Origin of the sequence: Maritalea sp., assembly GCF_047634455.1 — a bacterium.
Lineage (GTDB): Bacteria > Pseudomonadota > Alphaproteobacteria > Rhizobiales > Devosiaceae > Maritalea.
Map to the genome: position 1 here is coordinate 1 of NZ_JBLIAI010000007.1, position 57,671 is coordinate 57,671.

The 57,671-nt window shown below is 50.5% G+C and carries 52 protein-coding genes (1 of these 52 running past the window's edge); 32 read left to right on the forward strand and 20 right to left on the reverse strand.

The features are described 5' to 3' along the window. The 9 genes from ACJAZW_RS03760 to ACJAZW_RS03800 form a co-directional block, all read left to right on the forward strand. Positions 1-921 (forward strand): DUF2163 domain-containing protein (locus ACJAZW_RS03760; RefSeq protein ID WP_415155536.1); only part of this gene is annotated, 921 nt, incomplete at its 5' end. Then, positions 918-1,352, forward strand: a complete 435-nt coding sequence (locus tag ACJAZW_RS03765) for an NlpC/P60 family protein (protein WP_415155537.1) — start codon at positions 918-920, stop codon at positions 1,350-1,352. The genes ACJAZW_RS03760 and ACJAZW_RS03765, both read left to right, overlap by 4 nt. 5 nt (positions 1,353-1,357) lie before the next feature. Next, complete coding sequence (locus ACJAZW_RS03770) at positions 1,358-5,197, forward strand: baseplate multidomain protein megatron (RefSeq protein ID WP_415155538.1); 3,840 nt, start codon at positions 1,358-1,360, stop codon at positions 5,195-5,197. Next, positions 5,194-6,531, forward strand: a complete 1,338-nt coding sequence (locus ACJAZW_RS03775; protein WP_415155539.1) for a DUF2793 domain-containing protein — start codon at positions 5,194-5,196, stop codon at positions 6,529-6,531. The genes ACJAZW_RS03770 and ACJAZW_RS03775 overlap by 4 nt, the downstream gene beginning before the upstream one ends. 5 nt (positions 6,532-6,536) lie before the next feature. Continuing rightward, positions 6,537-7,301 carry a glycoside hydrolase family 108 protein gene (locus ACJAZW_RS03780; protein ID WP_415155540.1) on the forward strand — a complete coding sequence of 255 codons (765 nt, stop codon included), beginning with the start codon at positions 6,537-6,539 and terminating at the stop codon, positions 7,299-7,301. Positions 7,302-7,700: 399 nt separating this feature from the next. Beyond that, positions 7,701-8,357 (forward strand): response regulator transcription factor, encoded by a 657-nt coding sequence (locus ACJAZW_RS03785; RefSeq protein ID WP_415155541.1) that lies wholly within the window; start codon positions 7,701-7,703, stop codon positions 8,355-8,357. A 38-nt stretch (positions 8,358-8,395) separates the two neighbouring features. Next, a complete protein-coding gene (locus ACJAZW_RS03790; RefSeq protein ID WP_415155542.1) occupies positions 8,396-9,700 on the forward strand; it encodes an ATP-binding protein in 1,305 nt (434 codons plus the stop codon). A 51-nt stretch (positions 9,701-9,751) separates the two neighbouring features. Continuing rightward, positions 9,752-10,210, forward strand: coding sequence for a hypothetical protein (locus tag ACJAZW_RS03795; RefSeq protein ID WP_415155543.1), 459 nt, complete (start codon positions 9,752-9,754; stop codon positions 10,208-10,210). A gap of 77 nt (positions 10,211-10,287) precedes the next feature. Then, positions 10,288-11,586, forward strand: a complete 1,299-nt coding sequence (locus tag ACJAZW_RS03800) for a hypothetical protein (RefSeq protein WP_415155544.1) — start codon at positions 10,288-10,290, stop codon at positions 11,584-11,586. 89 nt (positions 11,587-11,675) lie between these two features. Here the strand turns inward: ACJAZW_RS03800 and ACJAZW_RS03805 are convergent, their stop codons facing one another. Further along, the gene (locus ACJAZW_RS03805; protein WP_415155545.1) at positions 11,676-13,532 is read right to left on the reverse strand and encodes an FAD-dependent oxidoreductase; all 1,857 of its coding nucleotides are present in this window, start codon (positions 13,530-13,532) and stop codon (positions 11,676-11,678) included. Continuing rightward, positions 13,519-14,595, reverse strand: a complete 1,077-nt coding sequence (locus ACJAZW_RS03810) for a hypothetical protein (protein WP_415155546.1) — start codon at positions 14,593-14,595, stop codon at positions 13,519-13,521. The genes ACJAZW_RS03805 and ACJAZW_RS03810 overlap by 14 nt, the downstream gene beginning before the upstream one ends. 164 nt (positions 14,596-14,759) lie before the next feature. On the opposite strand from ACJAZW_RS03810, the gene ccmI reads away from it, so the two are divergent. The 10 genes from ccmI to ACJAZW_RS03860 all read left to right on the forward strand — a co-directional run bounded on the left by ccmI (position 14,760) and on the right by ACJAZW_RS03860 (position 27,503). After that, the gene (gene ccmI, locus ACJAZW_RS03815; RefSeq protein ID WP_415155547.1) at positions 14,760-15,914 is read left to right on the forward strand and encodes a c-type cytochrome biogenesis protein CcmI; all 1,155 of its coding nucleotides are present in this window, start codon (positions 14,760-14,762) and stop codon (positions 15,912-15,914) included. Then, the gene (gene ccmE, locus ACJAZW_RS03820; protein WP_415155548.1) at positions 15,915-16,358 is read left to right on the forward strand and encodes a cytochrome c maturation protein CcmE; all 444 of its coding nucleotides are present in this window, start codon (positions 15,915-15,917) and stop codon (positions 16,356-16,358) included. It abuts the gene before it with no gap. A gap of 14 nt (positions 16,359-16,372) precedes the next feature. After that, positions 16,373-18,358, forward strand: a complete 1,986-nt coding sequence (locus ACJAZW_RS03825) for a heme lyase CcmF/NrfE family subunit (protein WP_415155549.1) — start codon at positions 16,373-16,375, stop codon at positions 18,356-18,358. Further along, entirely contained in the window at positions 18,355-18,843 is a 489-nt protein-coding gene (locus ACJAZW_RS03830) for a cytochrome c-type biogenesis protein CcmH (protein ID WP_415155550.1), read from the forward strand. Before ACJAZW_RS03825 ends, ACJAZW_RS03830 begins: the two co-directional genes overlap by 4 nt. Continuing rightward, on the forward strand, positions 18,812-20,035 hold the full coding sequence (locus ACJAZW_RS03835) for an alpha/beta fold hydrolase (protein WP_415155551.1): 1,224 nt from the start codon (positions 18,812-18,814) through the stop codon (positions 20,033-20,035). The genes ACJAZW_RS03830 and ACJAZW_RS03835 overlap by 32 nt, the downstream gene beginning before the upstream one ends. Before the next feature lie 56 nt (positions 20,036-20,091). Further along, entirely contained in the window at positions 20,092-20,844 is a 753-nt protein-coding gene (locus ACJAZW_RS03840) for a sulfite exporter TauE/SafE family protein (RefSeq protein WP_415155552.1), read from the forward strand. Positions 20,845-20,976: 132 nt separating this feature from the next. Next, positions 20,977-22,476 carry a Do family serine endopeptidase gene (locus ACJAZW_RS03845; RefSeq protein ID WP_415155553.1) on the forward strand — a complete coding sequence of 500 codons (1,500 nt, stop codon included), beginning with the start codon at positions 20,977-20,979 and terminating at the stop codon, positions 22,474-22,476. Between the two features lie 74 nt (positions 22,477-22,550). Beyond that, positions 22,551-23,222 carry a winged helix-turn-helix domain-containing protein gene (locus ACJAZW_RS03850; protein WP_415155554.1) on the forward strand — a complete coding sequence of 224 codons (672 nt, stop codon included), beginning with the start codon at positions 22,551-22,553 and terminating at the stop codon, positions 23,220-23,222. Then, the gene (locus tag ACJAZW_RS03855) at positions 23,215-24,609 is read left to right on the forward strand and encodes an ATP-binding protein (protein WP_415155555.1); all 1,395 of its coding nucleotides are present in this window, start codon (positions 23,215-23,217) and stop codon (positions 24,607-24,609) included. Before ACJAZW_RS03850 ends, ACJAZW_RS03855 begins: the two co-directional genes overlap by 8 nt. 11 nt (positions 24,610-24,620) lie before the next feature. Continuing rightward, entirely contained in the window at positions 24,621-27,503 is a 2,883-nt protein-coding gene (locus tag ACJAZW_RS03860) for a bifunctional [glutamine synthetase] adenylyltransferase/[glutamine synthetase]-adenylyl-L-tyrosine phosphorylase (protein WP_415155556.1), read from the forward strand. Between the two features lie 8 nt (positions 27,504-27,511). Here the strand turns inward: ACJAZW_RS03860 and ACJAZW_RS03865 are convergent, their stop codons facing one another. Then, positions 27,512-28,954, reverse strand: a complete 1,443-nt coding sequence (locus tag ACJAZW_RS03865) for an ATP-binding protein (RefSeq protein ID WP_415155557.1) — start codon at positions 28,952-28,954, stop codon at positions 27,512-27,514. 161 nt (positions 28,955-29,115) lie between these two features. Then, on the reverse strand, positions 29,116-31,755 hold the full coding sequence (gene pepN, locus ACJAZW_RS03870) for an aminopeptidase N (RefSeq protein ID WP_415155595.1): 2,640 nt from the start codon (positions 31,753-31,755) through the stop codon (positions 29,116-29,118). Between the two features lie 157 nt (positions 31,756-31,912). On the opposite strand from pepN, the gene ACJAZW_RS03875 reads away from it, so the two are divergent. Further along, entirely contained in the window at positions 31,913-33,757 is a 1,845-nt protein-coding gene (locus ACJAZW_RS03875) for an ABC transporter ATP-binding protein (protein ID WP_415155558.1), read from the forward strand. Positions 33,758-33,835: 78 nt separating this feature from the next. Then, entirely contained in the window at positions 33,836-35,695 is a 1,860-nt protein-coding gene (locus ACJAZW_RS03880) for an ABC transporter ATP-binding protein (RefSeq protein WP_415155559.1), read from the forward strand. Positions 35,696-35,740: 45 nt separating this feature from the next. Here the strand turns inward: ACJAZW_RS03880 and ACJAZW_RS03885 are convergent, their stop codons facing one another. The 4 genes from ACJAZW_RS03885 to ACJAZW_RS03900 all read right to left on the reverse strand — a co-directional run bounded on the left by ACJAZW_RS03885 (position 35,741) and on the right by ACJAZW_RS03900 (position 38,332). Then, positions 35,741-36,223, reverse strand: coding sequence for a methyltransferase (locus ACJAZW_RS03885; protein WP_415155560.1), 483 nt, complete (start codon positions 36,221-36,223; stop codon positions 35,741-35,743). 40 nt (positions 36,224-36,263) lie between these two features. Next, a complete protein-coding gene (gene panC, locus ACJAZW_RS03890; RefSeq protein WP_415155561.1) occupies positions 36,264-37,115 on the reverse strand; it encodes a pantoate--beta-alanine ligase in 852 nt (283 codons plus the stop codon). Then, positions 37,112-37,930 (reverse strand): 3-methyl-2-oxobutanoate hydroxymethyltransferase, encoded by an 819-nt coding sequence (gene panB, locus ACJAZW_RS03895; RefSeq protein ID WP_415155562.1) that lies wholly within the window; start codon positions 37,928-37,930, stop codon positions 37,112-37,114. Before panB ends, panC begins: the two co-directional genes overlap by 4 nt. A 99-nt stretch (positions 37,931-38,029) precedes the next feature. After that, a complete protein-coding gene (locus ACJAZW_RS03900; RefSeq protein WP_415155563.1) occupies positions 38,030-38,332 on the reverse strand; it encodes an ArsR/SmtB family transcription factor in 303 nt (100 codons plus the stop codon). 89 nt (positions 38,333-38,421) lie between these two features. On the opposite strand from ACJAZW_RS03900, the gene ACJAZW_RS03905 reads away from it, so the two are divergent. The 9 genes from ACJAZW_RS03905 (at position 38,422) to ACJAZW_RS03945 (ending at position 46,019) form a co-directional block, all read left to right on the forward strand. Next, on the forward strand, positions 38,422-38,850 hold the full coding sequence (locus tag ACJAZW_RS03905; protein ID WP_415155564.1) for a YeeE/YedE family protein: 429 nt from the start codon (positions 38,422-38,424) through the stop codon (positions 38,848-38,850). 2 nt (positions 38,851-38,852) lie between these two features. Further along, positions 38,853-39,293, forward strand: coding sequence for a DUF6691 family protein (locus ACJAZW_RS03910; RefSeq protein WP_415155565.1), 441 nt, complete (start codon positions 38,853-38,855; stop codon positions 39,291-39,293). A 15-nt stretch (positions 39,294-39,308) separates the two neighbouring features. Further along, positions 39,309-40,205 (forward strand): MBL fold metallo-hydrolase, encoded by an 897-nt coding sequence (locus ACJAZW_RS03915; RefSeq protein ID WP_415155566.1) that lies wholly within the window; start codon positions 39,309-39,311, stop codon positions 40,203-40,205. Positions 40,206-40,288: 83 nt separating this feature from the next. Continuing rightward, positions 40,289-40,648, forward strand: a complete 360-nt coding sequence (locus ACJAZW_RS03920) for a TIGR01244 family sulfur transferase (RefSeq protein WP_415155567.1) — start codon at positions 40,289-40,291, stop codon at positions 40,646-40,648. After that, positions 40,649-42,430, forward strand: coding sequence for a SulP family inorganic anion transporter (locus ACJAZW_RS03925; RefSeq protein ID WP_415155568.1), 1,782 nt, complete (start codon positions 40,649-40,651; stop codon positions 42,428-42,430). 108 nt (positions 42,431-42,538) lie between these two features. Then, on the forward strand, positions 42,539-43,504 hold the full coding sequence (locus tag ACJAZW_RS03930) for a carbon-nitrogen hydrolase family protein (RefSeq protein ID WP_415155569.1): 966 nt from the start codon (positions 42,539-42,541) through the stop codon (positions 43,502-43,504). 9 nt (positions 43,505-43,513) lie between these two features. Further along, the gene (locus ACJAZW_RS03935; RefSeq protein ID WP_415155570.1) at positions 43,514-44,206 is read left to right on the forward strand and encodes a D-lyxose/D-mannose family sugar isomerase; all 693 of its coding nucleotides are present in this window, start codon (positions 43,514-43,516) and stop codon (positions 44,204-44,206) included. A 139-nt stretch (positions 44,207-44,345) separates the two neighbouring features. Then, the gene (locus tag ACJAZW_RS03940) at positions 44,346-45,380 is read left to right on the forward strand and encodes a TRAP transporter substrate-binding protein (protein ID WP_415155571.1); all 1,035 of its coding nucleotides are present in this window, start codon (positions 44,346-44,348) and stop codon (positions 45,378-45,380) included. 69 nt (positions 45,381-45,449) lie between these two features. Next, positions 45,450-46,019, forward strand: a complete 570-nt coding sequence (locus tag ACJAZW_RS03945) for a hypothetical protein (protein ID WP_415155572.1) — start codon at positions 45,450-45,452, stop codon at positions 46,017-46,019. 260 nt (positions 46,020-46,279) lie between these two features. Here the strand turns inward: ACJAZW_RS03945 and ACJAZW_RS03950 are convergent, their stop codons facing one another. After that, entirely contained in the window at positions 46,280-46,879 is a 600-nt protein-coding gene (locus ACJAZW_RS03950; RefSeq protein ID WP_415155573.1) for a hypothetical protein, read from the reverse strand. A gap of 408 nt (positions 46,880-47,287) precedes the next feature. Between ACJAZW_RS03950 and ACJAZW_RS03955 the strand changes: the two genes are divergently transcribed. Together ACJAZW_RS03955 and ACJAZW_RS03960 are read left to right on the forward strand one after the other, a co-directional pair. Continuing rightward, positions 47,288-47,680, forward strand: coding sequence for a GntR family transcriptional regulator (locus ACJAZW_RS03955; RefSeq protein ID WP_415155574.1), 393 nt, complete (start codon positions 47,288-47,290; stop codon positions 47,678-47,680). Beyond that, the gene (locus ACJAZW_RS03960) at positions 47,677-48,579 is read left to right on the forward strand and encodes a hypothetical protein (protein ID WP_415155575.1); all 903 of its coding nucleotides are present in this window, start codon (positions 47,677-47,679) and stop codon (positions 48,577-48,579) included. Before ACJAZW_RS03955 ends, ACJAZW_RS03960 begins: the two co-directional genes overlap by 4 nt. Positions 48,580-48,652: 73 nt before the next feature. Here ACJAZW_RS03960 and ACJAZW_RS03965 read toward each other — a convergent pair whose 3' ends face one another. The 11 genes from ACJAZW_RS03965 to ACJAZW_RS04015 form a co-directional block, all read right to left on the reverse strand. Continuing rightward, positions 48,653-49,642 (reverse strand): ABC transporter substrate-binding protein, encoded by a 990-nt coding sequence (locus ACJAZW_RS03965; protein ID WP_415155576.1) that lies wholly within the window; start codon positions 49,640-49,642, stop codon positions 48,653-48,655. Positions 49,643-49,694: 52 nt separating this feature from the next. After that, the gene (locus tag ACJAZW_RS03970; RefSeq protein ID WP_415155577.1) at positions 49,695-50,552 is read right to left on the reverse strand and encodes an ABC transporter permease; all 858 of its coding nucleotides are present in this window, start codon (positions 50,550-50,552) and stop codon (positions 49,695-49,697) included. Next, complete coding sequence (locus tag ACJAZW_RS03975; RefSeq protein WP_415155578.1) at positions 50,549-51,448, reverse strand: ABC transporter permease; 900 nt, start codon at positions 51,446-51,448, stop codon at positions 50,549-50,551. Before ACJAZW_RS03975 ends, ACJAZW_RS03970 begins: the two co-directional genes overlap by 4 nt. Then, entirely contained in the window at positions 51,438-52,226 is a 789-nt protein-coding gene (locus tag ACJAZW_RS03980; protein ID WP_415155579.1) for an ABC transporter ATP-binding protein, read from the reverse strand. The genes ACJAZW_RS03975 and ACJAZW_RS03980 overlap by 11 nt, the downstream gene beginning before the upstream one ends. Next, entirely contained in the window at positions 52,223-52,681 is a 459-nt protein-coding gene (locus tag ACJAZW_RS03985) for an NUDIX hydrolase (RefSeq protein ID WP_415155580.1), read from the reverse strand. The genes ACJAZW_RS03980 and ACJAZW_RS03985 overlap by 4 nt, the downstream gene beginning before the upstream one ends. Continuing rightward, positions 52,681-54,135: a dihydropyrimidinase gene (gene hydA, locus ACJAZW_RS03990; protein WP_415155581.1), complete on the reverse strand. Its 1,455-nt coding sequence runs from the start codon at positions 54,133-54,135 to the stop codon at positions 52,681-52,683. Before hydA ends, ACJAZW_RS03985 begins: the two co-directional genes overlap by 1 nt. A 111-nt stretch (positions 54,136-54,246) precedes the next feature. Continuing rightward, positions 54,247-54,879: a LysE family translocator gene (locus ACJAZW_RS03995; RefSeq protein WP_415155582.1), complete on the reverse strand. Its 633-nt coding sequence runs from the start codon at positions 54,877-54,879 to the stop codon at positions 54,247-54,249. Positions 54,880-54,993: 114 nt separating this feature from the next. Further along, a complete protein-coding gene (locus ACJAZW_RS04000) occupies positions 54,994-55,281 on the reverse strand; it encodes a GIY-YIG nuclease family protein (protein WP_415155583.1) in 288 nt (95 codons plus the stop codon). 178 nt (positions 55,282-55,459) lie between these two features. Then, entirely contained in the window at positions 55,460-56,710 is a 1,251-nt protein-coding gene (locus tag ACJAZW_RS04005) for a Zn-dependent hydrolase (RefSeq protein WP_415155584.1), read from the reverse strand. Between the two features lies 1 nt (position 56,711). Beyond that, positions 56,712-57,209: a hypothetical protein gene (locus tag ACJAZW_RS04010; RefSeq protein ID WP_415155585.1), complete on the reverse strand. Its 498-nt coding sequence runs from the start codon at positions 57,207-57,209 to the stop codon at positions 56,712-56,714. Between the two features lie 21 nt (positions 57,210-57,230). Next, positions 57,231-57,671, reverse strand: the 3' end of a protein-coding gene (locus ACJAZW_RS04015) for a CoA-acylating methylmalonate-semialdehyde dehydrogenase (RefSeq protein ID WP_415155586.1). It continues 1,050 nt past the right edge of the window; 441 of the gene's 1,491 nt are visible here — the last part of the coding sequence; its start codon lies off the right edge, out of view — the gene reads right to left on this strand; it ends in the stop codon at positions 57,231-57,233.

Genomic DNA, 57,671 nt, shown 5'->3' on the forward strand with positions numbered 1-57,671 from the left:
ACCATCGATCAAACTGATCGAGATCCGCTTATGAGAGAGTTAAGCGCCGAGTTTGAAGCGCATATCAAGTCTGGCGCAACAACGCTTTGCAACTGCTGGCTGATCACCAAAAGAAACGACATTGAACTTGGCTTCACCGATCACGACCAAGAATTGACATTTGATGGCCATCTGTTTTTGCCAACAGCAGGTTTTACGCCCTCAGCAATTGTGCAAAAAAGTGAAAGCGCGGTGGATACATCAGACATTATGGGCTGGCTCGATGATGATCGAATTCTGCCAGCGCACATTCGTGATGGCCAATTTGCGGGCGCAAAAGTCGACACATTCAAAGTGAACTGGCGCGATCCGTCTGTCCGGCATCATTTTCGGCGCGATTTTATCGGTGAAATCTCTGAAAAGGATGGTGTGTTCAGGGCGGAACTACGCTCCCAACATGTTTTGCTCAATCAAGTGCGCGGCAAACTCTACCAGCGGACCTGTAACGCCGATTTTGGCGATGCGCAGTGCGGCATTGATGCAGGTGCCGCAACATTTTCTTCTGATTGCAGCATTGTGACAGTTTCCGATCAAAATGAATTGATCGTTTCGGGTCTCGCCGGTCGCCCAGAAGGTTGGGCAAATGGTGGTCAAGTCAAATGGCTGTCTGGTGAGCGAAAGAACAGTGCCGTTCGTGTCTTAAAGCACACCAAAAGTGCGCCAAATGATCGTCTGTTTATTGATCAATTTGACAATCAATTGGTTCTGCCCGGTGATCTGGTTCGACTAACTGTGGGTTGCGATAAGCGGTTTTCATCCTGCAAGGCAAAGTTCGGCAATCAGCTAAATTTCCAAGGTTTTCCACATATCCCCGGCGAGGCGTTTATGTTGAAATATCCAACGCCGGATAATCCACTTGACGGTCGTGTGTTGGTCGAATGACCATCGGAGACGAATTGGTAGTGGAAGCTGCCCGAGGGTGGAAAGGAACACCCTATCGTCATCAAGCTGCTCAAAAGCTGGTGGGTTGCGATTGTCTTGGCCTCATTGTCGGGATATGGCACGAATTGTTTGGCGCAAGTTCGTTCGAAATTCCACCCTATTCAAGCAACTGGCGGGATGGAATGCACGCTGAAGCGCTAAGCGCGCTTGCCAATAAACATCTTGTTAAATTGGAAGCAACTCCCTTGCGCAAGGGCCAGATTGTTTTGCTGCATCTGCGCGCGGGACTTCCTGCCAAACACTGCGCGATTATTAGTAGCCAAACCCACTTTATCCACGCTCAAGAACGCATTGGCGTTGTCGAAGTGCCGCTGAGCAATTGGTGGCGTCGTCGGATTGTCGCCCAATTTAGCTTTCCAGAAAGACCCTAAATTCTATGGCAACATTACTCCTTGCAGCTGGCGGCCAGTTTATCGGTGGCGCGCTTGGCGGACCGATAGGCGCAACAATTGGACGCGCGCTCGGCGCTCTTGCCGGGAATGCGCTCGACAATCAGCTTTTTGGTCAACAGGCAGCGCCGACCCAAGGCGAGACATACATTCTCAACTCCAAGGAAGGGCAGCCGGTGCCCCGCCTTTATGGCTGGTCACGTATCTCGGGCAACGTCATTTGGGCGACGGAATTGGAACGGTTGACCAAAGCGGGCGGTGGCCTAAAATCTGTCGGCGGCAATGAAGATGACGTGTTTGGTGCCAACTTTGCGATTGGGCTATGTGAGGGAACCGTGCCGCACATCGGACGAATTTGGGCAGATGGCAAATTGATGGATTTGCGCGCCGTTAACTACCGTTTTTATACTGGTTCTGCGGAACAATTGCCCGACAGTCTAATTGAGGCGAAGCAGGGAACAGGCAACGCGCCCGCCTATCGCGGGCACGCATATATAGTTTTTGAGCAATTGGATTTGACGCCGTTCGGCAATCGCATTCCCCAAATCTCTGTTGAACTGTGCCGGCCGGTTGGTGATGTCGAAAACAGAACAAAAGCTGTGTGCTTGATACCGGGCGCGACTGAATTTGGTTACGATCCCATTGCCCGCGTTCGCTTGCTCGGCAATGGCGAGGTGATATCTGAAAACAGCCACCAAACATTGGGAAAATCAGATTGGGAAGTGTCGGTGGATGAACTGACTGCGCTGTGTCCAAATTTGGAGCATGTTGCACTGGTGGTCAGTTGGTTCGGGGATGACCTGCGTTGCGGCCAATGCACTGTCACCCCGCGCGTAATGGAGCATGACCGAAAAATAAAAGATACCGAGTGGAGCGTAGCAGGCCTAAGCCGCCAACAGGCGCTGATCTGCAGTCAAGTAGACGGTGGCCCAGCATATGGCGGAACACCGAGTGACAACAGCGTCATTGCCGCCATCACCGACCTGAAGGCGCGTGGGATCAAAGTCACAATTTATCCGCTGATGATGATGGACATCCCAGCCGGAAATGTTCTGCCCGATCCTTACAGTGATGCGTCCACACAAGCTAACTACCCTTGGCGCGGCAGGATAACCTGCAACCCAGCAATTGGACGAGCAGGAACCGTTGACCAAACTGTAACGGCCAATGGGCAAGTGCAGAACTTTGTTGGCACAGCAGTTGCTGGCGATTTTTCCGTTGATGGATCACAAGCAAACTATTCTGGACCCGACGAATGGAGCTACCGCCGCTTCATCTTGCATTGTGCGAACATCGCAAAAACTGCAGGCGGTGTTGACGCCTTTATTGTTGGTTCTGAAATGGTGGCGCTAAGTACGGTACGTGACAGCCAGACAAGTTTTCCATTTGTAACAGCGTTGAAAAGTATCACCCAGGATGTGCGCACAATTTTGGGTTCCAGCTGCAAACTAACCTATGCGGCAGATTGGACCGAATATCACGGCTATCAGCCAGCCGATGCGTCAGGCGATAAACATTTTCACCTCGATCCACTTTGGGCAGATTCAAATATCGACGCTGTTGGCATCGACAATTACATGCCTTTGGCTGATTGGCGCAATTATGGGCAGAATGATGACTTCAATCAGCACAATATCACACATGATTTAGGCTATCTGAAAGCAAATATTGCCGGTGGGGAGGGGTTTGATTGGTATTATGCAAATGATCAAGATCGAGCGGCGCAAGTGCGCGCGCCCATCACTGATGGCATCTACGCAGAGCCTTGGATTTGGCGGTACAAAGACCTTGAAGGTTGGTGGCTCAATCCCCACCACAATCGGGTAGACGGTATCAGATCCGCAACGCCAACGTCCTGGGTGCCGCAATCAAAGCCATTTTGGCTCACCGAAATCGGTTGTGGTGCAGTCGGCAATGGCGCTAATCAGCCCAACGCATTTACTGACCCAAAGAGCGCAGAAAACAAGTCACCCTATCATTCCGATGGGCTTTCCGAGCCTTCGATCCAACGACAGTTTTTGCGCGCACATTACGACCATTGGCAAAATGACCAGCCAGCATTCCAAATCGAGAATAATCCGCTATCCACTTTATATGACGGCCACATGCTCGATGCACAACGTATCTATTTGTGGGCGTGGGATGCGCGACCGTTCCCGGCTTTTCCATTGCGCACGGATGTTTGGTCAGATGGCCCGTCCTATTACACAGGTCATTGGACAACAGGCCGATTTGGCTGTGCCACGATCAGCGAGATTGCGGTATCGGTTGCCAAAGACATTGGCGTTTACTTCAAAAACCAAGACAGTGCGCCCAGTTTTGTTGAAGGCTTCATTGTCGGGTCACCAAGTGCTGTTCGCAATGACATCGAATTATTGCTGAAAACAGATGATCTGCTGCTTAAAGATGGTCCGGATGGGCTTTCGCTGCACCGCATACGCGACAATGTGGTGCATAATCTTCTCGCTGAGGACTGCGTTGCGACGAAACAAGGCATCTTTGAAAGATCGCACCTGGATCGAAGTGAACGGATCAAACGGCTCAATGTCGGCTACGTTGATCGACTTGCCGACTATGACACTGTGTCCACGTTTCAAAACACGGTTGACCAAGATGGCGTGGTGGCAAGTCTAAACCCGCCAATGACGTTGGACACGCGCACAGCAAACAGAATTGCCACCTCGCAATTGCAACTCTCCCAACAATCCAAAAAGATGGTGCAATTTTCGCTACCGCTTTCCCAGTTGTCTTTGGAAATTGGTGATGTGATTTCGTTGCCAGACGATCCCAACAAATATGCAATCGCAAAAACCGTCGACGGCACTTCGCGCGAAATAACCGCGACCAGTATGGTTTCAACCAACGGTCCCATCGGTACGCTAACGAAAGAGCGACCCAGTGTTAATGTTGTGTCGCCCGCGACATCTGTACCCATTACATTTGTCGCGCAGGTGCCGCCAATAAACGATAGCGAAACATCTGCAAGCCTGGTTATCGGTGCCTATGCCAAACCATGGCCCGGCACAATTTCCGTGATCGACGACGCCCAAAACGTACTTGCGCATCTGACCAAGCCTGCAAGCCTTGGGACATTGCAATCAGATTTGCCACCAACCGATGCGTTTGCGACGTGGGACACCAAGACTAACCTGCAAGTGCATCTGTTTGCTGGACATGTAAGCGCTTTGGAAAAAAGGCGCGTCCTAAGCGGTGAGAACCGTTTGCTGGTCCAAAACTCGCTGGGGTTCTGGGAAGAAATTGGTTTTGCCGATGCTGAACTCATTGCGCCAAAGACCTATTTGCTGCGTACCCTTTTGCGAGGGCTAAACAAAACCGAATTTGCAGCCGGGGATGCTTCTCGTTCGGGAGCGCAAGTTATGTTGCTCGACGATGTAACGAGAATACAAACAGGTCTTGAACTTGGCACGCTATCGATAGTGGCAGGGGCCACCAGTCCTGCAATCGAATTACTCGGTGTCGACATTGTGGATGGTCCCAACTTACCGCTTGCGCCCGTTCATTTTTCAGCAAGGAAAACCACAATTGGCGACATCAATGTGACATGGACGAGGCGCGGCCGATTGAGCGGCAACCTTTGGCCTACCGGCGATATTCCCCACGAGACCAACGCCGAAAGTTTTGCCGTAGAAGTTTTGAACGCTGGCGCTTTGGTGCGCACGGTTGAGGTTGATGTTGAAGAATTCAACTATTCCCTTGCAGAGCAACTCAGTGATTTTGGCGTTGAACCCACTCAGGTTCAACTCAAGATTTCTCAATTAAGTCAAACGCTTGGCAAAGGTTACAGCGTAATAGGAGTGTACAATTGACCAATTCTGACCGCTTACAATTGCCGCTGATTGAATCCAATCAGGCGCAAAAACACATCACCCACAATGAAGCGCTTCGAATGCTGGATGCGTTCTTGCATCTGACGTTGGAAGCGCTGGACATCAATGATCCGCCCGCAGCACCCAGTGTTGGAAGCAGTTGGCAAGTTGGCCAAAGCCCAACTGGCGATTGGTCAATGAAGGCTGGTCTCATAGCAAGTTTTGACGCCAACGGTTGGCAATTTCTCAGCCCGCCTGAGGGGGCCTTTGCGTGGGTAAAATCTACCCAAGAGCTATTTGTTTGCACGAGTGCAGGGTGGGTGAAGTTTGATCAAGCACCTTCTTCTGTCCAGAATGCGGAATTTATAGGCATCGGCACATCCGCAGATGCTTACAACAAATTGGCGGTAAAATCGGACGGCGCATATATGACTGCGGCCGATGGCGGGTCCGGCGACGCACGGCTCACCGTCAACAAAAATTCGACCGGCAACACAGCGAGTGTGACGTTCAAAAATGCTTGGTCAGGTCGCGCCGAAATGGGCCTTGCGGGTGACGACGCATTTTCTATTAAAGTCAGCGATGATGGCTCCCTTTGGAGGACTGCCGCAACCTTTGATCCACTGAGCGGCCGTATGGCAGTTCCCAGCGGCGTTTCGCATGAGAGCAAAGGGATGACCCAAAAAATCAACATCATTCCTGATTGTGGCCGGTTTGCGAGTGATAAAACCCGAACGATTTCGAGTTTTGTATCGCCAAGTTACCTGGTGCCGGAAAACGCGGCTTCGATAAGTGAATACTCAAAGTTCAATTTTGATAGCGCCGATTATGGCGGGGCAGGTGCTGCCAACAATGCAACTGTTAAGTTGTTGGTTGATCAGATTCGCGAGCCTTCGTCTGCGCGTTATATGGCTGAGTTTTATGTCGCAAAACTAACGGCGGGGGCAGGGACAGCTTACGAAAACACCCAATCGGGCAGTTCAAAATACCGTGTCTGCTCCTATGATCGCATTGGCGGAAACCGACAGTCTTTGAGCGCGTATTTCTACGTTATGTCGGGCGCTGCTGTGATATCTGCGTCCAACCATGAAATCTGGTTGAACGGGGCCAAAACGGATGGTTTTGCACAGGTACAAAGCACGGACGGTTGGCAGCACATAAATGCAATCGCGGACATTTCGCCGCGCTATGCATCCCATCAAGAAGCTGAACTGTTGCCACTATTTGCAACAAGCGGCGTACAAATTCTCCTCGCACTACCAGCAATCATACCGGACGCGGTGCGGGTTGGACCGGACGACGGTATGATCCCATCACTGAGCGTCACGGATTAGGCATCATGACAACATCTTATAAGGACCCGCGCTTTCAGCGGGCGTTGAATCACGTCTTAAAGTTCGAAGGCGGGTATGTTGATCACCCCAAAGATCCAGGTGGCGCAACCAAATTCGGCATAACACTAAAAACCTTGGCCAATTGGCGCAAAGTCAGTCCTTGGTGGCAGCTTCCAAAACAGGCCGTAAAACAAATGGGGCGTATAGAGGCGTCGAAGATATTTTTCGAACTCTATTGGCGACGATCTGGTGCAGACCGCATGCCTGAAGCTTTGGGGTTTGCTGTGTTTGACTACGCAGTAAATAGCGGACCGCAAACAGCGATAAAGCAACTGCAAAAGCTGTTAAAAATTAAGGCCGACGGCATTGTTGGTCCTGTGACCGAGGCAGCGGTTAGGCAATATTGTCGACAATTCTCACAAGACAGGCTTTTGGAAAACTATCTCAGCCAACGCCTCGGGTTTTTGAAATCTCTGCGCACCTTTGCGGTATTTGGCCGAGGTTGGAGCAACCGGATTGCCAAAGTATTGGCCATATCAAAAAAAATCATCAGCGAAACAAACCAGAAAAAAGGACCAACAACTATGAACATCTTAACCGGATACAAAACCTACCTTGTTGCATTGTTTATGCTCTTGTCAGGTGTTCTCGAACTTCTTGGCGTCAACATTCCAGCAATTGACGCAAGCAATGCAATGCAGTTGGTCATGGAATCGCTTGCCATAATTTTCTTGCGCAAGGGGCTGAAAACAGAGATCGCTAACGCATAACTATGTTCATTTTTCATTCATGTTGCATTTGGTAAAACGGCTCCATGAAAACAAAAATTATCTTCACATGGATATCGGCATTGGTTCTGGTATTTGGCATGAACATATTCTTGCCAAATACTTCCTATGCGCAAACGCAGCGAAAGTGCATTTCCAACGAAATCATAATTCCGTTGGTAAAAGCAAAGACGATCACTTCTTTCGCGAAAATTGAACGTATGCTGAATTTAAAGAAGGGCACAAAGATTTTTGGGCAACAGCTTTGCCAAGTGAACGGTCAGTATGTATATTTCTTCAAAGTCGTTGACACTTACGGCAGAACGAAAAAGTTTGCTCGGCGTGCCGAAGACGGGGCCCCCTATGAGGGCAATTTGCAAAACTGATTGCTCGGGGGAAAATATGCGAATATTGGTCGTGGAAGATGACTTGGATCTCAACCGCCAAATCTCTAACGCCCTTGAAGATTGCGGCTATGTGGTCGACAAGGCCTATGATGGCGAGGAAGGTCATTTTCTGGGCGATACAGAGCCCTATGACGCAGTTGTCCTTGATATCGGATTGCCTCAAAAAGATGGTATTTCGGTAATTGAAGAGTGGCGGCGAAGCGGTCGCACCATGCCTGTATTAATGCTTACGGCTCGCGATCGTTGGAGCGACAAGGTGCAGGGTATCGACGCGGGCGCAGACGATTACGTCGCAAAGCCGTTCCATATGGAGGAGGTGCTGGCGCGAATCCGTGCTCTTGTGCGCCGATCCGTAGGCATTGCTTCAAATGAGATTGAGATCGGGCCAGTCCGCCTTGACACCGGCGGAAGCAAAGTGACCGTAGACGGCATGGCGCTTAAGCTGACCTCGCACGAGTTTCGTCTTCTTTCCTATCTAATGCATCATCAAGATAAAGTTATTTCACGCACGGAACTAACAGAACACCTTTATGATCAAGACTTTGATCGAGATTCAAATACGATAGAAGTATTTGTCGGGCGACTTCGCAAGAAACTGCCCAAAGACATGATTCAAACGGTTCGTGGTCTTGGCTACAAAGTATCGCGCTAGTGATTTCTAAGAACCTTTCGATTGCATGGCGTGTTTTCTTGTTCACGGCACTAGGTTTGAGCATTGGCCTTGTGTTGATGGGCGTCCTGCTGTCAAACCTTTATTCGCAATCTCTTACCCGAAATATTGATGAAATTGCCATTCGCCAGTCAGATGCGCTTATCGCGCGTATTTTGGTTGAAGATGAAGATGGCCTTTCGAACCTCCCCTCCATTGATCCTCGATACACACAACCAAATTCTGGGTGGTATTGGCAGATTGTCGACGCCAGCGGCAGCATCTCAAGCGTGTCATCTTCAGCTTTTGGTGTTGTCCTGCCAATATTGGAAGAACAATTTGACCCCGAGAATAAGCGGCGCGGCAATCAAATTGACGATGACGGAAACCGGTTGCGGATATTTGAACGCAAATTATTCATAAATGAAACTGATCAGATCATCATTACCGTCACCGCAGACTGGGATGCTGTTGGAAGCGAAGTGTCCAAATTTCAAGGTCAGGCGTTTACGGTTTTGCTTGTCATTGGGTTCTTTTTGGCTGTGCTATGCGCGCTTGTAGCGCGCCTTAGTCTTGGGCCACTATTGCGTCTGTCGGCGGAGGTGGAAGCTGTCCGCACAGGTGAACACGCAAAGATTAATGGTGATTTTCCAAAGGAAATTTCGCCAGTAAAGCTGGAAATCAACGCCCTATTGGATGTGAACGATAAAATCCTAGAGCGGGCGAAGAACCAGGTTGGAGATTTGGCTCACGGCCTAAAGACGCCGATTGCGGTCATGCGCAATGAGTTATCGGACCATGGCCTGCACATCGCCGATCAACAGCTCGACAAAATGCAAAATATCGTTTCCAGATACCTTGATCGGGCGCAACTTGCCGCGCGCACGGCGGCCCGAGGTAAAAAAACCGATGTTCGTAGCGCCACAAGCCGAATTGTGTCCGTCATGAATAAACTCTATCCAGACAAAACGGCCAGTTTGGTTCTTGTCGGAAATTCCGATTTCACCTTCCGTGGTGACGCCGAGGACTTTGACGAGCTTGTTGGCAACATTGTTGACAACGCGATGAAGTGGGCGAAAACACGAGTTGAAATTTCGCTTCAAAACAAAAGTCGATCGCGTTTGGCAGTCATCGTGGAAGACGATGGTGCCGGCCTTTCGCTCAAAGAGCAACGGTCTGTGTTTGAACGCGGCAAACGACTTGACGAACAGGTTCAAGGGAGCGGATTGGGGCTTGGTATTGTAAGCGAGTTGATCTCAGTGTATGGAGGCGAAATTGAACTCGGAACTGCCAAAATCGGAGGTTTGCGCGTATGTATGACTTTGCCTGCAATAACCAAGGCTTGAGTACCACAATTCTGCCGCAAACTACGGCATTGTGTCTGATGGGAGAATACCATGGTTAACTATTTCAAGACGGCAACTTTTTTAGTGCTGATATTCGCGTTGGGCGCATGTGCGCGTTTTGAAACGCCGCTGGGCGCGAATAAAGCCGCTTCGTCACAGAGCTTGGGTGCGGCCCAAGACACGAATGCGATCGCACCAAGCACAGAGTTTGCTGACAATGGAATTCTGTCATTTCTGCCGAACGAGGTTCTGACAAAGTTAAGCTCACGTGAAAAAAATGAAGCTGCAAGCGCCCAGTTCTTTGCCCTTCAATATGGGCGCGTGGGTGCGACACGAGAGTGGACCGCAGATAGCGCAACGCGTGGCGAAATTAGCGTTGGACCGTACATCAAAGTCAATAAGCTCGATTGTCGTGAATTCAGTCACATCGTAATTGTTGGTGATGATCGCTACACCAAGTCCGGCACCTCATGCAGAGAGCAGGATGGCCAGTGGACGGTCGTTAGTTAAGCAGTCAACTAAAAGTGTTTGTTTACTTATACTTGATAGTGTCTCACTTGTGAGTTTTTAATCGTTTTGGTTTAGTGATGCGCCGTTCCCCATTAGAGCAACTAAGTGAATTGAGCAATATGCGCTCAACAGCCAAAGTGTCGGCAAAAACCGATACGGTAAGCTATGCTGATGATGACGCGATTGCAGCTGTCCAAAATGATATGGCAATTGAGCGTATCTCGGCTGAATTGGCACCTGTCCTTTTAGACGGCCAGCCAGAAGTGTTTGGCGCAGGAATTTGTCGTGTGTCGCTGAATAGGTTTTGGCATTGGGCGCAGAGAGATATAAATCCTTCAGAATTTGCGGAAATTAACAACTCCCTCGGGGGGCATAGACAGCCTAGCGAGCGCGATATTGAAATTTCGCTCAATAGAATTGTTGAGATCGTGACGCCACTTCTTGGTGAATGTGCCGCCGATGCTGAGCTGAAACGACGATTGTCCATACAAATGGGCGGCGACGATGTATTTGATGTGGTTCCCATTATCTTGATTGCCTTTAGCTATATTGGCTACATCAAGAGTGGTGTCAATCTTGGGCGTGAGCTTAGCGCACATGAGGAACCCGAAGCTTTAAGTTACGCACTCGAGCAGATGCAGTTTCCCTCAATAGAGACCAAAAAGCTGTGGTGCCAATCATTTACCTCAGGTATTGCACGTCCAGATTTTTTGGCCGCTGCAATTGCCAAATTGAGCTATGCGACAACAGAAGATGCGATAAAAAAGACCGGATTTGGTGAATTTGTTGATGCGCTTCTGGTCAATGCACAGCAGCAGACCGAGATTATTGAAAACCAATCGGGCCTATTTCGCGATATTGATCTTACGTGTCGGGCAATCGATAGATTTCATCATATTGCCCGGGGACTTCAATTCCATCTCGATTTGTCGAAATCTTCAGCGTGGAATGCTTCTTTAGAGCGACTGGTCAAACGTGGTGCAAGTTCACTGAGCAAAAAATTCTCTGACATTTTACACGATGTGAGCAAAGTTTTGCGACCAGCCCCAAAAGGGGTAGCTTCAGTTCGGTTGGACCCAGCGGACGTCCTGCAGGCGTATAACGGCCTATACATTATGGCGGCAACTAGACCCGCCCGAGAATCCCTTGCTGTTAACGCTGTGGTTGATCGCGTGTGGAAAGATGTCGGCACTTCGTTGGAAGCAATGGTGGATCGAATATTTGAACATTTCAAACATACAACAGGCAGCGATGCTTTCGATGTGGCACAAGTTGATATTGTAATCAAATTTTGTTCAATTCGGTTTGGTGCCGAATATGCTTCGATCCTTCGAAGGAACAAAGACAATATCGTTCGTAGGGCAGGCGGTAGCTAATCCAAGTCTAAGCCAAGTCCAAGTCCAAGTCCAAGTCCAAGTCCAAGTCCAAGTCCAAGTCCAAGTCCAAGTCTAATCCAAGTCCAAGTCTAAGCCACCAGATTGTTACCCAAGGTCGCCTTAAACAGTCCGCTTCTTGTTTGTACGAACACGCTTGCGTCTTGCCCAAGTCGCTCACAATCTATTAAAGCTGCAATTTTCTCGTTCTTCACAACCACCACGCCGCACAGGTTGGGCTGTTCGTTGACGCCATCACCATCATAAATAAACTGCCCAGCGTTCAATGTTAAGTAACCTTCGGCGTAAATCGAAACGAAAGAGGGTGTCTTAAACCTTGATTTTAGCAATTCGCTCATCGCAAGTTTTGTTTGTGCCGATATAGAGTTCGCTGAACCTAAAATTGTGTTTGTCGCTCTCATTTGTTCGATCGACATATTCACTTCAGAACGTTCGAACAAATACTCGCTGATCGCATTCTGTTCGGGTTGAGGAGAAAAGCTAGGCACGTCTACATCTTCGCGAATGCGCGCAATTGAGTGGTGTTTTTCGATTATTGCCAGCGGTTTCGGCGAGCTTTCATATTTGTACATGCCAATATATGTTGGTGGTTCTTCCGATTGCTGATTCAGCTGTTGGCTGACGACGTGCCGCGCCTGCGCCAGACAGGCTTGCTGAGTGACAGTGCCATGTGCGGAACCTAATATGGAAACGTTTGAGGTCTGGGTGGTTGTTGGGCTTATTGTGCCATCAACATTCAACTTGCACTTGCCTCCGGATCGAATCCATAGTTTCAAATTCGGTTTGGGTGCATTTGAGATGATTAGATTTGCAAACCGGCGATTTGCTTTCTGTTCACCTGACAATTGCGAATTGCCGAATTGAACTTCAACATATCCCCTCGCAATTGTAAGGTTTTCGGCTTTCTGGCCAAAATGCATGTGAATGCCAACGGCTTTCGCAAAATCAATATGGCGGGAAGTGGGGTCGACGCGAGCGTCATAGATATCATCAACGGCTATTCCCGCCTCCATCAACAATTGTGCGTGACGATATCCTGAATTTCCAGCAGTGATAACGCTCAATTTGTTTGAAGGCATAACCCCGTAATCCGCCGCAAGCCTGTGTACCTGATTGGAAAATCTGGTTCGGTGCCCTGCAGCCTGGTCTTCATCGCCATAATCTGCGCCAACACAGAGCACCAGATTATCAAATTTCGTCCAGCGTAGATATTGCCTGTTTTCTGGGTGATCAGTTTTTGTCGATGAAAACGTCAAAAGTCGATTTTCCCGGACATCAAGTGCAGTGACCAAAGTATGGACGGTGATCGACCTATTATTGGCTACTTCCTCTGTTAGGCGATCAATAAGTGATAGCGGCGCTTCCTCATCTTCGGCTTGGCCGTAATAGTCACACATCCCCCCCAAACGATCCGCCTGCTCAAGCAGTGTGACGTCTCTGCTCAAGTTGGCTGCCGTAAGCGCAGCCTGTAAACCTGAAATCCCCCCCCCAACAACAATCATATCGGCTGAATTGTCTTCATCTAACGGGATATCGCTTGGCACAAAACGATCCGCCGTTGGCGTTTCAATGCAAATCCCCCGCACAGGTGAGAAGACTTTTCCAAGTTTGGCAATAATGCTTTGCGTTGGAACAGTTTTCAGCATCATCCCATCTTCAAGTAAACGGTCGCCGTACCATGCGCGATCATGACTTTTGTCAAGGCGTTCGGTGCACAGATCCCGGATTGTCGTCTGGTTCAAAGCTATTGGTTGGTTGTTTTGACGCCATGTCTGGCAGCCGTTGGCCAGAAGAGCGCTAAGCAGCGTATCACCCTCAAATCCCCTAAACGACCGGCCGTTAAATACAAAACTAATCAGCTTGTCGCGGTTAATCATCGCGCCCAAAAAGGACCGCCCCACATCATCTGGAAATCTAAACTGTGTCATTCTTGAATTCCATGTTGGGCGATGGTGGGTGCGGAACATCGCCACATTTGCGATTATGCGTGCCACGAGCCTGCCAATATTTTTGGACGCTCGGACTGGGTTTGCCCACCAGCATGTCACTGACACTTGGCATCAAGAACGTTCTCACTGTGCCACCTGAGAACACCCAGCTCTTTTTCTGTTTCTGAAAGTCTAATAGTGGGGCACCATCCTTTGTATGGACTGCATTATAGGCTCCCATGGCGTGAATTTCCATTTGTTCAAAGCCAAGAACTTCCTTGCTACAAATTTCAGCAAGGTCGCCAAACGGCAACGGAGCAGAAACCAATATCTTGTTGCCTGTTTGGGCGCGCACGCACATCTGAGTGTCAACGCAAAATGTCGAATATTTGCTATGTTTGGTGACGTTTTTCACCGCCAGTTTTGTGCCCAAAGTGGGTATCAGAACCGTGCGCAATGCAGCGTTAAAATAGTGCGGGATCAGATCCTCATCAAGGATGACTGTTTGTGTTGCACTATATTGTTTTGTGCCAGATTTGAGCATTAACCGACCGTCTTTCAGCTGCCGCGCGTCTTGAAACGCTGAACGATCAAACACGTCCATTCCCACACCCACATAGGCTTGGTGCAGATATTCAAGCGCCGCACGTCGTTTGGGTGCGATCACATCGCGGACGGCTAAATAGTCACCTTGAAACCGTGTAGCTTTCCTCTCCGACTGCCGGTCACAGGCAATTAAGGCCCCTTCGATGTAGTGCAAAATCTCTGCATTTTCCGCGAACGACGCTTTTAACGAAACTTGAAGTCGGTCAAAGCAGTCGCGGCCCGCTCTGCCGGAGAATTGAGTGTGCCATTTTTGAAGGCCCTCATGCGCAATCTTGATTGTATCGGGGTCACAATTCCCACCGACCGAAAAGTCTTGGTGGTGCTGCAATGTGTAATCATTCACATGGTCGCGAATGAGCAGCACCTTACATTCGTGGCTGCTGACCAACTGGGCAGCTAAAAACGCTGCATCTAAACCGCTGCCGTAAATGGCAAAATCAAATTTTTCAACCTGCATAAATCAATCAACAATGCCCAAACTTCTATTCTTGTTGCACCATTTCTCTGCCCCTGCGTCAATCAGTCCTTGGAGAATTCCATGCAAAACCCCATTTATGTTACAAAAGTCGTTATATAGATATATATAGGTCGCACAGCTTAGGTAAGGAGCCTAGATTATTCATGTTTTTTTGGATCATCGTAGTAATTGTGTGTGTTCTCGCTGCGTTTGCGCTGCTTGCTCCATTGCGACTAGCCGGTTCAGGCAAGAACGATGGACTAGCCCAAGATGATGAAGAACTCGCAACCGCCCGCGAGTTTTATAATCAGCAATTGACCGAGTTACAGCGTGATATGGATTCCGCTAAACTTGGAGCAGAGGAATTCGAAGCCGCAAAACTTGAGCTTGATCATGAGTTCCTGCGCCAAAGCGCTGCTGCTGACCGAAAGGTGAAGCGCAGTATCGGTATGCCAGTGATTGTAAGTGCCAGCGTCTTGGGAATTTTTGCGATCGCATTTTTGACATACACGTCGATCGGAAATCCGAGTATGGCCAACTCGCCGCTTGAAGAACGAATTCAGCGAGGCGAAAACATTGATATTGTTGAAGCGATCGAGAAAATCGAACTTCATCTGGCCGAAGTGCCCGACGATTTACAGGGTTGGAAAGTCATTGCGCCGATCTACATGCGACAGCAGGCCTATGACAAAGCAGTGCGCTCATTCCGCAATATTGTTCGGATCGAGGGCGAAAGCGCTGACAACTTGACTGATTTGGCCGAAGCCACGATGCTACTCCAACAAGGCGACGCATCCGGTGAGCCAACCGAATTGCTCAAAAAAGCGGTTTCCATTGAACCCAATCATTTGCGGTCGCAATTCTATCTCGCAGGGGAAGCGACAAATGCTGGTGACAATCAAACAGCCATCACACTATGGACAAATGTGTTGCGTGGCGCAACAGGGGATGAACCCTGGTTGGAAACGGCACAAGCTGGATTGAAAATGGCTCAAGACGGGTTGCAATCACCGTTAAACGATCAAAGTGGTCCGACGCAAGAGGACGTAAGCGCTGCCTTGCAATTGTCCCAATCTGAGCGCACAGAAATGATCAGCAATATGGTCGCGGGGCTTGAAGAACGTTTGTTTTCGTCGGGTGGATCGCCACAAGAATGGCAGCGTTTATTGCGTGCGCTGCTTGTGCAGGGCGAAGTTGACAGTGCGAAGAAAGCTTTGGCAGGTGCACGCAACGACCTGAAGGATGATAGCGATATCATGGCTGAGTTTGAACAATTGGCCGCAGCTGAGATCGAACAATTAGAGAAACTGGAACAGTAGATGACGCGTAGGCAAAAACGATTAGCAATAATTGCAGGTCTTGGATCTGTGGTTCTGGCTGCAGTCGTCTTTATCGCTTTGGCCATGTCGAGCACAGCTGCATTCTTTGTGGTGCCAAGCGAAGTGGAAGAACGTGAAATCGCACAGGGCCAAGCGTTTCGCCTTGGCGGTATTGTGAAATCTGGCAGTTGGACGCAGACTGACACAGTGCATGATTTTGCAGTGACAGACTGTTTAGTAGATGTTGTCGCGCAATTTGAGGGAATTGTACCCGACCTGTTCCGTGAAGGGCAGGAAGTCATCTTGGTAGGCGCACTGGACGCAAACGGCACCTTTATTGCGACCAATGTTTTGGCCAAGCACGACGAAAACTATGTCCCTAAGGACATGGCAGACCAATTTGAAGAAAAAGGGCTTTGCTCGGGCCACACAGACACGGCATAGGACGGTTGTAGCAGATGTACACAAATGAACTTGGGCATTTTGCACTCATTCTGGCTTTCGCTATTGCGATTGGACAAGTGGGTGTTGGTGTAATGATTTGGCGCGGCGCAACAAATAGCGGTGTCGCATTCATGCGCAACGCCGCCGTTGTGCAATTCGCGCTTGTCGCGGCATCTTTTGCGGCTTTGGTATTCGCCTTCGCGACTTCCGATTTTTCGGTTTTGTTGGTCTATGAGCATTCCCACTCGCAACAACCCTTGCTCTATAAAATCACGAGCACGTGGGGAAATCACGAAGGCTCGTTGCTGCTTTGGGTATTTATTCTCACGATGTTTGGTGCAGCCGTAGCGTTGTTTGGCGGGCGATTGCCGCGCAAATTGCATGTGCTTGTATTAACAAATCAGGGATTGCTTGGTGCCGCGTTTATTGGCTTCACGATTTTTACATCAAACCCCTTTGAGCGGATACTTAATGCGCCGATTGAAGGGCGTGATCTCAACCCAATTCTGCAAGATTTTGGCTTGGCACTCCACCCGCCACTTTTGTATATCGGTTATGTCGGGTTTTCGGTTTGCTTCTCCTTTGCGATGGCCGCTTTGATTTCAGGCAAAATCGATTCTGCATGGGCGCGCTGGGTGCGCCCGTGGACAATGGCGAGCTGGATATTCCTCACCCTTGGCATCACTATGGGCTCTTACTGGGCTTATTATGAGCTTGGCTGGGGCGGTTGGTGGTTCTGGGATCCAGTTGAAAACGCATCGTTTATGCCTTGGCTTGCCGGTACGGCCTTACTACATTCGGCAATGGTTATGGAAAAGCGAAATGCGCTGAAAATCTGGACCGTATTGCTGGCCATTCTAACTTTCTCATTGTCGTTGCTCGGTGCCTTCTTGGTGCGCTCAGGCATTTTGACCTCGGTGCACTCATTTGCATCCGACCCCGTGCGCGGATTGGCCATTCTTGGTATCCTAGTCTTTTTCATCTGCGGTGCATTCATCCTGTTTGCTTTGCGCGGACCCAGTTTGCGGGCAGGGGGACTTTTTGCTCCGATCAGCCGTGAATCTGCCCTTGTGGTCAATAACTTGTTTCTCGCCACCGCTACGGCAGCTGTGTTGGTCGGAACGCTCTATCCGCTTGTTCTGGATGCGATTACTGGCATCAAGATCTCCGTTGGCGGGCCGTTTTTTAATCTCACATTCGGCTCTATCATGGTCCCGCTCTTGATGATAATTCCGTTCGGGCCGTTCTTGTCGTGGAAACGCGCAGATTTACTTGCCGTACTGCGCCGCTTGTTCGTCGTTGTCGTTGTGGCTGTTGTTATAACTGTTATTTTCACCGCCTTTATGTGGCAGGAGGCAAATCTATTGCCGCTTGGCTTCTTGCTGGCATTTTGGGTGATGGTTGGCGCCATTGCGGATTTAGTAGAACGCACCAAATTGTTCCGGATTGCCCCGTCAAAAAGTTTGCAGCGATTGATCGGTTTGCCCAAATCTGTTTGGTCCACAGCTGGAGCGCATTTTGGTGTCGGCGTTTTGGTACTAGGGATCGTCGTTGTCTCAGGCTTTGAAACCGAATTGATCACCACCATGCGGCCGGGTGAACAAGCGCAACTTTCAGGATACACCATCCAATATGAAGGCGAGCAGTTGCTCCAAGGGCCAAATTATATCACCGAACACGCGAGTTTTACAGTGTTCAAAGACGGCAACGCCGTACGTGAACTGGTTTCAGAAAAACGCAATTATACCGCACGCCGTGTACCAACCACGGAAGCCGGCATTGAGACGTTTGGCCTTTCCCAATTATATGTGTCTCTGGGCGATAAGAGCGAAGACGGCGCGCGCGTCGTCAGGGTTTGGTATAAGCCGATGATCACTTTGATATGGTTTGGCGCTTTGATCATGGCAATGGCGGGTGCTTACTCTCTTTCAGACAGACGGATGCGAATAGCAGCACCGAAGAAACGGGCCAAGGGCCAATTGGTTGGTGAACCAACATGATGAGATTTCTGGTGATCCTTACGCTGTTTCTAGCTTTGCTCACGCCCGCATTTGCCGTCAACCCGGATGAAATCTTGGATGATCCGGTTTTGGAGCAGCGCGCGCGATCCATTTCCACTGGTTTGCGCTGCCTTGTGTGTCAAAATCAGTCCATCGACGAAAGTGAAGCGGACCTTGCAAGGGACTTGCGCATTGTGGTGCGTGAGCGTTTGGTAGCGGGCGACACAGACGAAGAAGTGCTCGAATTTGTTGTCTCGCGCTTTGGCGAATTTGTGCTGCTCAAACCCACGTTTGCTGGCCACAATTTACTGCTGTGGTTCGCGGCACCTATCTTATTTGTGATTGGCGCGTTAGCGTTATTGTCTGTTCTAAGAAATAGACAGGCAAAGCCATCTAACCTTTCGGCAGAAGAAGAGGCAACGTTGGCGCTGCTATTACACCCGGAAAGTGAGAATGATGGCAACGGAGAAAAACACCAAGGTTGAGTTTGACGGTGCATTAGGAGAACGCTTGGCTGCCGCATTGAGTTGGCCCAATGGCAAAACCCGCGGCTTCGCCATTTTCGCGCACTGTTTTTCGTGCTCAAAAGACTTCGTTGCTAGTCGGCGGATTGCCAACGCACTAACAGATCATGGGTTTGCAGTTCTGCGGTTTGACTTCACCGGCCTTGGACGCTCCGGCGGCGACTTTTCGGACACCAATTTCTCCACCAACACTCAAGACTTAATCGCAGCAGCAAACTGGCTGAGTGAGAACTATGATGCGCCATCGCTTCTGGTTGGTCATTCGCTGGGCGGTGCCGCAGTTCTTGCCGCCGCGCCGGAAATCCCTTCTCTCAAAGCCGTAGCAACCATTGCCGCTCCCGCAGATGCAGAACATATCTTAAATCAATTTACGTGTTCTGTTGATGATATTGAAGCGAACGGCGAGGGGCAGGTTGATCTGGGTGGGCGCCCCTTCACCATCAAAAAGCAATTCTTGGATGATGTGCGTGCCTTTGACTTGCCTGCACAGATCGCAAAATTCCGCGGCGCATTGCTTGTTTTGCATAGCCCTGTCGACAATTCGGTTGGTATTGAAAATGCAGAGCGTATTTTTAAAGCAGCCAAGCACCCCAAGAGTTTCATTTCGCTTGACGATGCGGACCATCTGCTCACCAAACTTGAACACGCATCTTATGCAGCTGAAGTGATCAGTGCGTGGGCAGATCGCTATATTCCGGCTCAAGCGCAAAAAACGCAAACTGAAGGCAACGTGGTGGCCGCCGAAAGTGGCGAAGGAAAATACCACCTGCATGTGGACGCTTCCGGCCATCAGCTAACGATCGACGAGCCGCTCTCCGCAGGCGGCACTGATCGTGGCCCAACGCCATACGATTTGCTGGCAGCAGCTCTTGGTGGTTGCACCACCTTGACTTTGCGCATGTATGCTGACCGCAAAAAATGGTCCGTCACCCACATTCAGACGCGCGTAGAACATGCCAAGCATCACGCCGATGATTGTGCTGTATGTGGAGAAGGCCACGAGGGGCGCATCGATGTATTTACCCGCCACATTACGATTGAAGGCGACTTGGACACGGAACAGCGTCGGCGGATGCTCGAAATCGCTGATAAATGCCCGGTGCATAAAACGCTCGAAAAGAGCTCGGCGATTGTCACCAGTTTGGTTGAATAGCGGCAAGGTCCTGACGCCGGATTGCGCGAATCTCGCTGTCAGTCTATCAAAACCAAATGGTAAACTTCATCTCTGCGTTTGTCCCATCTGGTCTTGATGGTTGGCTGGCACTTATCTTGATCATTTCAAGCTTTTTCACTTCCGGCATAACGGCTGCGCTCAGTCTTGGCGGCGGCATAACGCTGATTGCCATTCTCACCTTCTTTTTGCCAGCCGCCATTGCCGTGCCTATGCATGGCGTCGTTCAGTTTGGTTCAAACTCCGGGCGCGCCTACCTGCGGCGTAAAGACATACAATGGCAATACGCGATTTGGTTTGCCTTGGGTGGAATTCCAGGTGCGATCCTGGGCGGTCAGATTGCAGTCTGGATGCCTAATCGTTTGTTCACCTTGCTGATCGCGGCGTTTCTTTTGTATTCTGTTTGGGGGCCCAAACCTTCCTCACGCAATCGCCAACCTATTGCATTGTTTGGATTTGGCGCGTTTGCCGCCTTCATCTCAATGATTATTGGTGTTAGCGGACCCATCGTTTCTGGCTTGCTGAAATTCATTGACGACCGAAAGCAATTCGTGGCGACCCATGCCGTTTTGATGACGTTTCAAAACACGGCAAAAATCCTAGTCTTTATCTTTTTGGGCTTTGCTTTTTATGATTATGCGGCACTTCTTTTTGCCATGGTCGTTGCGGGATTCGCGGGCACTTGGGTTGGTGGCAAACTACTTGACCGGCTGCCCGAAAAAGCCTTCCGAAAAGCCTTCAAAATTGCCATGACGGCTATTGCACTGATCTTGATTTATCGTTCCTTCTAAAAACCTCAATCAAGACACAGTTTAGCCTTCAACATTACGAAAGTTTAATGTTCCTTTCATGGTACAGAAAGGCGCGATATTGCACATTCAAGGCTGTTCGACTGGGAAATGCATCATCGAGGAGAAGCCTTCATGCAGCTCATAAAATTGTCTAAAACGAAACGCTTTACAGCCATCGCGGCTGCTGCGTTGATTTCAACAACGGCCCTTGTGGGTGTAGCCGCTACCTCAATCCCGGCAAGTGCGCAAATTGCTGTGCAAACCGCCGCGCCATTCAGCTTTGCGGATTTGGTTGAGGCCGTGCGTCCAGCCGTTGTTTCTATTCGGGTGAAAACCAAAATTGTTGAAACGCGCGGGCCCCAGTTCAGCGAGCGGTTTGAAATGCCGGACTTGCCTGAAGGGCATCCGCTTGAGGATTTTTTCAAGCAGTTTGAAGACCAATTTGGTCAGCGCGGCAATCCAAACGACAACCGCAAGAAGCGCCCACGTTTTGGTCAATCTATGGGCTCTGGCTTTATTATTTCAGCCGATGGGTTTGTTGTGACCAACAATCATGTGGTTGCAGACGCCGCAGAAGTTGTGGTGATCATGGACGATGGTGCGGAAATGAACGCCAAAATCATCGGCACAGACCCCAGAACGGATTTGGCTCTGCTCAAAATTGAAGCCGTTGCGGACTTGGAATTTGTTGAATTTTCCGACGCAGAAGCCCGCGTGGGTGACTGGGTTGTAGCAATTGGTAATCCATTTGGACTTGGCGGCACCGTAACAGCGGGCATCGTGTCGGCTCGCGGCCGAGACATTAATGCCAACGCGTACGATGATTTTATTCAAATTGATGCTGCCGTGAACCGCGGCAATTCGGGTGGGCCAGCATTTGACACAACCGGCAAAGTGGTCGGGGTCAACACCGCAATCTTTTCGCCCAGCGGCGGCAATGTCGGTATCGCGTTTGCCATTCCCGCTTCTGTCGTTAAACAAGTTGTGTTCGACCTGATGGACGATGGTAATGTCACGCGTGGATATTTGGGCGTATCGATCCAAGATGTCAGCGACGACATTGCGGCGAGCGTTGGATTGGACAAGGCATCAGGCGCTTTGGTTACAGAACCACGCCCAGATTCACCGGCGCAAAAAGCGGGCATTCAATCTGGTGACATTATTCTGAGTGTGAACGGCGACGATATTGATGATGCACGAGATTTGGCAAGGATCATTGGTCAGTTTAGTCCTGAAACTGATGTCGAAGTAACATTGTGGCGCGACAATAAGCGCATGAAAATTAATGTGGTACTTGCAACGCTCACAGACGAACAAGCATTGGTGGAACCCGAAGAAGAAGTTGCGCCCGTTGATCCGATGGAGCCGCAAGAAACAGCAACCGGCCTTGTGTTGTTGCCAAATGAGGACGGCGATGGTTTGGTGATTGTCAATATTATGGAGGACAGCTCAGCCGTGGAAAAAGGCTTTGCACCAGGCGATGTGATCTTGCAAGCTAACTCAATGGCAGTGAATTCAGTCGCTGATTTTGAAAAAGCCGTTGCCGATGTCAAAGCGGCTGGCCGCAGCACAATATTGATCAAAGCATCCCGCGACGGCAATTCCCGTTTTGTTGGCTTGCCTCTGGAATAAACCACTTAAGCTGGTCGCCCTTTTGGGGCGGCCAGCAATTGTACAAACCAAGCGTTAAGGGTAGTTTGGCCGATATGAAGATTCTTTTGATTGAAGATGATCGCGAAGCGGCCAACTACCTCATGCAGGCCATGGACGAGGCCGGGCATGTTACCCATCACGCTGCCGATGGGGAAACGGGTTACGCCATGGCGAGTTCCATGGACTACGACATCCTGATCGTCGACCGCATGTTGCCCCGCCGCGATGGCCTATCCATAATCGAATCCCTGCGCGCTGAGAATGACGATACGCCCGCGCTTATTCTGTCGGCGTTGGGTGAAGTCGACGACCGCGTGACGGGCTTGCGCGCTGGCGGCGATGACTATCTCACCAAGCCCTATGCTTTTTCCGAACTTCTTGCCCGCGTTGAGGTTCTGGCGCGACGGTCTTCGCCCGCAGAAGCCTCAACCGCCTATCAAGTGGGCGATCTGTGCCTTGATCGTTTATCGCGTGCTGTGGAACGCGAAGGTGAAAAAATCACGCTACAACCACGAGAGTTTCGCCTGCTGGAATATTTGATGAAGCATGCCGGGCAAGTTGTCACCCGCACCATGCTGTTGGAAAATGTATGGGATTATCATTTCGATCCGCAAACCAATGTGATCGACGTGCACATGTCGCGCTTGCGCACAAAAATTGATAAAGGGCGAAAGACCCAGGTGCTGCACACTATTCGCGGTGCTGGATATATGATTCGTGCATAGCTTCTGGCAACTTTGGCGGACCACAACTTTCAGGCTAACAGCGTTGCTGGTCGCCATGTTTGTGGTTTTTGCCATCGCCATTTTGGGCTATATTGCCTACCAAACTTCGATCATGATCCAACGGCAACAACTGCAAGCCATCGACACTGAAATTGAGCAGCTTAACCGCCAATATCAACGGCTCGGCACACGCGGTTTGGTCGTTGCGTTGCAACGCAGTGCGACCCGACCCGGACCCGGCATTTATTATGTATCTGATCCGGCGGGCCAAGCCATCGCTGGCAATGTTCAATCCATTCCCATTTATGTCCTAGAGAACCCGGGCACCCATACTTTCAACTATGACCGCGGCGAAGGTTTTAACGAGGATGATCCGCGGACAAATGGTGTCGCATTGGTCAAAAGTTTTCTTTTGCCAAGCGGATTTCGTCTTGTCGTTGGACGGGACATCGTTGAGCGACGTAGCTATGCCGCTGTTATCTTTCAAGCCTTCGGCTGGGGCGTTCTGTGGATCATTATTCTGTCCGTTATTGTCGGGGTCATCTCAGCGCGTTCAGTATTAAGGCGGGTTGATGCTGTTTCTGACACGGCCCGCAAAATCATGTCTGGGTCGATGTCTGAGCGCATTCCCGTGACCAAGCGTAATGACGAATTTGACGGTTTGGCCACCAATTTGAATGCGATGCTTGAGCGGATCGAGCAACTTATGCAAGGGCTCAAAGAAGTCACTGACAATGTGGCACATGATTTGAAAACGCCGCTAACACGATTACGCAACAAGGTGGAAGGCGCTCTTAAAGACGGCACGAAGCCAGAACGACAGCGCGAAGCTTTGGAAACCACAATTGAAGAATGCGATCAGCTCATTCGCACATTCAACGCACTTTTGTTGATAGCGCGGGTTGAAGCTGGTTCGCCTTCAAGTGCATTTGTTGATATCGACCTCGCGGAGGTGGTTGCTGATATTGTCGAACTATATGAACCCGTTGCCGAAGATTCTGGAATCATCATTTCAACCGAGCTGGCAGCACCGCAAAAATTCTCGGGCAATCGCGAGTTGATCGGGCAGGCGCTGGTCAATCTGGTTGAAAATGCGATCAAATATGCCAAAGGGGCAAAAAACGACCCAGCCATAACCATTTCGCTACGCACCGAAAACGCCACCACGATCATTGAGGTTGCTGACAATGGAGCTGGGATTCCGGTGGAGGACCGGACGCGCGTTCTTGAGCGTTTTGTACGGTTGGAAAAAAGTCGGTCTGAACCAGGCTCTGGGTTGGGACTTAGCCTTGTCGCCGCCGTCGCGCGGCTGCATAAAGGAGAAATAGAAATTCTCGATAACGGGCCGGGCGCATTGATCCGGCTGAGTTTGCCAACACAACGCTAAGGCCCGCGAACATGACATCACTTGCCAGCCACTTGCAAACGTTCAAGAAGCAATTTGGTGATGGTGATGCATTTGGCGACATTTTGGCAGGCGCCAAGACGCCTCTTAAAAATCTGAAATCTTGTCAGTCCAGTTTACAAACCGTTTTTAGTGCTGCGCCGTTTTTGCGCGACTGTGCAAGCGCAAACCTTGAGTGGTTTGACGCGGCGCTGGCAAAACCAGCTTCAGATACAGTTGCCGATATTTTGGCTGAAACTGCGGGGGTCGCAGCGCACAACTTCGACGAAAAAGGTTTGCGGGCATGGTTGCGTAAGCTAAAGTCGCGCATCGCGTTAATTGCGGCTGTCTCAGAGGTTTCGGGCGCAACATCGGCCAAAGACACAACAGAATGGTTGGCGCTATTTGCCGACAATTGCCTGGACGCGGCGCTTGATTTTTTGGTCACAGAGCGTTTTGAGGCGCAAGGGGTTGCCATTGATCCTAAACGTCGCCCGGCACGCCAGAGCGGGTTGACCATTCTTGCTTTGGGAAAGCATGGCGGGTTGGAGCTTAATTACTCTTCAGACATCGACATCGTTGCTTTTTATGAGCTGTCTCGGTCGCCGATTGCCGACAATCCGCGTGTAGGGCGCATCTATGAGAAAATAGTTCGTGACCTAGCGGCCATTATGCAAGAGCGCGACGAAACCGGCTATGTGTTCCGAACAGATTTGCGACTTCGTCCTGATCCCGGATCCACACCGGTCGCGATCTCGACTGGCGCTGCGTTGGCGTATTACGAATCTCGAGGTCAGAACTGGGAGCGGGCAGCGTGGATCAAGGCGCGTCCATGTGCTGGAGATGTTGTGGCCGGCGAACAGTTCCTCAACGAACTTGCGCCGTTTATCTGGCGTAAACACCTGGATTTTGCCACTATTGGCGACATCAAATCCATCAAACGTCAGATCAATACGGCTAAAAATGTCGCGGGGCGCGCGGTGCTTGGCCATAATGTCAAATTGGGCAGTGGTGGTATCAGGGAAATTGAATTTTTTGCGCAAGTGCAGCAATTAATTGCTGGGGGCAGAGACCCGCTGTTGCGCACGCGTTCAACCTCGGACACGCTTAACGCACTCGCCGCAACAAACTGGATTGCCAGTGATGTCGCCCATGGCCTGATTGAACGCTATTGGTTCCTGCGTTCGGTCGAAAACCGCGTGCAAATGATCAATGACGAACAAACTCATTCATTGCCCGACAATGATGATCAACTGGCCTCGATTGTCGCCCTTTTGCCCTTTGATGACGTGAAGGCCTTCAAAGACGCCTATCGCGAATGCTTGGACGCCGTGGTGGACCATTATGGCGAATTGTTCAGTGATGATGAGGTTGATGACGATTTGGGTGGCTTGGTGTTTATCGGCAGCGATGATGACCCGGCAACATGGACAAAACTATCCCAAATTGGCTTCAAAGACCCTTCAAAAGTAATTGAAACCATCAAACGCTGGCATTATGGCGGTTACGCCGCGACGCGAGCGGACAAAGCACGGCAAACATTGTCCGCCCTTAATCCCAGCCTGCTTCGTAACATCTCAAATGCCAGCAATGCGGATGAAGCTTTGCGCCAATTTGACTTTTTCATTTCCAAACTCCCAGCGGGCGTACAGCTGTTCGCATTGCTGCAAAATAACCATCGCCTGCAAAACGTGCTGATCGATTTTATGGCTGCCGCGCCGCGCATGACTGACGCCATTTTGCGGCGGGTGCACATTGTTGACGGGTTGATAGACCCGGCATTTTACGATGAGGTGCCAACTGCCAAAACCATCGACACCAAGGCACAAGATTTTCTGGGCGAGGCGCGGTCCTATGAGGATTTGATTGATCGGGCGCGCATATTCGGGCAAGAGCAGATTTTCCTGATTAGCGCAGGGTTGATCGCGGGTACATTGGCCCCTGGTGCGGCGGCAGCGCAATATAGCGCATTGGCCGAGATACTCCTTAATTGGGTTTTTGAAGCGGTGCGTCAGGAATTCGAAATAAAATATGGCAAGGTGGAGGGCGCACAAGTCGCTCTGCTTGCATTTGGCAAATTGGCCAGCCGTGAAATGAACGCCCAGTCAGACCTGGATTTTATTTTGATCTATGATCTTTCTGCTGGCAGTGAACTATCAACCGGGCCAAAGCAGCTTGATAGCTCTCACTATTTCATTCGACTAACCCAGCGGTTGGTCGCTGCAATTTCAGCACCCACCGCCGAAGGGGTGCTTTATGAAACCGACATGCGCTTGCGACCGTCAGGCAATGCAGGGCCTTTGGCAACCAGTTTGAGAGGATTTGAGCGCTATCAGCACGAAGACGCTTGGACGTGGGAACATATGGCCCTCTCGCGTGCGCGGGTGGTCTTTGCAGATGGTCGTTTGGGGGAACGAATTTCGGACGTTATTGCAGATGTTTTGGCGGCACCAAAAGATCATTCTAAAATCGTTGAAAATGTATTGGATATGCGCAATAGGCTATTGCGCGAGCGTCCGGCAAAGTCAGCGTGGGACATCAAATTGGCCACCGGTGGCTTGATTGATTTGGAATTCATCGCCCAATTTGGACAACTCGCGTTTGGTGCAGAATTGGCGGTGCCTCAAGCACCACCACTTGAGGTGTTTGCGGCGTTGCAGGCAAAAGGTAAGATTGCAACCGCGGAACCGCTTGAACAAGCGCATGCGCTCTACAATGTTGTGCTACAACTTACCGCCGCTTGTCAGAACGAGCCTTCAAAAACCGACAAATGGACCGATGGCTTCGTTGAGCTGCTAACGCGCACAACCAACTTCCCAAGCCTGCAACTGCTTGAAGACGAGTTGGCCGACAAGCAAAACGACGTCGCCAAGTTATTTGGTGATTTTATCAAGTAATTGAATCGCTAAGCGGCTTTTTCTAATGTGCTGTCTTCACTCTTGGTGGGCAGCGTGATCGCCACCGTTGTGCCAATGCCTGGATTGCTGTCTATGACCAGCGAGCCGTTGGACAATTCAGCAATCGCCCGCGAGGTGGCGATGCCAAGTCCTAAGCCACTATGCTCTTTGGAAAACGCAGCTTCACCTAAAATGAACGGCTGTGACAACAGCTCAAGCCTCTCCTTGGGCATGCCAATTCCACTGTCGGTCACTTCCAGCACAACGCCGTCGCTACCGCACCAGCAATTGAGCACGATTGATCCCCCATCCTGCGTAAACCGAATGGCGTTGTCCATCAAATTGTCGATCATCCGACGGAGCAGTGCTGGGTCAGCTTCAACATGGCTGTCACATATATTTTGCGCTTCAAGTTTCAGTCCAGCGCGTGTTGCCCGCGCGGTGTGACGCCGTAGGCTTTGCTGCACGAATTTGTACATATCGACGTCTTGGTTGTTCTGTACGGTTTCTCCGCCTTCAAGTTGCGCCAAGTCTAAAATGGCTGCAAAACTTGCAAGCAATGATTCACCCGAACGCTTGATGTCAGCAATATAATTGCCGTATCGCTTGTCACCTAATGGCCCATATGGCTCATGCTGCACCAAATCGGCAAACCCTATAATATGGTTCAATGGGGTGCGCATGTCATGGCTGAGGTGCGCGAGGAAACTGGTTTTTGATCTGCTGGCGGTTTCAGCGGCTAATTTTTCGGCGTGGTATTGTTTTGCGAGCTCACGATATTGTTGCTCGAGCTTTTTCTTCGCGCGGGTTGCTTTGAAATGATCAGTGCAGTCTGTAATGACTGTAACAAAATTGTGGGCTGGGTCCGAAATGTCTTCTATGCGGATCGTTTTGTCGTCTGCGCATTTGGCGATCACCAGCCGGTGATTTTGATTGTCTTTGTGCGCGTCGAACGTAATTGGATTTGTCGCCTCGCTCATGATGTCAGAATATGACGTCCCTTGTTCGGCATTTGTCTTTTCAAGCCCCATTAAGTCTCTATAGGCCCTGTTGCACCAAATGAGTTGGGCATTCGCCCCCCAGTGCGCTAAGCCGTGCGGCATGTGCTCAAGCGTGTCGTGTAGAACGTTGGGTTCTACTGTTTCTTGTGCAATTTCCGATGACAAATGCACGAGACGAAAAAACGCAAATGCGGTCACCGTTGCGCCAAGGCCAATAGCGGCGCGTACAGGTAACTCAAAATCCGAAGAAAAGAAAATCGCCGCTGCGACAACCAACAGGGCGATAAGGGTTTTTGCATTCTCAAATTGGACATCGGGCGAAATCAAAAAGATGGATTTGAAGTTGGAAAAAGTGAACGTGCGCTTTTGCGAAATTGTGGGGTTCGTCGACACTTTCTGTGTCGCTCTAAATCCCTTTGCAGCACCGTCGGATCGCTCCGTCGTCAACATTGTTGCTCTCCAGTATCAATATCTGCCCCGTGCGAGAATATTCGGTCTCGTTGGCTAAGAGATTGAATCAAAAAGGGGACTCTTGTCGAGCCCCCAATTTGCAACTATCCAATGATCTCAAAATTCCTTGAGTCTTTTGAATCACTTAAACAGTGAAAAAACTATCCAGCCAGTGTGCGCTCCAATATGTCCGAACAGTCAGGTGACAATTTAGGGTTGTTCTTGAGCGTTTCAAGCGCAGTTTTTGCCACCTCCCGCCGCGTTGATTCGAATTGTTTGAATGAGCGGAACAGCGTGAGCAGTCGCGCTGCAAGCTGTGGTGTTCGTGTGTCGATGTCGGCAATCAGCTCAGCAACAAACTGAAAACCTGCCCCATCTTTGCGACCAAACTGCAATTGGTTGGCCGCGAAACCGCCAACCAAGGATCGCACACGGTTTGGGTTTTCAATGTTGAATTGTGGATCATCCATCAATGATTTTACCCTGTCGAGCGCACCCTCATCTGGAATGATGGCGTTTAACGTCAACCACTTGTCGAACACCAGCACGCTGTCGCAATAATTGTCGCGGAAGTGCCGCAGCATTTGTGTTGCCTCTGGATGGTTTGAAGCAGCCAATGCACCCAACGCTGCGCTACGATCAGTGATGTTGGTCGCCGCGTGATATTGTGCAACCGCAACTTGGCCGCCTTTGTCGCTGTCAGCCGCCAGCAATAAGCTAAGGCATTGATTTTTTAAGGCGCGTTTGCCCGCTGAACTTGCATCGGGTGAATAAGAGCCATCATCCAGTAAGGATTTGTACGCTTCCGCCAATTCTGGCTCAATCATCAAAGCAATGGCGGACAATGCCGCACGTCGAACGTTGTAGATGCGTTCTGGATCGACATTTGCGCCAATATGCTCCGCCAACACGCTTTGTGAGGGTAGGCTCAATGCCAACGCCTTAAATGCACTGTCAACGTGATCGTCGATCAGGATGGAACGGAACGCTTCAGCAAGTTTACCTAGGATTTGTGGGGTCGGGTCGTCACCACCAACTTTTGCCGCAGGTACCAAAATGTCGAGTGCAACATTTTGCAGGCTGTCCCAACGGTTAAACGGGTCATTGTCTAGTCTGGAGAGTTTGAGTTTATCCTCTAGCGTTAAATCGGAATTCACACTCACCGGCGCGGAAAAATCTCGGAACAGTGATAGAGTTGGTTTGCTTGAAACGCCTTCAAACACCACAGTTTGCGACGCTTGATCCAAAATCATCAAGTCGCCGTCTACATTGGCACCGCTAACGCTTTCCCAACTCAAATCTTCGCCATTGTCTGACACCAAACCAAACCGAATGGGAATGAATTTGGGCTCTTTTGTTGGTTCGCCCGGTGTTGGTTTGTTGATTTGTTCTAATTTGATCGTCAGGCGTTTGTTTTCGCCGTCATATGAGTGAGTGACGTTGACGTCAGGCCGACCTGCAACTGTGTACCACTTTTGCAAATGGCTAAGGTCTTTGCCACTCGCATCTTCAAAACATTTCACAAAGTCTTCAATAATCGCCGCATCGCCATCGTGCCGTTTAAGGTAGATGTCCATGCCTTTGCGGAACGTTTCCACCCCCAAATAGGTTTGGATCATTCGCACAACTGCAGCGCCCTTCACATAAACAGTGGCGGTGTAAAAATTGTTGATCTCTTTAAACTGATTGGGGCGAGGGGGGTGCGCAAGTGGGCCTGAATCTTCTGCATATTGATGGGAGCGCAAATCGCGGGCATCAATGATCCGCTTAACCGCACGGGAACGCTCGTCGCTGGTAAACTCCTCATCACGGAAAACGGTAAGGCCTTCTTTGAGGCACAGCTGAAACCAATCGCGACAAGTAATGCGGTTACCCGTCCAATTGTGGAAATATTCGTGCGCAATAATGGCTTCAACTTTTTCATAGTCATCATCGGTCGCCGTCTGCGGGTCGGCCAATATGCATTTGTCGTTGAATATGTTGAGGCCCTTGTTTTCCATCGCGCCCATATTGAAATCGGAAACCGCGACAATGTTGAAAACGTTCAGGTCATACTCGCACCCGAAGCGTCTCTCATCCCAAACCATAGAGCGCTTTAAGCTGTCCATCGCCCAGTCGCACTGGCCTTCTTTTCCGTGTTCGACATAAATCGCCAAATCAACGGGTTTGCCGGTCATCGTGGTGAAATTGTCTTCAATATGGGCAAGATCACCCGCTACCATGGCAAAAAGATATGATGGTTTCGGGTGTGGGTCGTGCCAAATCGCAAAGTGACGGTTGCCGTCAAGTTCTCCACTTTCAACCGGATTACCGTTTGAAAGGAGCACAGGCGCCAGCGCCTTGTCTGCTTCCATGCGCACGGTGTAAACCGACATCACGTCAGGGCGATCATAAGAATATGTGATCCGGCGGAAACCTTCCGCCTCGCATTGGGTGCACCAAACCCCACTTGATCGATAAAGCCCTTCAAGCGCTTTATTGCTCTCCGGTTTGACCCGTACGGTGGTTTCAAGTTTAAAACTTCTTGGTGGATTGAAAACCTCAAGGTGTTTTTCGCTGATAAAATATTCACCCTCGGCCAGCACCCGACCGTCTATCGCAATTCGCACCAATTCCAAGTGTTCGCCGTGCAATTTCAGTGTGGTGCCGACCAAAACATCGTCTCGCAAGGAAAATGACAAGATTGCTTTGATGTCCATTGCATCTGGTGTGAACACCGCATCAAGTTCGGTTGTCGCAAGCACATAATCGCTTGGTTTATAGTCACTTAGGTAAGTGGTTTTATTATCTTCAGCCATTATCTACTCTTCATTCCCGAGTTGTTTTTGCGCCATTTTGGGCGAGTTTTTATATTTCGACATACTGTGGCAGAACCGCTACAGCCAAATCCGTCCACTGCATCTAATCTGAAAGGCTGGTTGATTCAAACCAGCTTGCCAACCTTTTTGTGTATCAAACATGTTAAATTCTATATTCGCTTGGTTCGAAAAGCATTATTCGCCGACTCATATTGAATCCAATCCACATCCGCCGATGGGGTTGCTCAAATTCTATGGTTACTTTTTAGGCCAGTTTAGAACGCCAGTCATCTTCAAGATTATCATCGTGGCCATCGGCGCGGGCATTGATTCCATGATTCCGGTATTCCTTGGCACAATCGTTGATCTGGTTTCGGGAACAGAGCCGGGAACCTTGTTCAAAGACCAAGGCGCGTTGCTGCTGGCCATGGCCATCACGTTGGCGCTGCGTCCTTCGATTTTTGTACTGGATATCCTAATCCAATATCACACCATCGTGCCATCACTGGTCGGGCGGGTGCGGTGGCAATCCCATTGGCACGTGGTGCGTCAAAGCTGGACTTTTTTCCAAAAAGACTTTGCGGGCCGTATCGCCTCCAAGATATTTGAAACGGGCCCTTCGCTTGAAAATAGCGCCATGGAGGTGATCGACGCGGTCTGGTACATGGTCGTATTTTTTATTGTCGCGACAGGTGTGTTGGCCAACCAGGATATTGTGTTCTTGTTCCCGCTTTTGGGATGGGCCGCCGCGTATCTGATCCTCATGTATTTTTCGCTGCCCGCAATTGCAAAACAGTCCAAGATCAATTCGAACGCGCGGTCAGTTGTTACCGGGCGTATGGTTGATTGTTACGCCAATATCCAAACCCTAAAAACGTTCGCCACCGGCAACTTAGAAGACAAATATGTCGCCGACTCGGTGGAAGAAAACATCAAACAGTTCCGGCTATTGATGCGTGTATTTTCGCGCATGTGGATGAGCCTGTTTGTCATCAACACGATTTTGTTGATCACCACGGGCTATCTGGCTCTGTCGTGGTGGAACAAGGGGCTAATTACCACAGGTCAACTCGCTATGATCGTGCCGTTCGTTTGGCAATTGCTCAATATTTCCGGTTGGATTTTGGAAGTGGCGTCTGGGATTTTCCGTGACATGGGCACGGTACGTGACGGGATGGATACCATTTCAAAACCTCTGACAATGGTTGATGAACCCAACGCGCCAGAACTGAACGTGGCAAGTGCCGCGATCGCCTTTGAAGATGTGAAGTTTAATTATGATGGTGGCAAAGACAAGCGGGTCATCGATCAGTTGAACCTTGATATCAAACCGGGTGAAAAAGTCGGATTGATTGGGCGGTCTGGCGCGGGCAAATCCACAATTGTCAATTTGTTATTGCGTCTGTTCGACGCTGAAAAGGGCGTTATTTCAATTGATGGGCAAAACATCTCGCGGGTAGGGCAAGACAGTTTGCGCCAAGCCATCGGGTTTGTATCGCAGGATACGTCGCTTTTGCACCGTTCAGTTGGCGAGAACATCAGATATGGCAAACCCGATGCAACCAACGAGCAAATGATTGAAGCGGCAAAACGCGCCAAAATTCATGATGTGATTCTGGAATTGCAGGATGAAGATGGCAACAAAGCTTACGATGCAAAAGTCGGCGAACGCGGCGTGAAACTGTCCGGCGGTCAACGCCAGCGGATCGCAATTGCCCGGGTTTTGCTCAAAGATGCGCCCATTCTGGTGCTCGATGAAGCAACGTCAGCGCTCGACAGTGAAGTTGAAGCCGCCATCCAGGAGCAACTGACCGAACTTATGGCAAATAAAACCGTGATCGCCATTGCCCACCGCCTATCTACAATCTCCGCCATGGATCGTTTGGTGGTGATGGATGATGGTAAAGTTGTCGAGCAAGGCACGCATGACGAATTGCTGCGACAAGACGGGCACTACGCCCAATTGTGGAAACGACAGTCAGGCGGTTTCGCAGCAGCTGAGTAGTGTACACAAAAATGCTGTTGCCAATCGGCTGACATCATATAAAGTAAGAAAAAACTTATTTAATAAGAGATCATCACAATGAGCAAGATTTTTGATTGGTTCGAGGGCCAAATAGACCCCTATCCCAAGGACGAGCCAAAACGCCCGCCAAAAACGCTTTACGCATTTTGTCGCCATTACACAAAGGGCATGGAAATCTGGCTTATTGGGTTGGCCATTGTTTCTGCGCTGATTGCCATTACCGAAGTGCTGTTGTTCGGCTTTCTGGGTAACGTCGTCAATTGGTTGTCAAACTCGGACCCAAAGACTTTTATTGCAGAACAGTGGACAAGCCTTTTGTTCATGGGGCTGGTCATTTTGGTGGCCAAACCGATAATCTCGATTGTTGGCTCGTTGATTATGCACCAAACCTTGCTTGGTAACTTTCCCATGCGTATCCGCTGGGATGTGCATGGCTATTTGATCCGCCAATCAATGACATATTTCCAGGACGAATTCGCGGGTCGGATCGCCACCAAATTGATGCAAACGGCGCTCGCCGTACGTGAAACGGTGATGAAGATTCTCGACATTCTTGTTTATGTTGTCACCTATTTCTTAGGCATTTTGGTCGTCACTTTAACCGCCGATTGGCGTTTGATGGTGCCATTTTTAATCTGGTTTGCGGCCTATGTCGCATTGATGCGATTTTTCGTGCCACGCATGCGCAAAATCTCCGCCGAACAAGCCGACGCGCGTTCGCTAATGACCGGTCGAATTGTCGATAGCTACACCAACATCGCCACAGTAAAACTCTTCTCGCACTCCAATCGTGAAGAAGCCTATGCCAAAGAAAGCATGGACGGGTTCTTAAGTACGGTGCATCGGCAAATGCGGCTGAGCGCCACGCTTGACATTTCCATCGTGTGCATGAACTCGGTGCTGCTGTTCGTCGTCGCTTGGATAGGCATCACGCTTTGGCTGGATGGCCAGGTCCAACCCGGCCCTGTTGCCGTTGCGCTTGGCATCATTTTGCGGATATGGGGCATGTCCTATTGGGTGATGTGGGAAATGTCGGCGCTGTTTGAAAATATAGGCACCGTGCAAGATGGCATCAACTCCATTTCTTTGCCGCGTCTTGTTGCGGATAAAAAGAACGCTAAGCCAATTCCTCAGGTTAGAGGCAACATCAAGTTCAACGATGTGACGTTCAACTATGGCAGCGAAAAAGGCATTATTGAGGGGCTAAATCTTGACATTCCAGCAGGGCAAAAAGTTGGACTGGTCGGCCGGTCAGGTGCGGGCAAATCCACGCTCGTGAACATCTTGCTGCGGTTTTACGATGTGGAAAAAGGCGCTATCACAATCGATGGCAACGACATTGCCAGCGTCACCCAAGATAGCCTGCGTGAAAATCTCGCCATGGTCACGCAGGATACGTCGCTGTTGCACCGTTCTGTGCGCGAAAACCTTCTTTATGGTCGGCCTGATGCCAGCGAAGAAATGATGATTGCCGCGGCCAAACAGGCAGAGGCACATGACTTCATTCAAGAGCTGACCGACCCCAAAGGGCGTCAGGGTTATGACGCGCATGTGGGCGAACGCGGCGTGAAGCTTTCCGGTGGTCAACGCCAGCGAGTGGCCATCGCGCGGGTGTTGCTCAAAGACGCGCCCATCCTGATCTTGGATGAAGCGACCTCAGCGCTCGATAGTGAGGTGGAAGCCGCGATCCAAGAGCAATTCCATCACTTGATGCAGAACAAGACCGTGATCGCCATTGCGCACCGCTTGTCCACCATCGCAGAAATGGATCGATTGATCGTCATGGATCAGGGCAAAATCATTGAGGATGGTTCGCACGATCAATTGCTCAAAAGAAACGGCGTTTATGCGCAATTGTGGAAACGTCAGTCCGGCGGTTTCATCAATCCGGTTGAGGAAGAAGAACTGATTGCCTAGGTCAAATGCCATCGGCGCACGAACAATCTCGCGCTGATGGCCGAACTATAGCCAGCGGCGGGTGTTTTTGCGAAACAACAAATAGGCGGCACCAAATTTGTTGCCCAGATAAGCTTCTTCACGTTTGATAACGCCATAGTGCAAGGTAAGGATCACGGGCAGCGTTAAAATCACGCCCCACTCAAGGTTCCAAAACACGCTAACCCCCAAAAAGAAGGTCACCATACCCACATAAATTGGGTTGCGGGTCAGTGCGTAAACGCCTGAATGCACAAGAAACAGCGCAGGCTTGTGCGGTTCAACATTGGTGCCGTGTTTGCGCAATTCCATCACCCCCAAAATGGCGACGGAGATGCCCGTAAGCGCCAGAATAGCGCTGAAGCCAGTTTGGAATTTCGATTGGAAAACCGGCGCGAGAAAGGTGATTGGCAAGAGCCATTCGAGCAGAATAGCCAACCCAAACCCGATCAATAGGATTAGTGGTGGAAAAATGACTACATTGGGATTGTCGCGTGTATGTTCACTCATCTCATCCCTCCTGTGCCCACTATGGGCAACTGGGATGAAACTATCGGCCCTTCACCACCACATTGTCAATCAGTCGTACGTCACCAAGAAACGCTGCTGCAAAAAGCCGGGCAGGGCGATCGAATTGCGCCATTGGTGAAAGGTTATCGCTAGCACGCAATTCCAAATAATCAATCGAGGTAAAACCTGCCTCCAGCAAGCTCTTGGAAGCATGTGCCAGCACCCTAGTCACGTCATTCCCTGATTCAATGTCTTCAGCGGCTTTGCTAAGTGCTAGAAATAGCGCAGGTGCAGTTTTACGGCCTGTTTCGCTAAGCCTTACATTGCGCGATGACATCGCCAAACCGTCGTCTTCACGCAAAATCGGGCAACCAACAATCTCAACTGGAATGTTGAGGTCAGTAACAAACCGATTGATCACGGCCAACTGTTGGAAATCTTTTTGTCCAAAATAGGCAGCATCTGCCTGAGCCTGCAACAGCAGTTTTGTAACAACTGTCGCAACGCCATCAAAATGTCCGGGCCGTGTCGCGCCGCAAAGCCCTTCGCTGACGCCGCTTACGCTCACTGTGGTCGAAAACCCATCCGCATACATCTCGTCAACGTCCGGCGCCCAAACAATGTCCACACCCAACGGCGCCAGCAAAGCCACGTCCGCCGCTTCATCGCGCGGGTATTTGTCCAAATCCTTGGGATCGTTAAACTGCGTCGGATTTACGAAAATCGACACAATCACCTTGTGTCCATCCGCTTTAGCAGCCTGAACAAGGCTTAAATGCCCGGCATGCAACGCACCCATTGTGGGTACAAGCCCAACTGTATGTCCTTGTTTGCGCAGGCCGCGAACGCGCTCGCGCAGCTCATCAATCGTGCGAACAATCACGGGCTTCATTTCTTATCCGCATAGACATGGTCAGCACCAGGGAAGGCGCGTGAGCGCACGTCTTTGGCATAGGTCTGGATCGCAGCCTGTGCATCAATACCTAGTTCCGCGAACCGTTTCACAAATTTGGGTTTGAAGTCTTGGAACATGCCGAGCATATCATCGACCACCAGAACTTGTCCGTCGCATTGGTTTGATGCGCCAATGCCAATGGTGGGTATGTCCAACAGGGCGGTGGCTGCGTTCGCCAACTCTTCTGTCACCATTTCCAAAACGACACAAAACGCACCGGCATCTTGCACAGCCTTTGCATCATCCAACACACGCTGATGATCTTCACCGCGCCCCTGCACGGCATAGCCGCCGATGCCTTTAACAGACTGAGGTGTAAGGCCAACATGTGCCATCACCGGAATGCCACGCGAGGTCAAAAAATCAATGGTCTGTGCCATATGCGCGCCGCCCTCAAGCTTGATCGCGGTACAGTCGGTTTCTTTCATAATGTAAGCGGCAGTTTCAAACGCCTGTTCAGGGCTTGATTCGTAACTGCCGAACGGCATGTCGACCACCACGAGCGCATGGTCCGCACCGCGTCGCACGGCTTGGCCGTGCATCACCATCATCTCAACACTTACGCCTTGGGTGGAAGGCAAGCCATGCAACACCATCCCGACACTGTCGCCGACCAAAATCAGGTCGCAATGTTGGTCTGCTATTTTGGCGATGGGTGTTGTGTAGGCTGCCAAACAAACGATGGGCGCTTTGCCCTTCATTTCCATGATCTTTTTGGCATTCATGGGTTTTTTGTTGGTTGATACACTCATATGGGTTTCCCGACTGACCTGAAACAAACAAGGGCTCAACCCCACACCGAGCCAACCGCCTAAATAGAGCGGATCGGGAAATAAATCAATAAACGCAGTTTAGTCTTTGGGTGCACAATATATGCCATGCAATGTTTCTAACACGGATTCAACATCAGCCGAGGCGAGCGAATAGTGAATTACATTGCCTTCCCGCCTTGTGGTCACTAGCCGCAATGCGCGTAGTTTCCCCAAATGCTGGCTAAGGGCAGGTTGGCTAAGACCAACCAGTTCCACAAGTTCGGTTACAGGCTTTTCGCAGCCAACAAGATTGCATAAGATCGAAAGGCGTTTTGCATTTGCCATCGCACCTAATAGTTCAGCAGCTTGATCAGCGTTTTTTTCAAGTTCTTCAATGTTCATGTTGACTACATTAGTATATGCGCATATAGAAATGCAAGGGATGATTTAGAGCCTTTTTAGGCAAACTATTAAGCGGGGTAAATAGGAGTATGACGGAATTCACACCGTTCGAATCAATTTTGGGCGGCAGTCTGATCGGGCTGGCTTCAGTATTGCTTATGGCTTTTCATGGCCGCATCGCGGGCATGACGGGCATTTTGGCAGGCATCTTACCACCAACACAGGCCGATTGGGCTTGGCGCGCGACTTTTTTGCTCGGCGCAATTGCAGGTCCATTAGCCGTTTCAATTTTCACGGGCGCACCCGTGCCATTTGACAACCCAGTGTCATTGGGCGCTGTAATTATCGGTGGCTTCATCGTTGGCGTGGGTGTCAATTATGGGTCTGGATGCACATCAGGTCACGGCGTATGTGGCATGGCGCGGCTTTCGTCGCGATCAATGGTGGCAACTGCTGTATTTATGCTGTTCACATTTATCACCGTCTATGTAGTTCGCCATATACTAGGAGGGATCTAATAATGAAATTGATCTCAACTTTTATTATCGGCCTCATTTTTGGAACCGGCATTACCGTGGGCGGCATGGCCAACCCAGCCAAAGTGCTCAATTTCTTCGATATTGCGGGCACATTTGATGCGAGCCTTTTGCTGGTCATGGTTTCAGCGCTTGCGGTTACAGCAGTCGGCTATATCTTTGTTCTCAAGCGTCCACATCCAGTTTTTGAGGATGTGTTCTCACTGCCCGCAGCAAAACAGATCGACATGCCGCTGATCCTTGGTTCAGCAACCTTCGGTATTGGTTGGGGGATCACTGGCTTTTGTCCAGGCGGCGCTATCCCAGCACTGGGCTTGATGATTCCAGACCCGCTCATATTCGTTGTGTCCATGGGCGCCGGCATCACATTGGCGAAGTTCTTGCGCAGCAAAGACGCCTTCAAGACCACAAAAACACACAATTAACGAAAGGAACGATTTATGATTGAGCCACTACCATTTACACCGCAACTCAATGTTGAGCCGATCGTCACAGCATTCTTTGACGAGCCGACCAACACAATTTCTTATGTGGTGCAAGATCCAGCCAGCAACAAGTGCGCCGTGATCGATTCCGTCATGGATATCGACTACGCCGCCGGTCGGATTTCCTATGGGGGGGCCGATCAAATCATCGAGTTCATTAAGGACAATGAACTTGAACTGGAGTGGCTGATCGAAACCCATGTTCACGCTGACCATTTGTCTGGAGCTCCTTATATCCAAGGCAAATTGGGCGGCAAACTGGGCATTGGTGAAAATATCACCATTGTGCAAGACGTCTTTGGCAAAGTGTTCAACGAGGGCACGGAGTTCCAACGTGACGGCTCGCAGTTCGATCAGCTCTTTACCGATGGCGATAGCTACCAAATCGGCAACCTTACCGCCAATATTATGCACACACCGGGTCACACACCGGCTTGCATGACGCATACTATAGGCAACGCCGCTTTTGTGGGTGACACATTGTTTATGCCTGATGGTGGTTCTGCCCGCGCAGACTTCCCGGGTGGCGATGCCCGCACGCTTTATCGATCCGTAAAGCGCGTGTTGCAATTGCCGGATGAGACCCGGCTTTTTATGTGTCACGACTATGGTCCGAACGGCCGCGATATTCAGTGGGAAACGTCGGTTGCTGAAGAGCGCGAATACAATATTCATGTCAAGGACGGCATTTCCGAAGACGATTTCGTAAAATTGCGTGAAGATCGTGACGCCACGCTAGATATGCCAAAACTCATCATCCCATCGCTTCAGGTCAATATGCGGGCAGGAAGAATGCCGCCAGCGGATGCCAAAGGCGATGTATTTTTCAAAGTCCCAGTCAATAAGTTGTAATTATGCAATCCCAAAATTCGATTTTCAATTTCTTGGCCGCGCCTTTCAAAGCGCTTGCCAAGCAGCTAGAGGTTTCATCCAAAATGAACGTTAAAAGAATCACAGACGACTTCTATATTTCCGGTCAAGTTGGCTTCTCTGACCTGACAGATTTAGCAGAACAGGGGATCAAATCGATCATCTGCGCTCGCCCAGATGATGAAGAAGGCAATCAACCACGGTTCGCCGATCTCGCAAAAGAGGCCAAATCCCTGAACATAAAAATGTTGCATGTTCCCATTCGCCCGGGCCAGGCATCAGCCGGTGATGTCACAAAATTCGGCTCCGGTTACGCAAAATTGCAAAAACCAATTCTGGGCTATTGTCGTTCAGGCATGCGTGCTCAATCGCTTTGGGAATTAAGCCAAAAAGCCACCGCCACGCATGCGCCAATGAGCAAATAAATGGCCAGTCGGGATCAGTTCGTGTCGCAGATTATAAATAGGCTGAAAAAACTACCCATTTTTGATTGGGGAAGCCGATATAATGGCGAAACGCTGACCAGTGATTTGGTGGCGGCGATCATTGTCACCATCATGCTGATCCCGCAATCCTTGGCCTATGCTTTGCTTGCCGGCTTGCCCCCACAAATGGGACTGTACGCATCCATTTTGCCCCTTGTTGCATATGCGTTGTTCGGTTCCAGTCGTGCGCTCGCTGTGGGACCGGTGGCGGTGATCTCCCTTATGACCGCCGCCGCCGTTGGTAAGCTCGCATTGCAAGGCACCGAAGAGTACATTTTCGCCGCGATGGCTTTGGCATTGATTTCTGGGCTGATGCTGCTTGTGATGGGCCTGCTGCGGCTTGGCTTTATGGCCAATTTCCTGTCCCATCCGGTCATTTCGGGCTTCATTACAGCATCGGGCATCATCATCGCCACTAGTCAGCTCAAACATATTCTGGGCATTGACGCCCAGGGCCATAACTTGCTCGAATTGGTCAACTCGATTGTTTCGCATCTCAATCAAATAAATCCTGTCACTTTGACCATTGGCATTGCTGCTACAGGCTTTTTGTTCTGGGTGCGCAAGGGCTTAAAACCTTGGCTTTTATATCTTGGACTTAATGCGCGCTTGGCGGACATATTGGCCAAAACCGGACCTGTATTCGCAGTTGCTATCACGACGCTGGTCGCCTTTGGTTTTGATCTTGGCGGGCAAGGGGTCGCTTTGGTTGGTGAGGTGCCGCAAGGTTTGCCGGGCTTGCAAGTGCCAAAGCTTGATCTTGAACTGGTGATCTCGTTGGCGGGTTCAGCCGCGCTGATTTCCATTATTGGGTTTGTTGAATCTGTTTCAGTTGCGCAAACACTGGCTGCCAAACGTCGGCAACGGATAGAGCCAAACCAAGAATTGATCGCCCTTGGTGCGTCCAATGTCGCTTCGGCTTTTGGCGGTGGTTACCCTGTTACGGGCGGCTTCGCGCGCTCAGTGGTTAACTTTGACGCCGGAGCTGAAACGCCCGCTGCGGGTGCCTACACCGCCATTGGTATTGCCTTAGCGACGGTATTCCTGACGCCTTTGTTGTTCTTTCTGCCAAAGGCCACACTTGCCGCAACCATCATTGTTGCTGTGATGACGTTGGTCGACTTCTCAATCCTCAAGCGCACTTGGATCTATTCGAAAGCCGACTTTACGGCTGTGGTGAGCACCATGCTGGTCACCCTTTTGTTCGGTGTAGAGTTGGGCGTTACAACTGGCGTTTTGGTTTCTGTTGCGGTGCATCTTTACAAAACGTCGCGCCCCCATGCGGCCATTGTTGGTTTGGTGGAAGGCACCGAGCATTTCCGCAATGTTGACCGCCACGATGTGAAAACCATCCCAGATGTGTTGTCGTTGCGCGTTGATGAAAGTCTGTATTTCGCCAATGCCCGTTTTCTCGAAGATCGTGTTTATGATCTGGTGGCGGATCGCCCAGAACTTAAGCATGTGATTTTGATGTGCCCCGCGATCAACGAGATTGATACATCCGCCCTCGAAAGCCTTGAAGCAATTAACGAACGTTTGGATTCGCTGGGTGTGAAACTGCACTTCTCTGAAATCAAAGGCCCCGTCATGGATAAGCTCAAACGCACCGATTTTATTCAACATTTGACGGGCCAAATTTTCCTCAGCCAATATCAAGCGATTTGCGCGGTTGCGCCACAAACGTGTAAGCAAACCACGCTTGCAAATGGTAACAAGTTGTAACGGGCGTTCGGTTTTCAGCACAACAGCGTTTGACATCTCAGTAAAAATCCCAATTATCCCGATAACATTATACGAAGGTCGTATGCCTTCAGAATTGCGGGAAGTTTTATGGCTCAGGATCACTTGAAAGTCGGATTGGCGCAGATCGCGCCGGTTTGGCTGAACCGCAAAAAAACCATTCAAAAAGTTGTTCAATACGCTGTTGATGCGGCCACAAAGGGCGCCGATCTTGTCACCTTCGGTGAAGCGCTGGTGCCTGGCTATCCATTTTGGGTGGAATTAACCGACGGCGCTCGCTTTAATTCGCCCGCCCAAAAGCAAATGTATGCGCATTACCTTGATCAAGGCGTCGTCGTTGAGCGCGGCGATTTGGATGAATTGTGCAAAGTCTGTGCGCAAAACAATATGGCCGCCTATATTGGGATCATGGAACGTGCACCCGATCGAGGTGGCCACAGTCTTTACTGCTCGCTTGTCTATATTGATCGCAGCGGCAAAGTGATCTCCGTGCACCGTAAACTGCAACCCACCTATGAAGAACGCCTTGTTTGGGCGCAGGGCGATGGCAATGGATTGCAAGTCCATAAACTCGGAGAATTCCAAGTCGGCGGCTTGAACTGCTATGAAAACTGGCTGCCCTTGGCGCGCGCCGCGCTTTATGCGCAAGGCGAAGATTTGCGGGTCGCTGTTTGGCCCGGCGGCGCACACAATACACAAGACATCACGCGGTTTATCGCCCTTGAAAGCCGCTCGTTCGTTGTGTCTGTTTCGGGCCTGATGCGCCCGCAGGATATTCCAACTGACACGCAATTTTATGATGAGCTGACAACCAATGCACCAAGCCATTTTGCCAATGGTGGCTCGGCTGTTGCCGGACCAGACGGCAAATGGATATTGGAGCCACAAGTGGGCGAAGAAGGCTTGTTTGTGGTCGAACTCGATCATGCTCGAGTGCGCGAAGAACGCCAGAATCTGGATATTGTAGGCCACTATTCGCGCCCCGATGTCACACAACTGAACGTCAATCGACGACGCCAATCCACGGCCATATTTGATGATGGCGACAAGAACTAGGATCACAAGATGAAACGCTCTCAAATCAATGACATCATCCGTCAGGGTGATGAGTTTATTCGTTCGTTCGGCTATATTATGCCCCCATTTGCCTATTGGACGCCGGGCCAGATGAAGGACCGTGCCAACGATATGCAAGGTCTGATCAACGCCGGTATGGGCTGGGATATTACCGATTATGGCCAAGGTAAATTTGACGAGTTGGGCCTGTTTTTGTTCACCACCCGCAACGGCAATGAAGCTGACTTGACCAAGGGCACAGGCATGCTGTACGCGGAAAAAATCATGATCTCGCGCCAAGACCAAATCTCGCCGATGCACCGCCATAATGTGAAGGCTGAGGACATCATCAACCGGGGTGGTGGCACCTTGACGCTCGAGCTTTTCGCGCCCGCAGAGGATGGCACAATCGACCAGAAATCCGACGTGACTGTGCCAGTCGATGGCATAAAACGCACATTGCCAGCCGGCGGTATTTTGCGGCTTGATCCGGGGGAAAGCGTGACATTGATGCCCGGCGTTTGGCATGCGTTCTGGGGTGAGGGTGCAGACGTATTGATCGGCGAAGTTTCCACCGTCAACGACGATAAAACCGACAATGTTTTCCGCGATCCTATCGGGCGTTTTTCGACCATTGAGGAAGATCAAGACCCGCTTTATCTGCTGGTCAGCGACTATGATAAATTCTTCGCCAAAAGCTAACCTGTTACAACTTTCGGAGTTTTTATAACTTTCCTGTTGCGCGTTCGTCGGAAATTTTCCAATGTGCGCGCAATCTAGGGGGCTGCCCCCTAATCCCTCAAATTGTCTCACCAAAGGTTGAGGCCGGACAGGATCACAAATGAAATTTCCAATAAAAGCCCTCCTCGTTGCGTCTGGCATTTCTATATTGTCAGCGGCATCGGCGCTTGCGGCTGAATTTAACTTTAAGCTGCACCACTTTTTGGGCGCAACATCACCGTCGCAAACCGAGACGATTGAGCCTTGGGTGAAAGCAGTTGAAGCAGCCTCGAATGGTCGCGTGAAAATCGAAATCTTTCCTTCTATGTCTTTGGGGGGGCGCCCGCCAGAACTTGTGGGCCAAGCCCGCGATGGCGTTGTGGACATTGTCTGGACGGTGAACGGATATACACCGGGCGTTTTCCCACGCACTGAAGTGTTTGAATTGCCGTTCGTGCACACCAACAATCCCGGTGCAACTAACTTGGCAATGGCCGAATTGTTCGACGCTGAATTGCGTGAGGAATATAAAGGCCTTGAAGTGATGTTCTTGCATGTGCATGGCGGCAACGGTTTGCACACAGTGGATACACCAGTATACGAACCAGCCGATGTGGCGGGCCTTAAAATCCGCACCCCATCGCGCACTGGCGCGTGGACAATTGAGGCGCTTGGCGCTTCGGCTGCTGCGATGCCCGTGCCTGCCTTGCCACAGGCTTTGGCCACCAAAGCCGTGGACGCGGCGTTTGTGCCGTGGGAAATTATCCCGGCGTTGAAATTACAGCAACAAACACAATACCAAATTGAAGGTGCCAACAAAACGCGCTTTGGTACTTTGGTGTTCCAAATGTCGATGAATGGTGAGCGTTGGAATGGATTGCCTGACGACATTAAACAAGCATTTCTGGACGCTTCCGGTACCGAATGGCTGACCAAACTCGGTCAAGTCTGGACCGAAACAGACGACAAAGGCATCGCCATGGCAGTTGAGGCTGGCAACACCCACATCATGCTCGACCAAGCGCAAACCGACGCGTTTGAAACAGCTTTGAAACCAGTGATCGACCGCTGGGTGGATGAAGCAAACGGCGCTGGAATTGATGGTGCTGACTTGTTGGAAAAAGCGCAGGCCGCGATTGCAAAATACGCGCAATAACGCATAGTCTGCGTGCAAACAACGTGAATTGGTTAGGGAGTGCCAGTTTGGTGCTCCCTTTTTGATGTTATGAAAATCATCCTTATGCGTCATGGCCGTCCCGATTTAGATCTTGACGAGTTGCGTGGTCAAAAATTTGCGCCGATTGAGGTGGCAAGTATTCTCGCTGACTATGAAAAAAGCGAACTTGCAGATGACGTTTTTCCCTCACCTGAAGCCGTCGCAGCGGCAAATGCGTGCGTATCACATTTTACCAGCACCTTGCGCCGCGCATTGACGTCTGCGGAGCGGCTTGGATTTATTGAAACCGTACAAGTCAATGCCGTATTTGCCGAAACGCCAATGCCGCACACTCGGTGGGGCCGTCCCAAATTGGATGCTCTGACATGGAGTGTCGCCTTTCGACTTGCTTGGCTTGTTGGCTTTTCTCAAAATGGCGAACCAATTTCCGAGGCGAAGCAACGTGCAGCTGAAGGCGCGGTTTTGTTGGAAAATTCAGCAACACAAACTGGCAGTTCTTTTCTTTTGGGCCATGGCATTATGAACCGATTGCTTGGCAGTGAATTAAAGCGAAAGGGTTGGCAAAAAGTGCTTTCGAACGGATCAAAATATTGGTCACACGTCGTTTACGAGAAGTGATATCGAAACGGCATTTCAATTCGGCTGGTCCCGGATCACGTCCGGGACGGCCAGTCTTTATGCTTGTGCTCGAATCAATCGCTGGGGCATCCCCGGACTTGACCCGGGGTCAGTCTGGTTAAAATGGCCCGGCGGCGAGGTGTGCAGGTTACTTTGGCAATGCTTAGCTTCCCTCCCCCGTGTGGGGAGGGACTGAGGGTGGGGGGCTATTAGTTGATCCGGGGTCAGGTGCAGGATAGCCCGCGCATGGTGAGCTATAATTAATGTCGAGCGCTCCGATAAACGTTGTTGGCAATATTGTCGATGGACTGACCAGCATCGGTTCTAAAAACTTCGAAGTTATTGAAATTTGCCGTTTGCATCAGTTCGGCATTGTCTGAAATGGTACGCGTGGTGAACGTCTCAACTATCGTTCGCGCATCATTATCCAAATTTTCCCAATTACAACTCGCTTGAATTCTGGCGCGCAAAGTCAGCTCGTCTGCAGTTAGGCATATGTTTCGTATGGGCAGATCAGCGCTGATTTGAAGCAGGGATGGCCGTATGGCAGAGCCTTCAAAAATAAAGGGTGTTTTCTGAGCAACGCATTGCATTATCATATCTTCAATTAGGAAATTAAAGTTCTGATAGTGTGCTTGAAGCAGCCAGAAAACCGTATGGGCAGAGAGTGAGCTGTAGAATTCAACCACCGCCGGCTGTGGTTCGGGCCATGGCCGACCCGGATGCCGCGCGAGATCGTCGGAGTGAATGGTCTCGACGCCTAGTTTTGAACTAAGCGATGCGGCGAGCGAAGACTTGCCAGAATGTGAACAACCAGTGATGAGTATGCCAAAGAATTTTGATGCCAAAGTGATACTCATTTAGTGGGATGGCTGGGGCCACGATTATGACCCATTTTGTTTTTGATCTCAATATGGACCCTCGTGTCGAGCACGAGGGTGACGAGAGATGAAAGCAGCCTCACGCTGAACGTGTCGAACCAAAGTGGTTGCGTGCCACCCTTCGACAAGCTCAGGGTGAGGAGGTGTGATGGACCCGGCATCAAGTGCAGAACGGCCAAGTCTTATTGCCGGCGGTTGCGTCGCGCTCGCACCACCCCAGCCTTGAGCTGGGGTCACGCAGAGGTTGCCCCCAACCTTAATCCCGCCCCATCCAAGGGGAGGGAGACGACGTGTTGCGCGCAGCGTGCAACTGCGTCCCGAGAATCACGCTTGCAAATCAGTCTAATATGATGTACCCATAGTACGAATGGTACATAGGGGTCGTGTATGAAAGTGACGATAGACGTAGAAAGTGAAGAGCCGCTTTTTGGCCAATTGGTTGGGCAGATCAAGCAAGCGGTACAAGCTGGTCAGCTTGTACCGGAACAGGCACTGCCATCCATCCGTCAATTGGCCAGCGATTTGAGTTTGAACAATAAAACCGTCGCCAAAGCCTACAAGCTACTAGAGCGCGATGGTGTCATCCAAACCAAAGGCTATCGGGGCACCTTTGTGCATCTTGATGCCCTTAAGAATTGTACTGTCGATTTGCCAGCGCTGGTTCAAGCCAAGCTGGAAGACGCAGTGAAAGCATCTCGCGCCGCGGGTGCCACAGATAGTGAAATCCGCATCGCCTTTTCACAGGTTTTGCAAACCCCGAAGATGGGAGAAATCAAATGATTGAGAACATTCCGATGAACTTCATGCTGGCAATCTTTTACGTGGTATTTGCAACGCAAATTCTGTTTGTTTCAGTCTATCTGCCCGCAAAAACGCTCAAACGCATAGACTTTGTACGCAAAAACTTCCCAAGGGAAACTCATCCCAACCTTTATCCGGAAGTGGCGAGCAGCTTGTTCTCGAACTCGAGCGGTCTGCGGGTTGTTTATCGGTATGCCAACCGCATTATCGCATTGGTCGGCTTTGCAATCCTCGTCGCAATGTTCGCAACTGGATTTGAACCCCATCCACTAGGGGGCAGCGAAGTTGGCGTGATGCTCTACTTCACGTTGCAGGCGTTGCCGATCATTATTCTGAGTATTTGCGAGTATGAACAATCCAAAGGCATGCGGCTTGCATTTAAGAAAGCAAAACGATCCGCTGACCTTGCGCCAAGGCGGCTGTTTGATTTCATTTCACCCGCCTGGGTCATTGCTGCCGTTATTGCCTATTTTTGCTGGCTTGGCCTGTTCATTTATGACACCAACCTTGATGGCCCGTGGCAAACCAACCATTACATCAGCGTTTTGATCATCAGCTTGTTAAATGTCGGTTATGTGTTTTACATCGCCAGAATTGCATTGGTGAAAAAGCAGGACCCGTTCAAATCTGCAAAAGACCACAACAAGCAAGTGTCTGCTGCGGTCAAAACCATGGTTTTCTCAAGCACAATTGTTAGCCTGTTTTCAATCCTGACAATAGCAGCAGACAGATATGGGTTCGAGATACTCGATCCGGTAATGACCAGCATTTTCCTGCAGGCTTGCCTCTTGTTTGGTTACAATCTGGTGCTGAACATGCAGCCTGTCGATGAATTGGATTTTGACGTCTACAAGAATGTTGCGGATCAGCCTTCCTGATTGTTGATGCTTCAACAAAAAAAGCGCGACCCTTTCGAGCCGCGCTTTAATTCAGATGATGGAGGTAAAATCCCTACATCATTTTGTCGGTAACAATTGAAGTCCAAGCGCCTTGTGGAATAGCTGTGATCACTGGATCAGAGCCACCGTTCAGCAATGTATCAACAGTACGGTTGTAGTCGTCTTCGTTCAAACGACCGTCGCCACCTGCAGTAAGTTTTGCAACTTCGCGCATCATGCGACGTTGGTGCTCTTCAGTTTGTGCACCTGTATCGTCGTTCTCAAGAACGATGTCAGCGGCTTCATCTGGGTTGGCTTCAGCATATGCCCAGCCTTTCATGGAAGCCTGAACAAAACGGGCAAGCTTGTCGACCATTGCAGGATCCGCAAGGTCTTCTTCAAGCACATACAAACCATCTTCAAGGGTTGCAACGCCAGCATTTTCATACTTGAACGTCACCAAATCATCAGCTGAAAGGCCAGCGTCGATGATCTGCCAATATTCGTTGTAGGTCATGGTTGAAACGCAATCAGCTTGCTTTTGCAAAATCGGATCAACGTTAAAGCCTTGCTTAAGAACGGTCACGCCGCCTTCGCTGCCATCAGTTGCTAGACCAAGTTTGCTCATCCAAGACAAAAATGGATATTCGTTACCAAAGAACCAAACGCCAAGTGTTTTGCCGGCAAAATCGTCAGGTGAAGTAATGCCTGTGTCTTTGCGGCACGTTAGCATCATGCCTGAACGCTGGAATGGCTGCGCGATGTTAACCAACGGCACGCCTTTTTCGCGTGATGCCAAAGCTGAAGGCATCCAATCGATGATCACGTCGGCACCGCCGCCAACGATCACTTGTGGTGGCGCAATGTCTGGGCCGCCGGCTTTGATCTCGATGTCTAGGTCGACTTCATCATAAAAGCCTTTGTCTTTAGCGACATAGTAACCTGCGAATTGGGCCTGCGTGACCCATTTCAGTTGCAGGGTTAGCTTCTCGGCTGCAAAACCGGTTGTTGCCGCCATCAGGCTGGTCGCCAGCCCCAAGGTTAGTGCGAGTGTTTTTTTCATGCTTATTCTCCTCCTCAAAAATCTATCAAATATCCATCGGTGTTCGTCAATTTTATCTTTTCCGATAGGATGGATGCCAAAATGTGACCGCCCGTTCCAGCAGGGCAAGTAGCCCGTAGGACAGGGAGCCAGCGAGAGCTGCGATGAAAATCTCAGCCCAAACCATGTCGACATTCATCCGCCCCACCTCGGTGGAAATGCGGAAACCCATGCCAACAATTGGAGTGCCGAAAAACTCGGCAACAATTGCGCCAATCAATGCCAATGTGGAATTGATTTTTAGCGCGTTAAAGATAAACGGCATCGCAGCTGGCAGGCGCAGTTTGAACAATGTCTGCCAATAGCTAGAGCCGTAAGTATGCATCAAATCGCGTTCAATGTGACCCGAGGCGGCCAAACCAGCTACCGTGTTCACCAACATGGGGAAGAACGTCATAATGACCACAACCGCAGCTTTTGACTCCCAATCGAACCCAAACCACATCACCATAATCGGTGCCATGCCCACGATGGGCAGTGCAGCAACCAAGTTACCTATCGGCAGCAAGCCTTTGCGCAAAAACGGAATGCGATCCACAATGATGGCGGCAACAAACCCGGAGCCACACCCCATCACAAAGCCAGCAATAACCGCTTTTAGGTAAGTTTGGCGAAAGTCTGCCCACAAAATGTCGGTTGATGAGGAAATCCGCGCCCAAATCATCGATGGTGGTGGCAGCAGCACGGTGGGTATATTAAAGCCACGACACACGCCCTCCCACAAAACCAGCAACGCCGCCCCAAACAGCACCGGAATAAGAATATTCACCGTTTGCTGCAAAGCATTGTTCTTGATTGTTTGTACGGAAAGCCATTGATTAATGGTCCAAGCCGCGATCCAGAAAATCAGCGCGCCTAAAATCCAGCTCATGTGATCACCCCCATGCGACGGGTCACAGATCGCCCGATCAAATCAATCACAAGCACCAAGATAGCTGCCAAAACCGCTGCAGCAATCAGCGCCGACCAGATTTGAATGGTTTGCCCGTAATAGGAACCCGAAAGCAGACGTGCACCCAGCCCAGCAGAAGCGCCAGTTGGCAATTCGCCCACAATTGCGCCCACCAAGCTGATCGCCACGGCGACTTTCATTGAAGTGAAGAGAAATGGCACGGAGGCCGGCCAGCGTAGTTTCCAAAACACATTCAGACGGCTCGCATTATAAGTGTGCATCAAGTCCAAATGCATCACTTCAGGTGAACGTAAACCCTTCACCATGCCCACCGCGATCGGAAAAAACGACAGATACATCGATATCACGGCCTTGGGCAAAAGCCCGGATATGCCGACAGCGTTCAACACCACAATCACCATCGGCGCAATAGCCAAAATAGGAATGGTCTGTGAGGTGATGATCCATGGCATTAAACTCTTGTCGAGCACCCTGGAATGGACAATGCCCACCGCCAGCAAAACGCCCAGTCCGGTGCCAAGTGCAAAGCCTAACAAGGTGGATGAAAGGGTCACCCACGTGTGATAAACAAGCGAGCGTTTAGAGGTGATGTTCTTATTGACCGTGGTTTCCCATATCTCCACCGCTACCTGATGTGGGGCCGGCAGAATAGGGCGCTTTTGCGCCATTGTGTTAGAAATCAATTGCGAGGTGGTAATCTGCGTTCCGGCCCGTTCGGCTTGGTCACGTTCAAATGGCGCGTTCAGTACCACCGTGAAAATGTACCACAGTAGCATAATGGCCAAGGCGACAGTGCCGATCGGGATCAGCCGATCATGCAATATTGCGGCAAATCCCTCTCGTTTAAGCGTCATCGCCATGCCCCAACTTCAAGTCTTCGCGGACCTGATGCGCAATCTCGATGAAGCGCGGTGTTTCGCGAATATCTAGCGTGCGGTTATCGCCTAGATCACAGTCGATAATTTCGTGAATACGACCGGGCCTGGGGCTCATCACAACAATTTTGGTGGAGAGGAACACCGCCTCGGGAATCGAGTGGGTTACAAACACAACTGTCTTTTTGGTTTTGGCCCAAAGCTCAAGCAGCTGCACATTGAGATAATCGCGCACGATTTCATCAAGCGCACCAAATGGCTCGTCCATCAACAACATATCGGGGTCAAAACTCAGCGCCCGGGCAATGGAAGCACGTTGCTGCATACCACCAGACAATTGCCAGGGGAATTTATGCTCAAACCCGTCCAAATTGACCAATTCTAGGTTTTTCTTAATCAGAGCCTCGCGTTCAGCTCTTGGCATGCCCATCACTTCCAATGGAAGCGAAATATTGCCGCCAATAGTGCGCCAAGGGTAAAGCGCGGCGGCTTGAAACACGTAACCATAGGCGCGGTTCATCCGAGCTTGCTCCGGTGTCATGCCGTTCACCGATATGGTGCCACCAGTCGGCTTTTCCAAATCCGCAATCACCCGCAAAAGCGTGGTTTTGCCGCAACCAGAGGGGCCGATGAATGAAACGAATTCGCCGCGGTCAATGGTTAGATCGATATCCTTGAGCGCATGCACTGGCCCGTCATTGGTTTCAAAAGTCAGATCCAGATTGTTGCACTGGATCACGGTGTTGGAAGTACTCATTGGAATGACTCCTTCAAACTCGAAACTTGAACATTTGTCCGAGATCTGTTCGCAAGAAGATCGCGAGCCATCGGCAGGGTCTGTGTTTCCAATACAAGTGCGAGGCGCACACTTGGTTTTTCGTTCAGATCGTACCAGCATAGTTCTTCGATTTCTGATGCTGGGGTCGCATTGCCTTCGGCATCGCCAGCAAAGACTTGCGCGCGAACAATTGCGTCATAGTCCGTCATCGCTTTGCCGTTCGCTTCACCGATTAATTGCAGACTGTCTTTGTTCAATTCCAACTGCACTTCTTCTTTCACTTCTCGGAAAACGGTATCAGTTGCCGTTTCTCCTCGTTCGATCTTACCGCCCGGTAGTTGAAAATGGTCGGTGTTGCGTTTTCTCACCAAAAGAACTCGCTCTCGATCATCAAATACGAGCGCTACGGCAACGTTAAATTCCTTCACAGCCATTAAACCCCACTTGCCGGAATGCCAGTACGTTCCACTTTGCGCGGCGCCGTGACTTGTTTCCATTGTGACAGGGCTTTGTTGGTGGCTGTGTAGGGCTCGCGGGCAACAAATTCGCCGTGACCTTCTTCGGTTTTTATCGCGCCATCATCGAGCACAACTTTGCCTCGGCTCAGCGTGTAACGCGGCAGACCTTTGACGTGCTTGCCTTCGAATACATTGTAGTCAATGGCAGATTGTTGCGTTGAAGCGGCGATAGTTTTTTCTTTGTTCGGGTCCCACACCACCAAATCAGCATCTGCGCCCACCAAAACAGCACCCTTTTTCGGGTACATATTGAGGATTTTGGCGATGTTGGTGGAGGTGACGGCGACGAACTCGTTCATGGTCAAACGGCCAGTTGCAACCCCGTGCGTCCACAACATTGGCATCCGGTCTTCAAGTCCGCCTGTGCCGTTCGGGATCAGCGTGAAGTCATTCAGGCCGTTGCGCTTTTGCTCAGTGGTGAACGCACAATGGTCTGTTGCCACAACTTGCAGGCTGCCAGATTGCAGGCCAGCCCAAAGGCTGTCTTGGTGCTTTTTGTTGCGGAATGGCGGCGACATAACGCGACGGGCTGCGTGGTCCCAATCTGGGTTCGCATATTCGCTATCATCCAGCGTCAAGTGTTGGATCAGCGGCTCACCATAGGCGCGAATACCATTTTGGCGGGCGCGACGGATCGCTTCATGGGCTTGTTCACTTGACGTGTGCACGATGTAAACCGGAACGCCTGCCATATCCGCAATCATGATCGCGCGGTTTGTGGCTTCGCCTTCCACTTCTGGTGGGCGGGAGTAGGCGTGGGCTTCTGGACCGTTATTGCCAGCGGCCAGCAATTGCGCCTGCATTTGCGCAACCACATCACCATTTTCAGCGTGAACGAGGGGCAGGGCGCCAATTTCGGCGCAGCGTTTGAAGGATGAATACATTTCATCATCATCCACCATCAACGCGCCTTTATAGGCCATGAAGTGTTTAAACGTGTTGATGCCGCGCTTGGTGACCTCGGGCATTTCGTTGAACACCTGCTCGCCCCACCATGTGATTGCCATGTGGAAGGAATAATCACAGTTGGCGCGGGTTGATTTATTGTCCCACATTTTGATCGCTTCAAGCAGCGATTGGCTCGGTGAGGGCAGGCAGAAATCCACCACCATTGTGGTGCCGCCCGCAACCGCTGCGCGGGTACCGCTTTCAAAATCATCGGTCGAATAGGTACCCATAAAAGGCATTTCGAGGTGCGTGTGCGGATCAATACCGCCGGGCATAATATATGCGCCGCTGGCGTCGAGCATCTCATCACCGGAAAGGTTTGGCCCAATCTCGGTGATCACGCCGCCTTCGATTTTGACGTCTGCCTCATATGTCAAATCCGCAGTGACAATCGTCCCGCCTTTGATCACTTTTGATGCCATTTTTTCCTCCTGCAATTTCGTCTGCCCGCAATGGTGGGGCTGTTGTTCTGTTCCTTGTATCGCGCCTTTTGGCGTTCTTGTTTTTTGCGCCCGGTTTCGGGCTTTGTTGTTTTAGGCTCTTAATGTGGCCAGCTTAGCGCCAAACCCGATAAAAATGGCGCCCGTCACGCCTTTGATCCAGCGTTGAACGGCAACTGACTGTGACACGCCAACAAGCTTTGACAACAGCATCACCATGCCGAAAAACCAAATGCCGTTTATCGATGAGTGGATGAACACCAGCAAAAACACATTAGTTGCCGTGACTTCACCCAAAGGCAAAAACTGCGGCACGGCAGCAAGATAGAACATTGATGTTTTTGGGTTCAAAATGTTGGTGAGAAAACCTTCGCCAAACGCCGACACAAAGTTGCGTGTTCTTTTGGCAGGTGCAGCTTTGGTGACTTTGAATTCACCGCGAATGGCTTGCAAAAGCGCTTTGACACCAATGTAAATCAGATAGGCCGCACCGAGCAGTTTGACGATAGTGAAAGCGGTAGCGCTTTGCACCAAAATCACCGCAATGCCGAACACCACAAATGCGCCCTGCAGATAAAACGACGCCATAAACCCCATCACCGCCGCAAGGCCCGCACTGCGACCCGACGTTGGTACGATCTTGGCGATCAACAAGCCGTTCGGGCCCGGTGAAATGACCAAGAGGGATGCCATGAGGGTGAAACTGATGAGGATGGTTGGTGTCATTTAGTCTTTGCTTTCTCTGTGTTTAGTTGCGCTTTTGCCCTAGTATTCTCGTCCAGTTTGATCCCGGCTCAGGGCCGGGAATGCCTAAAGGGTAAGCCGGGGCCAAATCAAAGTTCAATATGGAATGTCAGCGGATATATCGCGCCATTCCGGGTTCACTTTTTCAATCAACTCGTCTTTCCACTCGCGTCGCCACTTTTTGATAAGCTTTTCGCGATGCACGGCCTCAACAGCTGTTCCAAACTGTTCGAAGTAGATCAATGTCTGAATGTTGTACTTTGCAGTGTGTGTTGATCCTTTCCCTGCTTTGTGTTGTTCGATCCTCTCTCTTAGTTCTCTTGCTGTGCCCACATAGATCGCGCCCTTTGGTTTGTTGGCGAGGATGTAGACATAGTGCGTCACGTTTATTGGTCCCGCATCAAGTGCGGGACGGTGCGCGGGGAAATGCTCAAAACAAAACCGGACGAGCTCTGCACAATATACCCAAATATCCGTCTCACTCCGCTTCCGCCATCCCGTACCGCCCCGCACTTGATGCGGGGCCAGGTTTCAGTTTTCCTCTTCATTTCCCACTCGTAGGTCACCCAACCACCTCCGCAGTTTCCACAACCGCATGGAACAACACATCCGTACCCGCCGCTGCCCAATCTTGGCTGATGTCTTCGTCTTCATTGTGGCTCAACCCATCAACGCAAGGGCACATCACCATGGCGGTTGGGGCCGTGCGGTTGATCCAGCAGGCATCGTGGCCAGCGCCAGAAATCAGGCTGCGGTGCGAATAGCCGAGGCGTTCAGCAGCGTTGCGCACGGCGGTGACGCATTTTTCATCGAATTCAACGGGGTCAAAACCACCGACTTTTTCGATTTCAATTTTTAGGCCCATTTCCTTGCAGATTTTCATTGCGCCGATGGCAACTTGTTGTTCCATTTCTTCAATGGTGGCAAGGCTTGGGGAACGTAGGTCAACGGTGAACACCACTTTGCCCGGGATCACGTTGCGCGAATTGGGGTAAACATCAATGTGGCCCGCAGCGCCGACTGCGTCGGGTTTGTGGTCCCACGCAACTTTGTCGACCAAGTCCAAAATTCGCGCCATGCCTAGGCCTGCGTTTTTGCGCATCGGCATCGGGGTGGAGCCTGTGTGACTTTCTTTGCCGGTGATCGTGAACTGGGTCCAAGAAAGACCTTGCCCATGGGTCACAACACCAATTTCTTTGCCTTCAGCTTCAAGAATTGGACCTTGCTCAATGTGTAATTCAAAGAAAGCGTGCATCTTGCGGTCGCCGACTTTTTCCTCGCCCTTCCAGCCGATCCGCGCCAATTCGTCACCAAACTTGAGGCCGTCATGATCTTCACGATCATACGCCCAATCCTGGGTGTGCATGCCCGCAAAAACGCCAGAAGCCAGCATGGCAGGGGCGAAGCGGGTGCCTTCTTCGTTGGTCCAGTTGGTCACGACGATAGGGTGTTTTGTTTTGATATTCAAATCGTTCAGCGTGCGGATAATCTCAAGACCTGCGAGCACGCCCAGCACACCATCATATTTACCGCCGGTTGGTTGGGTGTCCAAGTGAGAACCCACATAAACGGGCAGGGCATCCGGGTCGGTGCCTTCGTGGCGCATGAACATGTTGCCCATCTGGTCAACGCCCATGCTCATGCCCGCATCTTCACACCATTTGCGGAACAGGTGGCGGCCTTCACCATCTTCATCGGTGACGGTTTGGCGATTGTTACCACCGCGAACGCCAGGCCCAATTTTCGCCATTTCCATCAAACTGTCCCAAAGACGGTCTGAGTTGATACGTTGGTTGGTGCCTGGTGCTGTCATTCTACTTTTCCTCATATGGTTTGGTGCCAGAAGCAGGTTTCAGTTCGGATCTAGCAATGGACCTAATTTTGGTTGTGGCCGCCTCTAACGCTCCGAGACCTTCGTACAAGTGGTTAAAAAAGTCAGGAGCAGCCTTGTCGAGCTCGAGATCGAGTGTATTCAGAGTGTTTACTGCTTCTTGACTAATTACCAAATCTCCAATGAAGCGTTGGCGACTGAGTTCCTCAAAGCCCGCCCTAGATTTTTTCCACGAGGTCTCCTCAAATTCGTCAGATAGCTCTCTGTGCTCGATATAAGCGTCATACGAAGACTGGTAGCTATTTTGCACCCCGTGTAGCGCGTCTAGGATCGAGCTGTACGCACTGTATTTTCGATCCCACCATTTTTCGGAGTAAAATCGACGTGAGGCAAACCAAGCTGATAAAAACGCACCTAGCATACCGCTTAAAAACGGTACTGCTATCCTAACTATCTGCCAGATTGATTCCGCGTCAAGCAATTGAATACTCCATTATGCCCATTAAGTAGGGAAGTTGAAAACTGCGCCTTCTTTGATGCCTTCTGGCCATCTCGTCGTGACCGTTTTTAGCCGTGTATAGAAGTGCACACCTTCTGGTCCATACATGCCGTGCGCACCAAATGACGAGCGTTTCCATCCGCCAAAGCTGTGAAAAGCCACAGGCACAGGAATTGGCACGTTAACGCCAACCATACCCACTTCAATTTTATCAGCAAACTCGCGTGCCGCATCACCATCGCGGGTGAAAATGGCGGTGCCATTGCCATATTCGTGTGCATTGATCATGTCGACGGCTTCAGTGTAGTCCTTGGCGCGAACAACCGACAGGACAGGCCCAAAAATTTCTTCTTGGTAGATCGACATGTCGGTGGTGACCCTATCGAACAGCGTGCCACCAACAAAGTATCCATCTTCATAGCCTTGGGGTGAATAGCCTCGACC

Excerpts from the sequence above, each read along its gene's own strand:
- ACJAZW_RS03765 (WP_415155537.1), top strand. The coding sequence starts at position 918 with ATGACCATCGGAGACGAATTGGTAGTGGAAGCTGCCCGAGGGTGGAAA.
- ACJAZW_RS03770 (WP_415155538.1), top strand. The coding sequence starts at position 1,358 with ATGGCAACATTACTCCTTGCAGCTGGCGGCCAGTTTATCGGTGGCGCG.
- ACJAZW_RS03780 (WP_415155540.1), top strand. The coding sequence starts at position 6,537 with ATGACAACATCTTATAAGGACCCGCGCTTTCAGCGGGCGTTGAATCAC.
- ACJAZW_RS03785 (WP_415155541.1), top strand. The coding sequence starts at position 7,701 with ATGCGAATATTGGTCGTGGAAGATGACTTGGATCTCAACCGCCAAATC.
- ACJAZW_RS03795 (WP_415155543.1), top strand. The coding sequence starts at position 9,752 with ATGGTTAACTATTTCAAGACGGCAACTTTTTTAGTGCTGATATTCGCG.
- ACJAZW_RS03800 (WP_415155544.1), top strand. The coding sequence starts at position 10,288 with ATGCGCCGTTCCCCATTAGAGCAACTAAGTGAATTGAGCAATATGCGC.
- ACJAZW_RS03805 (WP_415155545.1), bottom strand. The coding sequence starts at position 13,532 with ATGACACAGTTTAGATTTCCAGATGATGTGGGGCGGTCCTTTTTGGGC.
- ACJAZW_RS03810 (WP_415155546.1), bottom strand. The coding sequence starts at position 14,595 with ATGCAGGTTGAAAAATTTGATTTTGCCATTTACGGCAGCGGTTTAGAT.
- ccmI (WP_415155547.1), top strand. The coding sequence starts at position 14,760 with ATGTTTTTTTGGATCATCGTAGTAATTGTGTGTGTTCTCGCTGCGTTT.
- ccmE (WP_415155548.1), top strand. The coding sequence starts at position 15,915 with ATGACGCGTAGGCAAAAACGATTAGCAATAATTGCAGGTCTTGGATCT.
- ACJAZW_RS03825 (WP_415155549.1), top strand. The coding sequence starts at position 16,373 with ATGTACACAAATGAACTTGGGCATTTTGCACTCATTCTGGCTTTCGCT.
- ACJAZW_RS03830 (WP_415155550.1), top strand. The coding sequence starts at position 18,355 with ATGATGAGATTTCTGGTGATCCTTACGCTGTTTCTAGCTTTGCTCACG.
- ACJAZW_RS03835 (WP_415155551.1), top strand. The coding sequence starts at position 18,812 with ATGATGGCAACGGAGAAAAACACCAAGGTTGAGTTTGACGGTGCATTA.
- ACJAZW_RS03840 (WP_415155552.1), top strand. The coding sequence starts at position 20,092 with ATGGTAAACTTCATCTCTGCGTTTGTCCCATCTGGTCTTGATGGTTGG.
- ACJAZW_RS03845 (WP_415155553.1), top strand. The coding sequence starts at position 20,977 with ATGCAGCTCATAAAATTGTCTAAAACGAAACGCTTTACAGCCATCGCG.
- ACJAZW_RS03850 (WP_415155554.1), top strand. The coding sequence starts at position 22,551 with ATGAAGATTCTTTTGATTGAAGATGATCGCGAAGCGGCCAACTACCTC.
- ACJAZW_RS03860 (WP_415155556.1), top strand. The coding sequence starts at position 24,621 with ATGACATCACTTGCCAGCCACTTGCAAACGTTCAAGAAGCAATTTGGT.
- ACJAZW_RS03865 (WP_415155557.1), bottom strand. The coding sequence starts at position 28,954 with ATGTTGACGACGGAGCGATCCGACGGTGCTGCAAAGGGATTTAGAGCG.
- ACJAZW_RS03875 (WP_415155558.1), top strand. The coding sequence starts at position 31,913 with ATGTTAAATTCTATATTCGCTTGGTTCGAAAAGCATTATTCGCCGACT.
- ACJAZW_RS03880 (WP_415155559.1), top strand. The coding sequence starts at position 33,836 with ATGAGCAAGATTTTTGATTGGTTCGAGGGCCAAATAGACCCCTATCCC.
- ACJAZW_RS03885 (WP_415155560.1), bottom strand. The coding sequence starts at position 36,223 with ATGAGTGAACATACACGCGACAATCCCAATGTAGTCATTTTTCCACCA.
- panC (WP_415155561.1), bottom strand. The coding sequence starts at position 37,115 with ATGAAGCCCGTGATTGTTCGCACGATTGATGAGCTGCGCGAGCGCGTT.
- panB (WP_415155562.1), bottom strand. The coding sequence starts at position 37,930 with ATGAGTGTATCAACCAACAAAAAACCCATGAATGCCAAAAAGATCATG.
- ACJAZW_RS03900 (WP_415155563.1), bottom strand. The coding sequence starts at position 38,332 with ATGAACATTGAAGAACTTGAAAAAAACGCTGATCAAGCTGCTGAACTA.
- ACJAZW_RS03905 (WP_415155564.1), top strand. The coding sequence starts at position 38,422 with ATGACGGAATTCACACCGTTCGAATCAATTTTGGGCGGCAGTCTGATC.
- ACJAZW_RS03910 (WP_415155565.1), top strand. The coding sequence starts at position 38,853 with ATGAAATTGATCTCAACTTTTATTATCGGCCTCATTTTTGGAACCGGC.
- ACJAZW_RS03915 (WP_415155566.1), top strand. The coding sequence starts at position 39,309 with ATGATTGAGCCACTACCATTTACACCGCAACTCAATGTTGAGCCGATC.
- ACJAZW_RS03920 (WP_415155567.1), top strand. The coding sequence starts at position 40,289 with ATGAACGTTAAAAGAATCACAGACGACTTCTATATTTCCGGTCAAGTT.
- ACJAZW_RS03925 (WP_415155568.1), top strand. The coding sequence starts at position 40,649 with ATGGCCAGTCGGGATCAGTTCGTGTCGCAGATTATAAATAGGCTGAAA.
- ACJAZW_RS03930 (WP_415155569.1), top strand. The coding sequence starts at position 42,539 with ATGGCTCAGGATCACTTGAAAGTCGGATTGGCGCAGATCGCGCCGGTT.
- ACJAZW_RS03935 (WP_415155570.1), top strand. The coding sequence starts at position 43,514 with ATGAAACGCTCTCAAATCAATGACATCATCCGTCAGGGTGATGAGTTT.
- ACJAZW_RS03940 (WP_415155571.1), top strand. The coding sequence starts at position 44,346 with ATGAAATTTCCAATAAAAGCCCTCCTCGTTGCGTCTGGCATTTCTATA.
- ACJAZW_RS03945 (WP_415155572.1), top strand. The coding sequence starts at position 45,450 with ATGAAAATCATCCTTATGCGTCATGGCCGTCCCGATTTAGATCTTGAC.
- ACJAZW_RS03950 (WP_415155573.1), bottom strand. The coding sequence starts at position 46,879 with ATGAGTATCACTTTGGCATCAAAATTCTTTGGCATACTCATCACTGGT.
- ACJAZW_RS03955 (WP_415155574.1), top strand. The coding sequence starts at position 47,288 with ATGAAAGTGACGATAGACGTAGAAAGTGAAGAGCCGCTTTTTGGCCAA.
- ACJAZW_RS03960 (WP_415155575.1), top strand. The coding sequence starts at position 47,677 with ATGATTGAGAACATTCCGATGAACTTCATGCTGGCAATCTTTTACGTG.
- ACJAZW_RS03965 (WP_415155576.1), bottom strand. The coding sequence starts at position 49,642 with ATGAAAAAAACACTCGCACTAACCTTGGGGCTGGCGACCAGCCTGATG.
- ACJAZW_RS03970 (WP_415155577.1), bottom strand. The coding sequence starts at position 50,552 with ATGAGCTGGATTTTAGGCGCGCTGATTTTCTGGATCGCGGCTTGGACC.
- ACJAZW_RS03975 (WP_415155578.1), bottom strand. The coding sequence starts at position 51,448 with ATGACGCTTAAACGAGAGGGATTTGCCGCAATATTGCATGATCGGCTG.
- ACJAZW_RS03980 (WP_415155579.1), bottom strand. The coding sequence starts at position 52,226 with ATGAGTACTTCCAACACCGTGATCCAGTGCAACAATCTGGATCTGACT.
- ACJAZW_RS03985 (WP_415155580.1), bottom strand. The coding sequence starts at position 52,681 with ATGGCTGTGAAGGAATTTAACGTTGCCGTAGCGCTCGTATTTGATGAT.
- hydA (WP_415155581.1), bottom strand. The coding sequence starts at position 54,135 with ATGGCATCAAAAGTGATCAAAGGCGGGACGATTGTCACTGCGGATTTG.
- ACJAZW_RS03995 (WP_415155582.1), bottom strand. The coding sequence starts at position 54,879 with ATGACACCAACCATCCTCATCAGTTTCACCCTCATGGCATCCCTCTTG.
- ACJAZW_RS04005 (WP_415155584.1), bottom strand. The coding sequence starts at position 56,710 with ATGACAGCACCAGGCACCAACCAACGTATCAACTCAGACCGTCTTTGG.